Consider the following 51,922-nt stretch of genomic DNA (forward strand, 5'->3'; position numbering starts at 1 on the left):
CCCCATCACCGCGCGCCGGCAGCGTCAATCATCCCGACCGGGCTATCCAGAGCATTCCGCGCAAGTCAAGCCCGGGCACCAGTGCTCCTCTCGTGACGCTCACAATCTATCTAACGGTAAGTGCGGCTAAAACGACATGACGCAACAGGAGTAAGCCGTGGCGTCTAGTGTCGCGTGCTCTGCCGAGAGCGCCGCCGCTGCACGCCGACACTGTCTCGTTCCATCGTGCCGATGAGCGAGACCGTCCACTTCTCACCCATTCCTTGCTTAGCAAGTGTTGTGACAGGTAATTGTCGATGGTGGCGTGCTCAACAGAGTTGCCGAACGAAGCGTTCCGCCCACAGGAAGCGAACCAAGGCGCTCGTTGCAGAAAACTCGTGCGTTGTTAACACCCTATTCAAGAGCGCCATAACGGACTCTTGCGCAACCAAGCCGAAGTCGGCCAGGGCGCATGAGGAAAGTTGCGATGAAATTGTGTCTGCGCGAGCCGCGATCGCCTTTGGTAACACAAGCGCGAAAGTCTCCTTTACATAACCGGGCGGAAACACATCACGGCCCAGCCGACTATGCAGGTAAGAGCGGAATATTTCCTTGCCCTCGCGAAGTGCAAGTGGAAGTTTCGCTGCAGTATCAATCAATCTCCGATCGCCTAGCGGGCGAACGGGCCAAAGTCCGCGCTTTGCGAGTGGACGAGCATGACAAAGGCTTGCAAGCAGAAATGTGGATACGGTCGCGCTAAGCGGCGCGCTAAAAAGGAAAGATGAATGAGCCGCGTCGAGCGCGCGCTTTGTCAACAGGCCTTCTGCAAGTTCAACGGCGATCTCCAAGTGACGCGAAGACGAAGATCTGGGGGGCCTCTCTTCGGTGGTGGAGCAAGCGCAAAGCTCGTCGCCGCCTATGCCGGACCAGACGATTTCGCAGCCGTCCGCGCGAAACCTGTCCCAGAGCGCCTCAAACGCCTCGAGGTAATACTCTGAAGTGAGTGGCAGGCGTCGTTCTGGAGCAAGATCCAGATCAATCGCCGGCATGTGGGTATGCATTTCAAGAGGGTGATCGCGGCAATTCAGTGCACTCAAAATGCGCGCTCGCCGATCAGACTGCCTGGGGCTACTCCCGTCGCCCAGCAGTATGCCGCCACATGTTAGCGGTTCCACGCTTTTGCTGACAGCAATCGCGACCGAAGCGGAATCCATACCTCCGCTCAGCTCCACAGCGCTTGCACAAATGCCCGTTGGCCGCGAAAGGACAACTTCTTGCAAAGTATCCGCAAACTCAAGGAGACCACTGCTCTGTTCCCGCCCAGCGAGCTCGTCAGTGAACGGATTTAATGAGCCGTACTCAAAAGACGTGTCCGACCTGTCGACGTACAAGGTTGCGCCAACAGTCAGTAAGTTAATCCCCGCGCAGGGCTGCCGCGCAGAGTAAAACGTTCTCATCGACAGGTGATGAGCTATGATCTCTGCATCAATCGCTCGCGATGTACTCAAAAAATCGACGAAATCCCAGGAGAGCGTAACCGTACGAGTGCGTTCCTCCACGTGGAAGTAGATCGGCAGGCTGCCGATATGGCCAGCTCGTACCCGCAAGCGAGGACCTCGACGGGCGGCCTCGATCACGACAAAGTCGAGCGGCCAGTGCATGCATTGTCGGTAGTGCTGACGAAGCTGATCCGCAGCAGCGTTAGCTATGGCGATGGAATGGGTGCCAAACTCGTCTGCTACTCGTTGACGCTCCCGTATGACGAAGAACCACTGGTCAGAGTTCTTTAGCAAAAGGCTCTCAAGGCTCTTATGCTGGAAAGGCCGGATGTAGCTTTCACCAATTGCTATTGAGCAGTCTTTGACGGCAGGATCGAAGTTTTCCAGATCACCTATTCTCAGAGTAGCCTTGAGCATTGTTCTTGATGCAAACCCGAGCGCCCCTCGTGTGAGGGGCGGCAACAGGGAGTGAAGAATGATGCAATCAATCTTAAAGCCAGCCCTCCGTGGCACTATCGTTAGGTAGAGGTCCCTTTGGCGTCTTGATAGTGGGGGGCGGCAGAACCGGTAGAGGAAGGTCAGTTGCATCGGACGCGGGCCGTTTGCGTGTGTCTGCAGTTGCACTCTTCATGTCGTGTTCCTTACGGATCGGGTTCTTGTCGTCTCGGCATCCTATGCTTCAGTAAGAGGCCGGATAGTGTGGCGCGGCAGTTGTCGGCCGCAACATGACGTATCTCATGTGAGAAGCCCGGCGACAACCTACCAAGACTGGGGGGGCATGACAGCGCTGGACAGAGCTCATTTGAAGCCCACCGGTTAGCGATAGCAAATTTTTGTGAGCCCGCATCGAACACCTTTACGCGAGTTCGTTTCAAATCTAGATCGTGCGAACGAGGCGATGGAGTTCTCTGCGCAAAGCAAAGCACGCCGTTCCCTCGACGTGTCGCAGATATGTCAAAGTAGACAGCGTTGTCGCCGATTTCCGAAATCTTGCATGCATACTGGCGGTCCGATCGGTGCCTGCTTCTCGTCGTTGCCACGGTGGTGCTCATCTCAAGCGCGAGCAGCGTCGCAGCCCCCTATGTATTTTCGTCTCTGATTGATCGTCTGCCGCGGAGTGAAGGCGCGTCGGTGCTCGCCTGGGGCTTCGCTGGCTATGCGGTCCTGCATGGAATTGCGTCCGCATTTCAGCGTATGCTGCAGTATCTTTCCTTTATGACAGCAGAGAACCTTGGCTTCATCGCTGCAACTCGCTTTTTCGATCGAATCCTGAGAAAAACCGCAGCCTTTTTTCTTGAGCACAATCCCGTGGAAATACAGAGTGCGGCCGCGCGCGGCCGCAGCGCGTTGATCACGATGGTCCAGCTTGCAACTACGATCTTCTTCCCTGCTGCAGCGCAGCTTCTGCTTACGATCGCTACTCTGGGCGCGCTCGTCAATATTCAGATCGCTGCAATCGTCGTCGCTTATGGGGCTGCCGCGATTACATTGACCTGGAGTTCGACGCGTCAGGCGCGCGTATTTCTGGACCGGGCCGTCGATGCCGGTCAGGAGAATGCGCGTTTCGTCGGCAATGTCATGAACGCCATGGACACGTTGCGCCATTTTGGCAGTCATGCCTGGATGAGCCAGCGCTTTACGATGAAAGCGCGGGAAGTGCGCGATAACTTTCGAGCCTACGTGCTTCAACGACTGCCCTACATCGCCGTGCTCGGCTTAGCCGTCGCGCTACAATTTGCTGTCACTCTTCTCCTTCTAGTTCCTGACTACCAGGCCGGCGTGGTTACGATCGGCGACATTGTGCTATTCAATACGCTTATACTCCAACTCAGTATGCCCTTCGAGATGGTCGCGCGCGCGATCTCTGACGCGTCGCGGTCGCGCGCGGACCTCATCCCTCTCATCAGACTGTGGGGCGCACCAGAAGAGCGGCGAACGTCCCATGCTCATGATTTCACGCCCTCCGCTGGCCAGATATATTTCGAGGACATTGGTTATGCCTACGAAAACGGTCGTGGCGTTACGAACGTCTCGTTTTTGGCTGGACGCGGCGGGATTACTTTTCTGGTCGGCGAAACGGGATCGGGGAAGTCGACAATCTTTAGGCTCGTCCTGAAATCAATCGAGCCAGACTGCGGCCGTATTCTGGTCGATGGAACTGATATAACGGGTATCGATCGCACGGCTTGGTATGCTGCAGTTGCTGTCGTGCCGCAGGACGTGATGTTGCTCAATGAGTCGCTAGCCGACAACATTCTGCTAGGACGGCCCCGCGATGAGGTGCGCCTTCGCGCCGCGTCGAAAAAAGCCGCTATTCTCCCTTTCATCGAGGCGCAGCCGGAAGGATTTGAAACAACTGTTGGAGAACGCGGTTTGAAGCTTTCAGGCGGGGAGCGCCAGCGTATCGCTATTGCCCGTGCGCTCTATGGCCAGCCCGCGATCCTTCTTCTCGACGAGGCCAGCTCCTCCCTTGACGAGCGAACCGAACGGGACATCATGGACCATATTCGTAGCCTGGCGGAAGATGTGACCGTGCTGGCGATTACGCATCGCAGAGGCGTCATTTCTACAACCGACGTCGTGGTCGATCTGACCCCCTGCGCTTGTCAGGCATAGGCGAGGCGGATGCTCAGCCCGCACGTCTACCGATCTTAGATTGCCGATTACGGAATGTCTGCAAGTTAGACGAACCAAGCCATTGCCAACAGCGGGCCGGCGAATCTGGTGGCTAAATCTGGACAGAACGGGACGTTCCTGCTGTCACGTCGTCTCGGGAATTCCCATCGCGGCTCGCGGCACGGTGGTCGCCACTACTGGATCTAGTAGGTTTGTAGTTCCCTGGCACGAGTTACTGGTACGGCAGTTTTGACAGCACGTCTCGCGTACCAAGGTGCGCGCCGGACCAGGAAAACCCGATGCAGCTGATCGCACTGTACCGTACTTCTCTTGCACTGATTCTGTTTGCCTGCGGGGTAATGGGGAGCGCGCAAGCCGACGATCCGCCGCGGCCCGCCCAGGTCACGATGCCGTCCGGCCAAAAGACTAGCGGCGGCCAAACGCCGAGTATGCCGTCTGCTGCTGAGCCACATCGCCTGCCGCCGGACTGCAGCACCAGGCACACGCTTGAGCTCCCTGGACGGACGCTTGCTTTCGTCGCGACCGCCGGCTCCATCCGGCTGTTCGACGACAAGGGCGAGCCGCAGGCTGACATCGTCTATACCTCCTATCAGCTCGACGGCACCGATCGCGGCATGCGCCCGGTAACGTTCTTTTTCAACGGCGGACCGGGTTCATCATCGGCCTGGCTACAACTCGGCAATGCCGGACCGTGGCGGCTGCCGATCAATGCTGACGAGGTCACGCCATCGACAAATCCGGCGGCGAGACCAAACGCGGAAACCTGGCTCGATTTCACCGATCTGGTGTTTCTCGACCCCGTCGGCACCGGCTACAGCCGTTTCGTGGGGACCAGCGATGACGTGCGCAAGCGGTTCTTCTCCGTTGAGGGCGACGTCGACTCGCTCGCGCTGGTGGTACGCCGTTGGCTCGAAAAGCATGACCGGCTGTTGTCGCCGAAATACATTGTGGGTGAAAGCTATGGGGGCATTCGCGGGCCAAAGGTTGTGCAGCAGTTGCAGATGCGGCAGGGCATAGGTGTCAAGGGCCTGATCATGGTCTCGCCAAGATTCGACTCCAGTCAGTTTGCCCGCACGAGCCTGCTGCAGTACGTCGCAAGACTGCCGAGCTATGTCGCTACCCTGCGTGAAGCAGAAGGTCCGGTGAAGCGAGCCGATCTCGCCGACGTGGAAGCTTATGCACGCGGGGAGTATCTGATCGACCTCATCAAGGGCCAGGCGGACAAGGAAGCAACCATGCGTCTGGCCGACAAGACTGCCGCGCTGACCGGGATCGACCAAGCGATCAGTCGCCGGCTCGCGGGTCGCTTCGACCTAGCCGAGTTCCGCCGCGAATTCGATCGTAAGAACGGAAAGCTCATCGGCAATTATGACGCCTCGGTGCATGGCATAGATCCATATCCGGATTCGGATCTTCACCTTTCCGGGGATCCCTCGAGCGATACACTGCTGGCGCCTCTGACTAGCGCCACTGTCGATCTCCTGACTCGCAAGCTTAACTGGCGGCCCGACGGCTCCTATGAGCTATTGAACGGCACCGTCGTCCAGGCTTGGGACTTCGGCCGCAGCCCTCCCGAGTCGCTCTCGGAGCTACGCCAAATCCTGGCAACGGACCGGAACATGAAACTGCTGGTCGGGCACGGCCTGTTTGACCTCGTCACTCCGTATTTCGAATCACAAATCCTGCTCGATCAATTGCCGCCATTTGCTTCGGCTCCGCGCATCAAACTTGTCGTTTTTCCCGGCGGCCACATGTTCTATTCGCGGGACAGTTCGCGGCAAGCTTTTCGTACAGAGGTCGAAGCGATGATGAAGTAGTGCCGGCGACGAACTTGATCGCAAGCAAGCTCGTGTTCCGGCGCGCGCAGTCACATTCTCTCAGCGAGTGCAGAAGAAGTCCTAACGCCCGCTTCGAGGCGCGAGACGCCGGCTATGATTCGTCGTCTGCGCCGTCACTTACGATGGGGCAAACACAACGAGACGAGACGGTATTTCGGACAACAGGCTCTGGATTTGGCCGGAGATTGCACTTTGGGCTGCTATCGCCAGCATTCTCGCAGCCGCAATCGGTTTTTCCTGGAATGAAAATCCGCTCGCGCAAGCGTTCGCGGCAATCTTCATCGCCTGCGCTCTGATCCGCCGCTCTTGCCTATGATCCGCGCCGAGCCTCAATCCTGTTTGCTTCGTGCAGCACGATTGCGCTCACGATGGAAAGCCTCGGCACCGCTACGGGCTTTCCATTCGGCAGCTATCATTTCGAGTTGAGCGCGGATCTCCCCATATCGGCCTCGTTCCACTCATCATCGGACCGTTCTGGTTCGGGCTGGCTATTTTTCGTGGACAGTGACGCCGATCCTACTTGATGGCACCGATCGTCAGCTCGATTGGCCTTTCAACTTGAAAGCTCTGCTAGTCGTCGCTGCGTTCGTCGTGAGCCAATTGGACATAAAGACCCGTCGCGCTCGCGGAAAGTTTGGGCCCGGGTTTTGTTTTGGCGCCATCAAGCGACCGGGATGGCTAACGGGATCCCCCGGGCTCGGACTCGGGCGGGCACGGCCTGCGAGCTTGCTCCAAGCGGGATTGGACATGAGGCGCACTCCTGTCCCTGCAGGTTCTTAGAAGACGCCTAGATCGATATTCTCGGCAAATGCCTTCCTTGAAGAAAGTTCGGCTGCTGTGCGAGCAATGCGAAATGGCCCAGTTCAGGCGGCTGCCTTAGTGGCTTGTCGGATGCGGTGCAAGCTGGCTTCAACGCTTCCGCGTCGTGCGGATTCGAGCCATGAAGAAAATTCTCGATCTGGCGTCCATTCACCCAGCATCGCTCCAGTGCGAGATGAAAACCGTTTTGCACAGTACTTTCTTACACCACAGCGGCACCGTGTCGTAAATACAGGCATCGCCATTGATATCTGCTTGAGTGCGGCGGGTTCGCAGATGCGGCCAATGCGGATTTTACGACGCGTCCCTGCCTTTAGGCGTCCTGGCGAATCCTGCTGTATGCGAATGCGAACTCGTCCGTGCAGTCAAGCGAGCGTCGTGAGCATTGCGGCGATAGCAGCTGTGAAGTCCTGTCTCTTCGGGGGCGGTCTCGGTGCAGAGCTTATGGTTTGTGCCATTCAGTTTTCTTCTTCATCGGCTGGCCGAGCCTCCAGGTCCTTCGAGGGAAATTTTTCAGTAGGCCGCGCTTTCTTGTGCCGCTTTTTGGCGCTCGGGGATTTCGGCGGCTCACTGGATCCGGACACATCTTCTTTTGCTTGCGCGGCTTGGCGTCCCTCGGGGCCTCGGCGCCGCATGATGCCGACGAGGCCGACAAGCACCAGCGCGAGGCCGGTAACGATCACGAGAATCGGGACTGCGTTTGCCCAATCGAGGCTCAAGGATTTGACCCTTACTAGATTGCGGGCGCCAACCGAGCACCAGGACAACGAAGGACTAAGTTTGGTCGTTGCCCCGAGTGTTCGTCAGGCTCTCTTTTATGTGTTCAGCCTGTTGCCTTGTCAGTTTCTCGGCCAGGCGGCTGTCCTTTATCAACGCTGGTCCCTTGCGTTCTCGATAATAAACCATCCAGCCAGAGGTCCCCATTCGAACGATAAATCTGGCCTGCGCAGACGTTCCAAAATTCACTGGTTCTCTCTATAAGCCTTGCAACCCACCAATTAGGCTCGCCATTGGCATGCAAGTCAATTGTACTATGTGAATCTGCGCATGGGATTGAGCGAGCAGTCTCCCGAGACGTTCGTTGCATCCCTCATTCCTTGAAATTTTGCGCCGGGTTGGAACGTCCTGCCGATTGATCCAATGAACGAGAATGGTCGTAGGACTTAGATTGCACGTGGCGTTCGCGGTCGATGCGGCAGGAGCCGCGCGGGTACCTATGAATTCACCAGCCATAGTGACGAAGAGGCCAAGAAGCGGGCCGAGGGGTATCTAGATGCCCGCGATGTCATCGAGACTAGGATCGACCTAGGTTGGTCGGCAGCCTGAAGCGGGGTGAGGTGACCGGTCAATCGCCCTGCTACCGTCACGCCTTACCACGTCTGGACTGAAAAGCGGCCGCCCTCGTGAATGCCCTCGAGCTCCTTTTGCTGGCAGCAGTTGGAAGCCCATGCAAGGCAAGTATGAAGTGAGTTGGAAACCGAGTTTCTGGCTAGCTGCCGTGGCTAAGCTGCGGGCCGGAACTTCTGATGACACAATCCTATCAATGAACCAGGCACAGGGCAGGCGTCGAAACATGTAACCGGAGATCCTCGGCGAAATCGACCTTGCCAGGACCCGTCTTTGAACGCGCTGAGAACCGCGGCGCGAACTAGCTTGGTACTTCGGACAAGCCGGGCGTCCTCGCTTCTCAGCTCCGGGCGCTCCGTCGATTGCGTCGTGTCAGCGCTGCGAGCGCTCGGCAGTATGATGAAGCCGGTGACCGTCGACGCAATCCCGGGTGCTCTCGGGGCCATCTGCGCCGTCCGTCTCGATGGCCCCGCGCGAACGACCACGTCAAAGGCGGAGATCTACATTCTTGCAGACCGGCGCGAGCGCGCGACGTCAGGCGGAAGAGACCCGCAATAAAATTGTCCAGTGCTATGACGGACTTACCTGAGCGCAGCGTTCTGAATCTTGAGCGGCGCAGTCTCGGGAATCATGAGCATGGCACAGAGGCCGGCCGCGCTAGCGACAAGCATATACCAGGCCGGCGCCAGCGGGCTCCCCGTCAGGTGGATCAGCCAGGTGACGATGGGTTGGGCTGTACCTCCGAAGATCGCAATGGCAAAAGCGTAGGTCGTGGCGAAGGCGCCGCCACGAATGTTCTTAGGCAAACCTTCGGCCATGCTCACATAGAAGGCGCTATACGGAATCGTTCCGATCAGGGTGAGCGCGCCGAGGCCTCCGAAAAGTGCGAGAGCACTGCGGCTCTGCGAGATCCAGAAGAACACTGGATAGGTCATCAGCAACGCAGCGGTCTGCGGCCAAATCATGATGTGCCGGCGGCCCGCGCGGTCCGCGAGCCACCCGCCCAGCAGTGCGGCGGCAATTCCTACCGTACTGCTGATAAGTGTGGCGCCAAAGGCGAGAGGCGCGGAAACCTGCAAGGTGTTCAGCGCATAGGTGGTCATATATCCCGTGACATAGGTGATGATCGTGCAGCTGGCCAAAATGACAAATCCCAGACTCATGATGCGGCGAGCGGTTGGCGATCTCCTTACAGGCTGAACGCCGGGAGCCGACGTGTCTGCGCGGTGCAACGTTTCGGGCAGGTTGCTCCGCAACCAGAGTCCGAACGGCAGCGTAGCGGCGCCGAGTAAAAGCGCGATCCGCCATCCGTAAGCACTGAGCGCCTCGCTTGTCATGGTAAGGGAGAGTATTTCTCCCACAAGCGCTCCGGCCGTCGCAGCAATCTGTTGGCTGGCGGGCTGGAACGAGACAGCAAGACCGCGCCGTTCGGCCGGAGCCGCTTCCATCAAATAGGCGGTCGTCGGACCAACTTCACCGCCCAGTGCGAAGCCCTGCACCAAACGTGCGAAAATGACCAGCAACGGAGCGGCAACTCCTACTGTCTCGTACGAGGGCGTAACCGCCAACAAAAGGATTGCGGCGCTCATCATTGCAAAGCTGGCGGTCATTGCGGGCCGGCGGCCGGCCCGATCCGAGTACGAGCCGAGCACGACGGCCCCGATCGGCCTGGTCACAAAACCCGCGCCAAACGTCGCGAGTGACAGCATGAGGCTCGCGAACGGGTCGCCCGCCGGGAAGAACGCCTGACCGATCTGGATCGCGAAAAAGCTGTAGGTCCCGAAGTCGTAGAATTCGAGAATGTTGCCGATCGTTGCGCCCAATACGGCGCGGCCGGTCAAGCGTTGGCCTGCCGCAACGAGGACCGGCTCCAGCCTCTTCCGAGTAAATTGCCTGGCCATCCTCGATCCGTCTCGAGCGCGATCGCTGGCCCGAACATTTAGATCGGCCAAGTCGCGCCCGTTGCATTCCACTTTCTCTACACGTCGTCTAGCTTGAGGTGGCCGGACACGCGCTCCGGTGCTCCACATGTGCCTGACGCGGGCCAGGACGAGCTCAGGGCGTTAAGTGCAATAAAAATGCCTGTCTGCTGCAGCTCCTTTCAAATCTTGAACTGATCGCGGCAATCGCCAGCGAACATGAATAAAGGAACGCACTGCAATTTGTCGGGCGGGTCCGTCGTTGTACTCCCGTGCAATGGCGCGTTTGCGACAACATTGGCGGGCGCCGAACAGGCGGTGACCGCTTTTCACACCGAAGGACCGCCGCGTGTTGCTGCGTTCGGCTGGTTGCTCACAGCGGACGCGTCAGGCGATTTGGCCCGGCTTTTGCTCTGCTGCTTGTTAGTTGCGCGCAGCCGCCGCCTTGTCGGGATTGGTCCGCTGCAGAATGCAGGATCTTCGTGCGATCAAAAGACAATGGGGGTTCGCATTGTTGACGGTACCATGAAATTGATCGACATCGGCGCGGCGCCGCAGACATCAACGGTCATATTCGGTCAGGCGAGCCGCGGCTCGGCGGGACGCAAATGGAAAGCGTGACGCGCCAGAGTCTGAACTCCGGGAAGTTGAAATCAAGTCACCAGCAATGTGGACCCACCTCGTGAGTGGACTTGGTTTTATCAAGGCCAACCCAGGAAAATAGGCTTCTTTTCGTGTTGAAGTGCTGCCGTCAGGCGATGGCCGCGAAGGTGTGCGGCCGATGTCTGACCAAGACGGCCGCGCTTCGCTCGCGCATCTGCGTGCACGGGCGGGCGAAGTTGGATGGCAAAGCACGCCCGCAATCAATGCCTCGAATAGAAAGTGTAGTATGAAGACGAAGACAGTCACGACCATCATACTTACGGTTAATGCGTTGCTAGGTTCGCCCAGTAGAGCCGTTGAAATTTACGATGTCCGCGCTTCGAACGGTGTGCCCTTCATGCGGGCTCGGATATTCGGTATCGGCGATGGCCCTTATTGGGGAGAAGAAGGTGGCAGCCGGCAGCGTTCGCTGCGAAATTTGCCGCAATGGGAAGTAGATCATTCGCTTGCGGCGATTCGGCATTGGGCCGAGATCATCAACGTCATACCGGGGCAGTCGCCGGCCCTCGTCAACATCGGTGGAATTCGCGATAACACCGCATATGCCAGTTTCGATACGTCCCCCGGTGGCGGCACCAAAGTGCAGGCGGCACTCACGGGTCAAGATCCGGGCGAGCTGCAATACGGCGCGCATGCCATGGTTACAATCGGCCAGATGGGATTTTCATCCGAAGCATACATCCCTTCGCAATTGCCGATGACTCCAAAGATAGGTCTTACACCGGTAATGATCCATGAGCTCGGCCATGATCTCGGAATCGGCAGTACTATCCGCTATGAACCATACCCGGACTTCCCTGGGCCGCTATCAACGTATTTCCCGGAAAAGATAAATGCTTGGACAGAGCATTTGTACGACGACAATGGCAAACAAGCCAAGCCTGGACAGACGATCTATTGCGCCGTCTGCGCGAACCCGCGCGCTGACGACGTTTTTGACCTGCGTCACGATCAGGGCTATTTCGCCGGCAAGCATGTGAGTGAAGTGCTCGCCGGCGCAATGCCAGGTATTCCGGTGCGAGTGATGGACGAGCATGGTCAACGCCGGGATGTACCCTTCGCCTCGCACATCGAGCTTAAGAACAGCCTGATGAGCCACCAGGGATACCGTAACTACACCTCTTTGATGGAGGCGGAGATCGCCGCCTTGCAGGATATCGGCTACAGCATCGATCGGCGCAAACTCTTCGGTTATTCAATCTACGGAAACGGCCAGAATCTGGTAAACGACAATCCCTTCTTCGCTCGTAACGCTGACGGCACCGTCTATCTGCCAAATACATACAACAAGGCCACGCTCGGACTTGGGCTGCACGTCTATGGCAGCGGCAATACTGTGGTCCAGCATGCCGACCTGCTTTCGAAAGGAGCAGGGGGCGCTGGCATCCGCGTCGATGGCAAAAACAATCAGATCATAATTCCGCCTGAGACCCGCGTATACGCCGACGGCGCCTATGGGCGCGGCGTCATGTTCGCCTATGGCAAGAATCATACGTTTACTCAGCGTGGAAACGTGCAGGCTCTCGGCGAGCATGGCATCGCAGCAAGTTTCGACTTTGGCAACAACGCGATGGGCAATGACTATGAATATCGTGGATCGTATATTCACACGATCGGCAATAACGCGGCGCCGATGCTGAACGAAATCGAGGGCCCCCTCGTCAGCAAGTTCGATCTGACCGGGCGCCTGGCTGGCAGTCATGCAGCGATGTACATGTCGAACAACGGTTATGTCGGCGAGATCAATGTAATGCGTGGCGCAATGCTGTCAGGGGACATCCTGTCTGACTACGCCCAGCTTGACGAGAAAGGTGCTCTGCGGCTGACCAAATTGACATTCGGTATGACGCCTGACGCGAACGGTCACTCAACGCAGGAGCCCGACCAAAGCTTTGCGACCCGCTATGAAGGGAATATCATTGGACGCAACCTGTCGCTGCAGTTGTCGGGCGGCGTCACGTTGTTGACCGGAAATCATGAACTGTATGACGCGACTGTCGCGCAGGCCGCAGCCTTGTCCGGCAATGGCAGTTATCTGCTCAATACCGATGGCCTCTTCACCAATAGCGGTACTGTCGCGCCGCTTATCGGTCGCCTGGACAACAGCATAACGGTGAATGGCGACTATCTGCAGACCTCGACCGGTCGCTTGCAGGTCGCGGTGAATGATAGCGGTGCGTTTAGTCGTCTGGTGGTGAACGGCAATGCGACGCTCGACGGCACGCTCACGATCACCCCGCAGCGTGGCTGGTATGGCAGCGGCTTCAACTTCTCCTCCAATCAGTGGCTGAATGCAACAAATCTCTGGGGCTCGTTTGCGAACGTGACGACATCGCTGCAATCACCGACCTTGCTGGCGAGTGCTACAGCCGAGGGTGGCAACACCTATGCGTTGACGCTCTCCCGCCCATCCGATGCTTACTCGCGATATGGAGCCGACGCCAACAGCCGTCAGGTGGGTGCGGCGCTCGATCAAGTCGCTGGCAACGCTGCGTCGGGGCTGCACCCGCTCGTCGCGGCACTCGACTTCTCCTCGCCTGACGGAACGGCGGTGACATCTGCGCTGCGACAGCTCTCGCCCTCCATCTATGCCTCCGAACAGGGCAGACGTATCAATGACAGCTTCTATGCGCGATCGGCGGTCTACGACCGCCTGGAACAGGCGTTTGGCGGGGCGCCATCATCAGCGATGAATGCAATAGGTTATGGTCCTGAGCAGAAAAGGCCAGGTGGCGATTCCGTCCCTGCCATCGGTGCCATCGCCGCGGCGTCTTCTGATCCGCCAACCTATGACCTGCAGGGTTATGCCGCGTGGGCTTCTGCCTTTGGCGGATGGACGACCCAATCAGGTGACGGCAATGCCGCAAGCACCAGATCCAGCATCAGCGGCTTCATGACCGGTATCGACAGGCCGGTATTTGAGGACTGGCGCTTGGGTGTTCTTGCTGGCTATAGCCGCTCCACTTTCAAGGCTGGCGCTGCTTCTTCGTCAGGCCGCAGTGACAATTACACGTTCGGGACCTATGCCGGAACCGAGTGGACCGCACCGGAAGGGGCCGTCGCATTCCGCTCAGGCATTGCCTACACATGGCACGATCTTGAGATGAGCCGCAACGTTAGATTCCCAGGGTTCAACGACAACTTGATCTCGGATCGCGATGCAGGCACTTTCCAGATCTTTGGAGAATTGGGCTACAAAGTTCACCTCGGCAAGTCTTCCATGATCGAACCCTATGCCAATCTTGCCCACGTTCGCGTCGCGACGGATGCTTTTTACGAAAGGGGCTTGAACGGGGCGGCGCTTGATGTTCGCGCTGACACGATGGATACGACGCTCTCCACGCTCGGCGTCTACGCGACGACCCGTTTTCAACTTGGCCACATTGCCACGACTGCGCGCGCTGACGTTGGCTGGCGTCATGCCCTAGGTGACATTATTCCGCTGTCGACAGCCAGCTTTGCTGCAGGTTCCAGCGCTTTTGCAGCTTCAGGCGTATCCATTGGCAAGGATGTGGCACTCGTGAAATCCGGTCTGGACTTCCAGCTTTCGAGCGCCAGCACCCTTGGCATCGCCTATCAAGGCCAGTTCGGTTCAGGCATTACCCAGAACGGACTGAATGCCACCCTCAACGTGAAGTTCTGATACGCATGCTCAATCACCATAGAACCGCTTTGATGCCTGACGGAAGCAGTTCCTGGCGGCCTTCAGATCGGCCGCCGCTATAGGGTGGGACAAGTAGCGCCACTGACGACATAGGTCCGGAACGCCGGGCTGCGCTCACGCCCACCTGATCCGGCGGCCGTTCGGTCCTCGTGGATCACCACGAACTCATTTTCGATCGGGCGCCGGCCGTGCCGGCGTCAGACATGAAGTTGTTCCACGTTTTCACGTGCACATTGTTGTCGATCATGATTGATAGACGCCCTTCCCATTACCGTTAGATGAGGGGATGGCGACCTTACCGATCCAGTTCTGGACACTAGCGCTTCTCGAATGATGAATTGCACACCCCTAGCCCTTTGCGCCCCGCTTAGCGCATCGTACCGATCGATGCGATTCGAATCAAAAGGTCCGGAACGCATTGATTTCAGACATATCTACGGGAATCCTGAATGTGGATTGGTCCTAGTCAGATAGCATCCTGTCCAATGCCTTGCGGATCTTGGTCGCCCGCGACGTCTCGATAGATGCACTGTAATTTAGAGGGCCGCGCTGGACAGCAAAGGCGTCGCGCCTTTCGGCCAACGACTCCGATTTGGGGGCGCGACTGCTTGTGCTCACGTCTTCGTCTCTGAAACCAAGCCGGTTGCTTGCAGCTTCCTCGATGACGTTGCCCGAGTGGGAATGCTTGTAAAACAGCGCCGGGAGCACCCTCTCCCCGTGAAACAAGTTTATATTGACATGTTCTAGCATGGCGTCGGGTGAAGCCATGTAGTCGCTTGAAACATCCCGCTCGTCGGCAATCGTTCCGTGCCGATGAAGATTGTTGTGCCAGTCATCGAAGGTTGATGAATTTTGGCGTGCCGCCAGTGCAGATTGCATGCTGAACATCACGCAGTCGCTAGCAGATTTCTGCACACCAACCCCGATAAAGGCCCACTTCGGCTCCGTCCCTAGCTGTTGTAGTGTTTCCCGTCGCAGTCGGGAGTATGGAGCGATAAAGGTGTAAAGGTCGGCCGGCTCCATCACGATGACCGTCGGAGCCGCCCCGGCCCGGGTTCGAACATCCGCAGCAAAGTGGTGCGCCTCGCCATCTGCCAACCGTACGATGGCACGCCAGGCACCAGTCGATGATCGGTCTGTCAACGCTTCGAGAAAACTGGCAGGCGAAGCCATATATCTGAGATTAAGGTCCGGGTAGCGCTCGTTGTAGCTGTCCGCTAAGCGATCAATATTGTCGACATCGAGAGAGAGCAGTTTCTCGTCGGTCTGGATGTCGGCAACCAGATTGCGAGCGACTTGCTGACCGTAGTCGACTAGGCCGGACGAAAGTCCCGCCTGGCTGGCGCGCTCAAGTGTTTGCCCAAGCAGCTGGAGCTTTTCGTCAATGCGGGCCGGCCGAATAGGTTGCGACGTGGTTCCGCGATCGGCCTCGCTAGAGGGGCCGGCCGCGTGCTCCCGTTCATCAATGGATCGAGGCGAGGCCGATCGCACAGAATCCAGCTCAGCGGCAAAATCAGCTTCCCGGGTCTGTCCATCGTCCTGAGAAGTCTCGCGCCGTACGCTCATTCGTGATATGCAGCCGCCCATTCTTACCTCTTGTTGAAAGGAACCCGACCGGGCTCGCCACGAGCTCGCCCGCAAGGGCTGATATGAGTCTTAATCGGGCATTGAGCGCCGTCGAAGGTCCGGGATGAGCGGTCCTTGCTCGATGGCGCAAGCGCGCGCCACAGTTGACTAAGATTCCAGGGGACCAATGATGAGAGCCGCGTCAAGAGTCCCTAATGCCTCTTAATTGAAGGGCGCGCTTCATAGCGCAAGGCCACGGTCTGCGAGCACCTGATGCATCAGCGCGCCCTTGATCTCGCGGGCGATTTCCTTGTTGATCTGGGCACCCAACACCCGCTCGGCATCGGCGTCGCCGGTCAGACCATGCTCGGCAAGCCGTTGCGCCAGGCGGCTGTTGAACTCGTCGCCCATCGCAGCGAAGAGCCGCTCCTGCATTGCTTTATAGGCCTGGGGTGCGATGCGGCTCACCACCGTCTCCCAAGGTTGCCAGCGCGTCGCCAGATAGTCGGCGAATCCGGTCGCCTCCTGGTTTCGCACCGACGTCTCGGCTGCGGCAATGTCGTGCTCGGTGACGTGGGAGACAGCGAAAAAGCGCATGTTCGGAGCGATGTGCTGCAGCTGCAGCACATCGCGCAGCTTGACTTGATAGGCGAGATAGACCTCGATTTCGTCGACGAAGCGAAGCGAGCTGACCTTATCGCGCGCAATCTGCTCTAATGCGTCCAGGCGAAACATGACGCGGCCCTGCTGCAGGAGCTCGTCGAGCCGCTCGTCATAGGCCCTGTCCTCCACATCAGCGTTCAGGCGTGCGGTCTGCATATCGTTCCAGGTCAAAGTGATCCGATCCTCGCAGCTTGCACTCGCTCCGATCGCCAGCTGAAAGTACTGCTCGCACAATTGCGGCCTGGTCGCCGTTTGCCGCAGATCCTCCGCCACCGTCTCACGAACGCGTCATTGCCATAGCTTACGGTATCCCTCAGCCTGTCGAGGAAACGTGAATATTGCTCGGCACCCGGCTTATCGGCGAAGCTCTGCCAGGCGGCTACAGTTGCCGGCTCGTCCTCGAGCCAACTCGCGACTGCCTCGCCCAGGGGCCGGGCCTGACCGTGCTCCGCCGCTTCACCCATCGAGAAGAAGACCCTCGGGCCGACATAGTCCGCAGCGTTGAGGGCTGCCGCCAGATTGGTCCGCACCCGCTCGGGCAGCGGATTCTCGTCCACATCAATGGTGCATTGAGCGCTGAGCTGCGTCAGCAGGGTCTCAGGCAAGCTGGTCAGCTCGTTGTGGTCGGCGAAGAGAGTCAAGAGCGAAGGCGGCAGGGTGTTGGGCAAACTCGTCAGCTCGTTACCGCTAATGCTAAGCCAACTGAGCTCGCTTGGGAGGGTTTCGGGCAGCGTGGTCAGCCGATTGCGGCCGGCATCGAACTGGCGGATTCCAGCCGGAAGTGTCTCGGGCAAACTGGCCAGCCGGTTGCCGCGGGCGTTGAGCACCTGAAGCGTTGCCGGAAGGTTATCGGGCAGACTGTCGAGCTGATTGTCATCGACGTTCAGGCGCTGAAGCCCGGCCGGGAGGTCGGGCAGGCTGGTCAGCCGATTGCCGCTAGCGTCGAGCTCCCGAAGCGTTGCCGGAAGGGTATTGGGTAGATTGTCCAGCTGATTGTGGTCGACGTTGAGACGTTGGAGCCCGATCGGAAGGGCGGCGGGTAGGCTAGTTAGGCGGTTGCTGGTGGCGGAAAGTCGCAGGAGTTCAGCAGGAAGGGCAGCGGGCAAGCTGGTGAGCTGATTGTCGTTGACAGTCAGGCGCTGGAGCGCGGCGGACAAGCTGGTCAAGGACAGCGATGAAAGCTCCAGCCACTGCGGCAATCCGCGTTGGCTGCCGCGTCCCGCAAAGCTCTCGTTCGTCCGACGGCCTCTTGCCGGTCTTCGTGTTCGCCCTGCCCCTCTTCGGCAGCCCAACCCTCCAGGAGCTGGTCCATCGACGGCTCTCTGGCGGCAGGATCCTCAGGGTTCGTTGGATCGGCGGTGGGGACCCGTGCTCTGGTCAATGCTCCGACCCACTCCGTTGCGGCCCGGGTGAGACCGCACAGGCAACCTTGCCGATGGGCTCGCTCGGAAGATTCGGGAGCAATGGTGGTGCGCTGGGCCCGCCCTGTGTCCATTAACTGCCTCTTACGCCAAATCGGGGAGATGCGCCGGATCGGCGCTTTTCAAGCCGATACTTGTCACCGCGGATGGATAATAACGGACGAACGATATGCAGGTGATCAAGGCTCCGGTTGCGACCGCCGAACACGCCACCTGATCCACGCGCCGAGCAGTTGCAGCTAGACACAGGACGTCCGTACGGAATCCGGGGCGTTGACTCGCTTGATATTGTTTAAGGATCCATTCCATTATCCTTCGCCAGATCGAGGAGAGATCAGCGGGACCGGTCAGTGTGGATAGGCATGTGACGTTATGAGGCTTAGCTGTCGATAAGCTGACAGGCCTTGGTAGAATTCCTTTGCAGCATGGCCGGGCAGTAGACTGTCGAGAATTTTGTCGTCCAGGACGATAGCGGCGATCCGGGTGAGAAGAGCGCGGCAGACAGGTTCTTCCGAGCCAACCCAAACCCGACAAGAAGGCACGGCGCAACACCAGAGCTTCCTTAGAAAAATCGAACGCTTCATCGAGACAAGCGTTGCCCATCGCTAAAGCCGATCTACTTCCAACTTGACGCGGCGCGACATGACCGGGAAGGGACCCGTGAACAAATTGTCCAACGCTACGATAGGCATCGCTTATTCGCTGCGCTTCGAATTTTCGGCGGTGCCGTCTCGGGCATCATCAGAATGGCACAGAGTCCGGCCGCGCTGGCGACAAGCATGTACCAGGCGGCGCGCCAGTGCGTTCCCGGTAACGTGGATCAGCCAGGCGACGACGAGTTGAGGTGTGCCTCCGAAGATCGCTATCGCAAAAGCGTAAATCGTCGCGAAGGCGCCGCCGCGAATGCTTTTGGGCAAACCTTCGGCCATGCTCACATAGAAGGCGCTGTACGGAACCGTTCCGATGAAGGTGAGTGCGCCGAGGCCTCCGAAAAGCGCGATGCACCCGGCTCTCTACGATCCACCAGAACACCGGATAGGTTACAGCAGCGCGGTGATCTGCGGCCATATCATGATGTGCCAGCGTCCAACCCGATCCGAGTACGAGCCAAGCACGATAGCCCCGATCGGTCTGGTTACGAAACCCGCGCCAAACGTCGCGAGCGACAGCATGAGGCTGGGCGAACGGGTCCCTCGCTGGGAGGAATGCTCGACCGATCTGGATAGCGAAAAAGCTATAAGTCCCGAAGTCGTAGAATTCGAGTATATTGCCGATCGTTGCGCCCAACACGGCGCGGCCGGTCAAACGTTCCCTCTGCCACAACCATGATGATCGGCTCCAGCCTCTCGCGAGTCAATTGTCTAGCCATCCTCGATCCGTCTCGAGCGCGGCCCTGGCTGGAATATTTCGCCAACCAAGTCTCGCGATAGCGCTCCACTCGCCACACGTCCATCTTGATGCGGCCGGTCTGCGCGCCGGTTTTTTCACATTGACATGAAGCATGCACGACGAGCCTCGACAATGTGTGCAATAAAAATGCCCGCCTCTTGCAGCCCCATTCAGGCATTGAACTGATCGCGGCAATCGTCAGCCAAAGATAGAGAAAGACGACCACTGCGGCAGCGGGGGGCGGACAGTCGTTGCGCTTTCGCGTGCAATGTCACGCCTGTGCCAACATTGGCGGGTGCGGAACAGGTAACGCCTTCTTTCAGACAGAAGTGCCGCCGCACGGGCAGCTTTGGTTTTTATTCGACCTTATCGCGTCTCGGGCTTTCTCCGCCGTGACCATGTTAGCGAACGCCTGTTAATTGACTACGCTGGCGTCTGGCTTCTGACGACTGCTGTTGGTCAAGGCTCCGCAATCTGCATGCGATTTGCCGTCATGAGCACTATTGAATGAAGGTATTGTAGATCGCCTTTCTGAAAGCCGCGATGATGCGAGTGTTCGGGCACTGGGTTAGGCGAAGCCTTCAACTGGCCTGATAAGTCGTTTCGCCCTGCATTCCTTGATCGCAGTGGCGAACGCATCTGCTGGCGCTTGCAGTGGGTTGGCTTGTGCGGGGATGGCTTGTCGATCGGGTTGCGGCCCGGGTCTCACCGCGACAGGCGGCGGCGCGGTCGCGACGTCGCTGGCCCATTAGTAGAGCAGCACAGTGGGCCGGTGATAACGGGGCAAAATTCTCTTGGATCAAGATGTCCACGAAGCTATCGGGGAAGACAAGCTATCTGCCTGCGAACCAGTTTCGCGAAGCGCTCCGCACGGAGACGGCGTACCGTGATGCATATAGATTGCACCCGAAGCGAACTTCGCGACGACGCCCGGCGTCTTTATGTTGTCTCGCTGATCGCTTGCCCCGCAGGATGCTGTCGAGCTCCCACATCAGCAATCAATGATCCCGCGCTCAGCGGCCATCCGGTACAATCCGTAGCATTGAGTTGCACTTGGGCGCGTTTGTCGGTGCCTGTGCGAGTCTGTTCGTTTCGTGCGAAATTCGTAGGGCGACTACAGGGTATTTTGTGCGAGTAAGTTGCGGAGCTAACCTCGGATGAAGCTGTCCGAAGACACTTCATGCAATCTCCGATGGCCAATTTATGTACGTCAAACGGCGACTCGCGTTTAGAATCGCTTCGCGCGAGGAGCGGACTATATCACCGAAGTGTGCCGTCCGGGACGACTCTGCATGGCAGCGAGCAGCAACATGCGAGCGGTACGGCCAAGGATCGGGCCCGAGTCGGTCGGCAAAGATGCGCCGAGCGGATCTGTCGTTTCAGGGATGGAGGTGCCAAAATGATCGTGCATGAAGGTCGGCGCACTGGAACTATTAGCCCCGTTTTGCTCTGGTCTGGCATCTATCCAGCCAGGTGCCCTCATCTCAATCAACCACCAGGCATGCTAGTTGACGATGGCGCTGCGGCGTAGTCCGTAGTGCTGATGGATCAGGGCTTGTGGACGCTTCTCGGGCCGCAGGCACGGACACGCCAAGACAGGCTATCAGCTCTCGGTCTGGAGAAACGATAGGAACCGCGCAGCCGACGACGCCCTTCACGTATTCCTCATTGGTCTTGGCCCACCCATGTTGGCGCGTCTCCTCGAGAAGCTTCAGGAGGTCTCGCAATCCACGATGGTGTTATCAGCGTACTGAGTCAGAGCGAGTGAGCGGCACGCCTTTTCACGCGCTCTCTCGGGTAATCGGCTCATGTAGATCGTTCCGGTCGAGGTGCAGTGAAGCGGAGCTGCCTCGCCGGGATTGAACTGAAGCCCCTGTGGTTGGGGCACGCGTACGCTGTCAATGTAAGTGACGAGATTGTCGCGCACGACACCGATCTCGCACTGTTCGCCGATCTCGCCGGCAACCGCGCGCAGCACCGCGTGCCGCCGCGCCGTGCGAGAAGCCACGCCGATGACTTTGGCGGACAGCATAACCAACTGATTGCCTACCACGTAGCGCTTCGATCCAAGCGCTTTCTGAAGGAGGCCGCGTTCTTCCAGATTTCCGACAAGCGGATGCGCCCAGCGCATCGAGCATGAATAGGCGGCCAGTGTTCCCTTTCCGGTGATTGGCGTCGATGCACGGACAGTCAGGCGAGTAAAGAAAGCGAGGCGGACGCCCATCGCTCATGAGCGGTGACCACTAGAAGCGCTGCCCGCCAACTTCAAAGTGTCACGACTGCGGATGGTTAGTTGGTGGCGAATCCGTCAACGGCGAACTCGGCCAGCCCGCTCCATTTCTGGCGAATTCGGTGCAGCAGTGCTCGAAAGGAGTCGCAAGTGCACGGCACGAACGGCGTCGGGAAACGCATCTCGGTGGTGAGGACGGCTGCTGGCGCCCTGTGACGCGGGGCACACCGAACGACAAAGCCATTAGAGCTGCGCTTGGCCGCAGTCATCACGCGTTGCCTGCGGCCCGTGCTCACAGCATCCACGAATGGCAAGAGCCAGTGGTGTTCGGTATCGAGGAGCGGAAAGTCTCATCGGCCGCCAAGATTGTTCCACCCGCCGCGCCCCCGACGGCGGCGGATTGCGCGTGCCACGACCGAGCGGGATGATTCCCCAGCCTCTAGGCAACGGTAAACACGGTGGCGTGCGCCGGCTAGGTAGCGGCGCGCAGCGTCAGTCATCCTTTGAGCGCGCGTTGGACTTATTGGGAGCAGCTTGCACCAGCAGCTTTACGCGGGAAGCGGCGCTACTGAACCTCTCCGCAATGAGAGGGCGCCTGGGCAGGCTCATTGAGGCCGGAAGTGTCGAATGGAACGTCCACGTCATTTTAGCGCCAAACGGTCGAGCCGGGGTTGTCGAGCAGTCGCTCGATGACATCGGTTGGCAAGAGACTCGGTCTGTGTGACTCGGTGCTGCGGCGCAGGACGAAATGTCCGGCGGGAGCCGGCAACGGCGAGTGGCGCCCCGGCCAGCAGGGCGGCACCGGCCAAGCGCCGAATATGTCATTGGCGGCCGAGCAGCATCACCTACAGCTGGACACCAGCACCAGGCGCGCGCTCGAGTTCCCGGGCAGACGCTTTCTTTCGGCGCGACTGCCGGCGCCATCCGCCAGCTCGACGACAACTGCGAGCCGCAGGCCGACATCATCTATACCTCTTACAGCTTGATGGCACCGATTGGAGCACGCGCCGGTAACGTTCTTCTCAACAGCGGGCCGCGCTCATCATTGGCCTGGCTGCAGCTAGGACATTGCCGACCATGGCGCTGCCGATCAATGCTGACGAGGTCACGGCCGATTTCGGATCACAGATCGCACTTGATCAATTGCCGCCACTTACCTCCGTACCGCGCTTCATGCTTGTAGCCTTTCCGAACGAATCAACGACTCCTGCTGTAACGCGAGCGGGAAACGGTATCTGGGCCGGATCACGATTCGGGAGTCGAGCGGCGTGTTGTCCTGCGACGATGGCAGCGATATTCTTCGCTGCGCCCATGGTAGCGACCGAACCGATTGGACGAATGAGAGGGGATGAGGATAGACGTGAGTAAGCCTCATTGGCGTCCGGCCAGCACGACCGACATTGCTGCAATCATCGCGATCGCAGAGCGCATCCATCCCGATCTTTTTGAGCGGCCTGACGTGTTTGCGGAGAAGATGCGGCTTTGTCCCGACGGCTGCCGCGTGCTCGTCGGGGACGAAGGGATAGTTGGCTACGGCCTTGCCCACCCCTGGAAGCAGTATCAGATTCCGCCGCTCGATTGCTTCCTAGCAAGCTTGCCCGACGATGCGGACTGCCTCTACGTGCACGACGTGGCCGTGTTGCCCTTCGCCCGCGGTGGTGTAGCGGCCGCCTATATCCAGACGCTCGAGCAACTCGCACGCTCGTCGGGTGCAGTTCTAGCGTTGGTCTCGGTCTATGCCACGCGGCCACTATGGGAACAGTTCGGCTTTCGGTCAGTCACGACGAATGCGGAATTGCGCGCAAAGTTAGCGTGCTACGGCGAAGCTGCGACCTATATGCTCTGGGATCTCGCTGCAGCGCAGTCTTCTCGCCCTCCCACGCCAATGACGCCATCAGAATCAGCTGATCAGGCACAGACCTAATCGTGTCGCGAGCAATCTCTCCGCGGACGGATTGTTCGAGTCTTCGAGGGTGGAAGATTTGTTCCTGTGTTATGGAAGATAATCTTACGTTGCAAGCGGGCTGAGAAATCAGCCGCAACGCGTACGTGGGCAACGAGGTAGAGTTGAATAACTTCGACCGCTGGCTCCAGGAAATCGACAGGATCACCGATAAGCAACGCGTTCTCTACGTTCACACGAAGTAGATAATATCCGACCCGCTGGGCCTGAACCTGGTCATCAGTGTACGGGCTTGGCAAAATTATTCCGATGCGTCTGCCATCGCCAAGGATTAAAGCATTATGGTGATCCAGGCAACGATACCTTGGCGGGCAGTTACCGCGGCGATTTGTGAGATTGTTTCGGCCCTACGCATTTCGTGAGTCCCTGTCGTTCAAGGACAATCAAGTCAGCCGCCGCGGTCCTTCTTCGCAAATACCTGATCGAAGCCCGAAGCCAACGAAGCTACCGGGATTGGGGATCCCCGCGGCCGGGAATTCGTGGCAGACCCACTCGGTCGCGGAGGCGTGCATCCATCTTCGAGCCGTCCATCAGGATGAATTGGGTAAACTGGCCGCGGCCGGCCAGCTTCAGAACGTCTCTACAGCCGCCATTAGGTTCGCGACGACGCCCAGCGCCTGCCCGCCGTCTTTGTCGTCGGCGACTCCGGAGGTCCACCTCCATTATCCTGTTGAGCGTCAGCAACGCGTCGGCCTTGTCGCGGCCAGGGCCGCTTGTCCGCCAAGTAAACGATTTGTATGTGCCCTTCATCCCACCATGCCGGCGGGGATGCTGCGATGCGTACGGCTGGACGCCCGGCCGGGAGCCAAGGCGAAAATAGGAGAAGCACCGCTCGTTGTCTGATGGCGATGTCCAATCGTGAATTGCGCGCCCAGTGCGGCGCGTGCGCATCAAGTTCGATATGCGGGTTAACCGGCATCCCCTGATCCCAAGACGGCAGAGATTGAGCTCGCGCAGCCGACAGAAGCATCCACGGCAATATCAAGTCTGACTTTCCGCACGGCGATGCAGCTCACGATTAATGCTATCCTTGACGCGACGGACTGCACGAACTGCAATTTCGTTCGGGCTTTGCCGCTGGTCGTCTTGCCGCCCATCTCAAAACTGTAGCGCCATTCGCCTGCCGACGCTTCATGCTGAATTGCGCGCCTCTGTGTTGCATAATTTCTTTCGACCTCACCACCGGCGTTTGCGCCGGTTCAGCACCGCGTCGGCCGAGTGCAGATTGAGGCTGATTCCTGAGGCAGCTGATCCAGCCCGCCACGGAATGCGGCCTTGGGGGCGCGCGTGACCAAGTAGCAATCTCAGCTGCCAGGATTGTGTCACCGAGGTATCGAGAATTTGGAATATTTCATCGCATTATTGAATGATGGGCTCGGCTTCACCTCATTGGCTGGCCTTAGCTTTCAAACGCGGCAGAAGCGGTTGATCGAAACTGTCGCGCCAAATGTCTTATGTGTCGTCGAACGGATCGATTTATTAGCTGCGAGCCGGGCGGTTGCCGCTTGAAGTCGCTGTAATTATGCATCGGCGTTTCGGTAAACCTGACCAGAGAGCAGTCTGGTTTAGCGATGGGAAGATAGACATCGAATAGAAGAGGATGCCAACCGAGGATGTAAGATTGAAATACTCAACTATTGCGTTTGGCTGCTCTCGACCTCTAGAGATCGTCTAACTTGAGCTCGCTCGGTCGGTCCAAACGTTACGATCGCGAATGGGCGCGTCGACCGCACCTTCCTGAGAACGAAGCGAGCCTTTTGATGAATAGTGGAGAGCCGGTGTGAGTGCACTCGTGTGGAATCAAATCGGGGATGCAAAAGAGCTGCACATAGTTGGGCGTCATTTGGCAACTATCGTGGTCGTAGGTCTTCTGGGGCGCACCGGCTCGGAGAACATCGCAGGGCCTAGCCAAGGCCTCTTCGGTGATACCCGCCTGGCATCAATCGGCGGCCTATTATCAGCGCTCTCAAAAAGGTTGCTCGGGGGCATTCAGGGCGGCCCTGCGCGAAAGGGCTGGGTGGCCGCCGAAATCGCAGGCGGAGATCGGCTTGTTTACAAAACCCTGCGAGCGGCTCAGAGGCCGTCGCATTCGGAGGTGTGATGTCTTCGGTCAACTCCATGCTTCACCTGGGTTTGAATCTTCATGGCGCTGGTGGGCACTCTGCCGCGTGGCGCTGGCCGGGCACAGATCCAGGCGCCTTTTTCGATATCGAGCACTACGTCCGGGCTGCGAAGCTTGCGGAGCACGGTCTGCTGGATGCCGTATTCCTCGCCGACACGCCCGCGATAAGTTCCGACATTACGCACCAGCCGCCGCTGAACGGGCTCGAGCCTACGTTGGTTCTCTCTGTGATTGCCCGCGAAACGGAGCGGATTGGGCTGATCGCGACCGCGTCGACAACTTACAATGAGCCATACAATCTCGCCCGGCGTTTTCAATCTCTCGATGTCATCAGCGGCGGCCGCGTCGCCTGGAACGCCGTCACGACCTCGAACTCGGCGACGGCTGCGAACTTTGGCGGTCATGAGATCGCACGAGCGGATCGGTACAGACGCGCCGAGGACTTCGTTGAAACCGTCCGTGCTCTCTGGCTGAGCTGGGGCGACAAGATGATCATCGCCGATCAGGCTGCGGGAGTTTACGCAGATCAAAGGCAATTCCGGCTACTCGACCCGGCTACGAATAGCTTCGGTATCCGAGGCCCACTTACGCATCCCGCTTCGTCGCAAGGTCATCCCGTCATCGTTCAGGCAGGCGGTTCGGAGCCCGGATTACGGCTTGGTGCCCGCAGTGCAGATGTCGTGTTTGCGGCAGCCGGGGACTTGGCAACGGCGCTGCAGGAGGCCGCGCGCCTGCGCGCGCTCTCTCGGCAATTCGGACGCTCCGCGGCTCCGCTCATCCTGCCAGGCCTGGTCACCTGCATCGGCGGAACCGAGGAAGAGGCGGCTCGTCGCAAAGAGCAGCTCGACGAGTTGCTCGATCTAGAGCGCGCCGTGGCCGCTCTTGCACGAAGCATGGGCGTGGCAGTCGAGAAGCTCAGCCTCGAAAGGACCATCCCGCAGGAGATTTTGCCCGATGCAGATAAGGTTCCGTTTTCTGTCGGCCACCATCGCACGATTGAAGTCCTCGCACGTCAAGGCCGGACGGTTCGCGAGATCATCAGTGCCGTTCAAGCGTTTGGGCATCGCCTGATCGTGGGCGCACCCGAGCAGATCGCGGATTCGATTGAGGCATGGTTCCGCGCTGGTGCGGTCGATGGTTTCAATATCATTCCGGACGTGCTGACGGATGGCACTCCGGCCTTTGTCGACAATGTGGTGCCCATCCTGCAGAAGCGCGGACTGTTTCGTAGAGAATATCGGGGACAGACACTGCGGGAGCATTTCGGGATTTCGATTCCTTTCGAGCCGGCAAGAGCCACAGCTGGCTCGCCGCTGTGACATTTCCTCAACACCAATGCTCCGGAGCCTGGATATGCTTTTACCGACTGCGCGACCCACGAGGCGTTTCACTGGCCAGTCGAGCCATCTAGCAAGAAAGATGGCGGCCACCCTTGCCGTGCTCTCAGGCCTGTCTCAATGGGCACCCAGCGTTCATGCTCAAGAAGGGGGAGCCGTGAAGCGGGGAGGCGTTATCCGTTATGGGCATTTTCAAGAGCCTGCCTGCCTGTTCGGCGGGTGGGTGCAGCAATGGTACCTGCAACGTCAGTACAGCGACAATCTGGTTGCTCGCAGCGACGACGGCAAGATTGCGCCATGGTTGGCCGAGTCCTGGACCATCTCCGACGACAAAAAGGTGTACACATTCGAGATAAAGCCGAATGTGAAGTTCACGGACGGGACTGCTCTCGACGCGCAGGCCATCGCTGACAATATCAACGGGTGGCTCAGCAATGACCCCGATCTTCGCAATCCCACTGCTGCTCCCTATCTTAGCGACAGCTTCGAATCGGCAAAGGCAATCGCTCCTCAGAGGCTGCAGGTAACCTTGAAGACGCCGTTCCAGCCCTTGCTCAATGTGTTCGCCCAATCCTCACAAGGCATTCTGTCGCCAACCGCGCTCAAACGTGGACTTGCGGTGAATTGCGAGAACCCGGTCGGCTCGGGTCCTTTCATCGTCGACAAGTGGCGCCATGGGCGGGAAGTCACCTTCCGCCGCAATCCTGACTACAATTCGGCGCCGGCCACCGCGAAACACCAGGGCCCGGCTTACGTTGACGGAATAAGCTGGAAGTTTCTGCCAGATCAGACTGTCCGATACGGCTCGCTGATCACAGGCGAGACCGATGCCATATACGATATCCCGGCCATTGCATGGAAAGACGCTAATTCCCGCTTTGGAGTATTGCGGCATATTACCGGCGGCACTCCTCTACGCCTTGCGTTGTATGCGGCCAGGCCTCCTTTTGACGACGTGCTCGTCCGCAAGGCTTTCGCTTATTCTACTGATCGAAAGGCCGCGGTTGACACGTCCTTTCTTGGCTCTTTGCCATTTGAAGGCAACGGTGCGCTAAGTCAAAGCTCGCCGGAATACCTGCACGAGCTCGGGCGGGCGTATGCGTACGATATTCGGCAAGCCAATCAGCTGCTTGATCGGGCGGGTTGGACTGAGCGCGACCGTAACGGCATCCGTGTCAAGAACGGCAATTCACTGACGGTGCGCATTTCCTATTCGAACGCTTTTCTGAAGCCCGATGGCGAGCAAGCCTTGCAAGTAATCCAGCAGCAGGCAAGGGCGGCCGGTTTTGACGTACGTCTTCAACCTACTAATCCCGCTGATTTCTTTGCCGGAAGAAACCTCGGCCCCGACGATTATGAAATCGTGCTGCTCTATTGGGTTGCACCCGGCGCCGAGATCTTCCGGATTTCATGGAAGCCGGACCAGAATGGTGAACCCAATCGATTCAATCCGTCGCGCTTCCAGGATTCGGCTCTTTGGGAGGTGATCCAAAGGGCGGAGCAGGATTTCAGCAGCGCTGAACGTACCGGTCTTTATCAGCAGGCCGAACGGAAGATCGTGGATGAGGCTCCTGTGATTGGCTTCACGGTGCTGGACGTGACTTTGGCCACCAGCCCCAATCTGAAAGACGTATGGCTGGACCACGGGTCGGTGGGCGAGCCCGTTTTTTATGACGCTCATTTTGATGAAAGGAAATGAGGCCGTGAATCCGCTTGTTTGGTTCGCGCGCCGCATACTCTCCGGCGTGACTGTCGTGTGGGCTGCAGCAACGCTTGCGTTCCTCATGCAGTGTTTGCTGCCAGGCGATCGCGCGCAAATCATCATCAATGTCCGGAGTGGTAACGTTGGGCCGGCGCCTCCGGCAGAGCTCGCAGCTGTCAATGCGCAATATGGATTTGATCAACCGCTCGTGGTTCAGTATGCGAATTACATATGGCGAATCCTGCACGGAGATCTTGGTGAATCATACCAGCAGCATCGACCCGTCGCAGGAATCATCGCGGAGCAGATTGGTCCGACTATTGTTCTGGCGATCGCCGCGCTGCTGACGGCCTGGGCTATTGCCATCTTGGCCACCCTGTTGATCGCCGGCAGAGACAACATATGGTCGAAGCTGCTCAGCGGCGCGCAAATCTTCCTGGCAACCGTACCGCCTTACTGGCTAGCTACAATTCTGCTCGTCGTCTTTGCGGTGAACTTGCGGATCTTTCCCGTTGTCGGGGAAAGTACTGCCATGGGACTCGTTCTCCCAACCCTTGCGCTGGCTCTCGAACTGTCGGGCTTTTTCGGACAAGTCGTTCTGAACGAGTTCACGCGCGTGCTCGAGCAGCCCTTTGTTACGTCCGCGCGAGCTCGAGGTATGAGTGATTTCGGCGTCAGACTTCACCATGTCCTACGTCATGCCGCATTGCCCGGCATTACGTTGTCAGGTTGGGCTCTTGGCAAGCTTCTTTCGGGGGCGATCTTGATAGAGGTCGTTTTCGCCCGCCAAGGCCTGGGTGGAGTTCTCGTCGCAGCGACGTCCTCGCGGGACGTTCCGATTGTCTCGGGAGCTGTTTTGATCTCGGCGTGCCTATTCGTCCTTCTTAGTGTGATTGTCGATCTGGCTTACCGGATGCTCGATCCGAGGATGAAGCTGACATGAGCAGGCTCGCGGAAGTCACGGGGTCTCAGCCGCTCAGAGAAGTCTTGGAATTCATCTGCCATGTTCCCTTCCGGGTTGCTGTTTCGCTTGCCATCATTGGCTTCTTTGTCCTCGCGGCCATCGCGCCAAAGGTGCTGCAGACGCACGACCCACTCGCTATCGATTTGAGCTCGTCATTGCAGTCGCCTTCGACCGTCCATTGGTTGGGTACAGATCAATTGGGCCGGGATCTCTACTCCCGTGTGCTGGAGGGGGCTGGCCAATCGCTTGCCATCGGACTTGGTGCGACCGCGCTGAGCATATCCGTTGCACTCATTCTCGGCGTCGCAGCCGCACTTTTCGGTGGCGTGGTCGACAGCATTCTCACCCGGATTTTCGACGTGCTCTTCGCAATTCCCACGCTCTTGCTCGCCCTGGTGTTCGTCACCGTCTTTGGGCCGTCGGTGCTGACTGAGGTCATAGCCGTCGGAATCGCCACGGCGCCAGGCTATGCGCGCATGATCAGGGGCCAGATGCTTTCTATCAAAGGTACCGGGTACGTGGAGGCAGCCAAGGCGCTCGGACATCCGTTTCCCCGTATCGCCTGGAGGCATATTCTTCCGAACACGATGAATCCCCTGACAGCTATGATGACAATCGGCGTCGGTCAGGCGATTATCTGGGCGTCAGGGCTTGCCTTTCTAGGTCTCGGCGTTGCTCCCCCGGCCCCTGAATGGGGCGCGCTGCTCAATGCCGGGCGCAACTATGTGATCTATTCCTGGTGGCTTGAGGTCATACCCGGACTGGCCGTGACGATCTTTGCCCTTAGCCTCACCATTGTCGGAGGCCACCTGCAGGACCGTCTGGAAGGAAAAGCTTGAATGTTGCAAGCTCCTCCCAGGCCTGTCTCGCGGCAGGCAGACCTCCTCACGGTCGATTCGCTGCGTGTCTCCTTCGGGCGAGACATCGCCACGAAAGCGGTCGTGCGCAATGTATCTTTCTCCTTACAACCGGGGCGGTGCCTTGCGATCGTCGGTGAGTCCGGCTCAGGAAAGAGCGTGACCGCGCGGGCTCTCATAGGCCTCGCCGGTCGCCACGCCAGGGTCCATGCACGCCAACTGAGCTTCGATGGGACGGACCTGATCGGCCTTAACGATCGTGGCTGGCGGCGCATTCGCGGCAGCGGGATTGGCTTCGTACTACAGGATGCACTCGTTTCGTTGGACCCGCTTCGCCGGATCGGCAAAGAGATTGGCGAGGGCTTACGCCTGCATGGTGCCGTATCATCACGCCAGGAGCTCGCACAACGCGTGATTGCTCTCCTCAAGCTCGTCGGCATCCCTGAGCCCGAGATCAAGGCTCAGCAACTGCCGCATCAATTGTCCGGCGGTCAGCGCCAACGGGCTCTCATCGCTGGAGCACTTGCGCTCGAGCCACGCGTCCTCATCGCCGATGAGCCGACCACCGCTCTAGACGTGACAGCGCAAGCTCAGGTGCTGGCACTGCTCGAGGAAACCAAAGCCCGGGGTAAAGCTCTGATCCTGATCAGTCATGATCTGGCGGTGGTCTCCCGCGTGGCGGATGAGGTCCTCGTTATGCGTCAAGGCGAGGTCGTCGAACGCGGTACCGCCGCTCAGATATTTGCAGATCCACGACATTCCTATACTCGTCAGCTGCTGGATGCAGTGCCATCAGGCCGGCCGCGCGGCTCACGCCTCTCACCATCGACCATTGGCGGACAAACGCCCCCACCCGTGCAACTGCTGCCGAGATCTCGTCCCATCGTGCTCGAAGCCACAAGCCTCGTGAAGCGGTTCAGCGGCCCGGATGGCGCTTTACGGGCGGCCGTCGACGGTGTCTCCTTCGAATTGCGATCCGGCGAGACATTGGGCATCGTGGGTGAGTCCGGGTCGGGAAAGTCCACGATGGCGCGCATGGTCCTGGCCCTCGAGGAACCCGACGAGGGCGCCGTTCAGTTTGAAGGAAAGGCTTGGACCAAGCTTGCCGAACGTGAACGGCGGGCTCGCCGACGGTCGATATCGATCATTTACCAGGATCCGCTTGGCTCGTTTGATCCACGTTGGACGGTCGGCGGCATTTTATCCGATAGCCTTTCGAGTAACGTCGAGACGTCGAGCAAGCGTCAGGAGCGCGTCATCGAGCTGCTCGATCTAGTCGGATTATCCCAGAGCCTGCTCGACCGGCGACCGATTGAGCTCTCGGGCGGTCAGCGCCAGCGCGTCGCGATCGCCCGCGCGATTGCACCAAATCCTGCCGTGATCGTCTGCGATGAGCCGGTTTCGGCGCTAGACGTCTCGATCCAGGCCCAAGTCCTGGACTTGCTCGGCGATCTGAAGGCTCACCTCGGCATGAGTTATCTCTTCATTTCCCATGATCTCGGCGTTGTTCGTCATATCAGCGATCGCGTCATCGTGATGCGCCAGGGGAGAATTGTCGACTGTGGCGATACTGATGAGATATTTCTGAATCCACTATCTGAATATACCAGGAGCCTTATCGCCGCCATGCCACGTCTTGTGCGCGATCCTGAGATAAGTCGTTCGTCAACGATTCTCGAAAGAGGCATCGCGTGAATGCTGCCGAATTCGACTTTCTGGATCATAAATAGCTGATCTTCGATCGCGGAGGTATTACCATTTTGCGCGCCGGTTTGGTTACGATTGCGCGCTCGTTCATCGCTCCGCCGGGCACAGTGTGTGGTTCGCGGTGGGGCGGCCGGCGCACGGAGCGGGCAAGTCGAGCTCGTACACTCCCTGTTCGCGACTCGACGGTTGGAACGTGCCGAATCCCTTGACTATGTGCCCCTTCTCGGCCATCGCGCGTCTCGCGAGCGAGCTCGGAACTTGGTTTTTTACGATATCCCTGCGAACCTGGTGCGGTCCCCGACAAGAGACGGCTCTTGTCAGGTTCAAAACACTTGGCGTCGATCCGACGATCTCGATTTCATCGCATTTATTCAGCCCCTTATTACAGCTGATCGGCTGGCACGGTCATTGCTCAGGTAATGCCGAGTATGGCGCTACATAGGCGATCACCTTCGGCCGCAAGCCGTGGCTTCATTTTGAGAAAGAAGCAAGAACGTGAACTTCGCGCATTCGGTTGACGGATGCATTTGCCGGGGGAGAGCCGTATCAAGCCAAATCGCATCTTTGGGCATATCGGCATAGTCGTTGAGCTTGCGTCGTTGACGGTGGCGGGCCCGGTGAATCATCGCAACAAGCAGTGGTGGAGGGGCCATGGTACATTCTGTCGACGCGCGCACCACCGCGGCCGCGAAGGCCCGCTGCACAATTGCTGCGTCATCGACCCATCGAGTCGCGGTTTGGCAGACGCCGGTGGGACAATCGCTTAAGCTTACCCGCACTTGCCGAGTGACAAGAGCTTCACAACGAGAAGCCCACTTGCAATCCGGGCAATATGGAATCGTCGACATGTCGCAAACGATCGACGCTAACATCGAGTGCAGCACAAATGAAGAATCAGAGAGCTGGGCCGGGCCGATAAAAAACTTTTCATCCGATGCAGAATTTGTTCGATACTGGAGCCGAGCTTCTGATCGGCCGCGCGCAGTGGCGGCCGTTGCGAGGCGAACTGAGGAGGCTATCAGAAGAACGGGGATTGGCCTGCAGCTATCCTCCGAGAACTTCAGCGGTCTCGACCTATCCGATTTCCCGTTGCGGCGCTGCACCCTCAATCGCGCGCAACTCTACGGAGCAACGTTAGATCGGGCAGACCTTTCAGGGGCGAACCTTATCTGTCCCGGGCTAGAGAGAGCAAGCTTCCGTGGCGCCAAGCTCGATTGTGCGTATATGCACGCGATGGCAGCACAAGTCTGCAACTTCGATGATGCCAGTCTGCGCAATGTAGTTGATGCGACCGGCAGTCTGTTTCACGGTTGCAGCATGAAAAGAACGCGTTTTGATAACGCGATGCTCAGTGGACTTCTCGCCTATCAATGCGACGCGAGTTACGCTGTATTCGATGGGGCGGAACTGCAAGGCTCGACTATTAATGAGTGCTTCCTTTCTTCCGCTTCTTTTCGCTTTGCCAAATTGAGCCAGGTCACGATCACGAAGACGTATCTTGCGGCTTGCTCGTTTTTTCAGTCAAGGGGTGACTGCTTATCGATCGTGCGTCCCACGTCGGTCGACGGCCTTGTCCTGGAAGGCGCTCATCTTCCGTATCTGAGACTCTCAAAGGTGAGCGGCCGGATTGCGGCGAGAGCACTGAGCGCCCCATTTGCTGATCTGCATCTGTCAAATCTTTCCAGGATGGAGCTTGAACAGGCAGAATTGACCGATGCACGGCTCCTGTCCGTAAACTTGTCCGACGCGAACCTCGTCGGTGCCGTGTTGAACGGTGCATCTATTCGTTCCTGCCAGCTCGATGGAGCGGACCTGTCCCGGGCATCAGGCGAAAGCATTTCGATAACAGAAAGCACCATGCGAGCCGCCAAGTTTACGGGCTTTCGTGGCCGCTGTGCGTTTATGCGCGACTGCGATCTTGAGAATGCAGACCTATCTCAGGCTTACCTCTACAGGTCGATACTTACCGGTGATCCCCCGCAATCAATGGCATTGGATCGCGCAAATCTCGAAGGATCCAATCTAGTGCAGGCATATCTCGCGGCGGGGATGACCGGCAGTAACCTCGAGGCTGCGCGCGTGGCGTACATTCGCATGAATCAATCTTCCTTGCGCGAGGCGAACTTGAGTGGAATATCCCCCTTCCAGGCAAGCTTCGTAAAGGTCGATTTTTCGGACGCAACGATAACCACATTCGAGCCGCCGTTCTTTGCAGATAGATGTCCGGGACTACAGGCCGCTCTGAAGCATGGTGCGCCGCGCGAACCGGAAAGCTATCTGGCTGAGTTGTCGTCGTTGATGAGACGTGGTCGAGCTGGATCGACCTGATTGTTTCAGAAGGCGCGAAATGAACACCTGGGAAATACAATGTCAGGCAGACTAGGCCGATTGGGACCGAGCCCCCTTCGTGAGGTGAGACATGAAAATCTCGTCGATGCTAGCTGGCCGTGCCGGTCGATGCGGCGTTCAGGGCAGGTCTTCCGTCGCCTGAGCGATGGGACAAGGCCGTCCTTGTGTTCAGAAGAACTGGATCAAGACACATGCATCTAGATTCCCTTTCAGCAGGCAGGGCCTTCCTCCGGGAGGTCGCGAGAACAGGCCAGACGATTGGCACGGTGCACACTTTGGGCGCTTTGCACCGCGGCCATGCAGAACTCATTAGAAGGGCGGCAATTGAGAATGACGTTGCAATCGTCACGGTCTACCCGAACAAGAGTCAGTTTGAGCCCGGTGTTAGCTACGAGTTCAATCTGGACGACGACATTGGGCTTGCGCTACGCGCGGGAGCGACCGCCGTACTTTCATCCAGCGATGCCGAGATGTTTCCGGCGGGCTATCGAACGTTTCTAACGCAAGACGACTATGATCTGCGTCTGGACGGGCCCGAGGAACACTTAAAGGAAGCAGTTACCGGTTCAATCCGCTGGATCTGCTATGCGCGGCCAACTCGCAGCTATTTCGGCTTGAAAGATATCGGTCAGGCGATCTTGGTGAAACGCGCCGTGGCAGACCTGCTTTTGGACTGCGAAATACGATTTGTGCCGACGGTGAGATATAGGAACGGCGTGCCGATTTCGTCGCGGCTTCGACGCTTTGGCCGCTCTGAGCTCGATGAGCTTTCGTGTCTCTTCATGGCACTGAACCATTTGAGGAAAGAGATCGCTAAAGGCGCGTCCAGCATCAAGGATCTAATAGCATCAGCCACATCTCTGATCACATTCCGACAGTTTAAACTCGATTTCGTTCGGATCGTGGACGCTGATAGCTTCGAAGATCTGGAACAGGTCAAGCTCCCTTTCATAATCATCGGTGCGGCAATGGCTCATGGCCTTAGGGTCTTTGATAGCATCTACGTTCCCGATCAGGATACGCTCCTGGAAGGTCCCGCGGATGTTTGGATCGATTTGCCTGAGGAGCCGTCGCCGAACCATCCTGCGTGAAAGCAGCATACGTCGCCATCGGCGCGTTGCAGATCGACTCAATTAAGGTGATCGAGCGGAATCAGTTCGCGCTCTCCTCTCGGATCCTGCTCATGAACGCGCCGCGACCCACTCCAGCCGTGCTGGAGCGCAGGGGCTGTGTTATGACTGCGCATCCTAGCTTTGCCGCACCGAAGGCAAATATCGAGAAAGTAGATCTGAAGGTCGGCACAGGCCGCAGCTTCCTCCGGATAGCGTCTGATCGAGTTGGCAATCCCACAGAGCGACTCGTGGCCGACCGTTTGATGTAGTAGCTCTAGTTCGAGACGCCAAGCAGATCTCGGCATAGCTCCGTCTGATGGACGATTAAGGCAGGTGCCACTTAAATTCTATTGGGCGCTACTTGGCGTTCGCGAGGCCGGTGTACAGCCGCGGAAACCATCATCGACAACGGTAAGCGGGAAGCCCAGTCGCACGGGTGCCCGCGAGGTCGGCGAGACAAGGAAGCCTTTTTCGATGAGCGTGTTTAGTACCGTTCTGGCCTGCCGTTCCTGATAACCTGTAAGCTCGGGAGCTTTGCCACGAGCATACTCGCCTGCAAGTAAGGCTTCGCGGAGAAGAGCCCAACTCCCTTTCGGGAGGCGGTCGGCCCGTATTTCTTCCTCACACCAGATTTCCATCCGTCGCTGAAGCTCGGTTGGTTCAAACGGCGATCGGGTTGTGGCGGATTGTAGCTCGTGGCTGGTGATATCAATCGATCTCGCGGCCCAGACGGTGAGGACGTCTTTCCTTATCTCGGCGGATCGTCCCTGAACGTGTAGTGCCCGGCTCGGATTTTCGCCCTGGCGCTTGAAGCATCACTCCGGCGGAGTATACGCCTCGTTGTTGGCATTCTCTAATCGAGTCCGGGCTTCCTTGTATTCGGCCTCGAACACGTCGGATGGCTTGTGAGGGCCTATTGCGGCGAGGTCCCCGCAAAGGATCTCCAGGTTCTTGTATTCACCAGCGAGCCGCATGGCCGTCGCCAGATGCTCATCCAGCTTCAACGCCGCGTAAACCGCCGGCACGATGCCGGCGACGAGCGCCATGGTGGCCGTGAGGTATTCGTACTTGTTGTCGCCTTTTAAGAGTTCCCAGCTGCAAGCGCGCCGAAGATGATCGCACTACAAGGAACACAATGCGCGTAGTGCGCAGCGCGCGAAGCCAGACCATGAGGGTGTTTGACGTATAGGCACCCTATTCCTAGCAATTGCTGCACGCCCCACTTCGCGGCGAAGCGCTCAAGTACCGCCGGATGAAGGACTGCCTAGCTCTGCACTTGACGTAACCCTTCGGTCCACTTGACTTGCCCCCCGCAAGCGACCGGGTTCGCACTCGTCGTGCTACGGACCAAGCGGATCCGGATCCAGCTTCGGGAATCTATCGTCTACCTTGATGCCGAAGCCGTCGGGCGTCTTGCCGTTGGGAAAGTTCTCGGCCGCATGCGCCATCCAACCCAGCGATGTCAAAGGGGCGGGCTTCGTTTTCCGGATAGCTACCGCCGACTTCGGAGTGGTTTCCGGCGAACCACACCTGCTGCAGGCAATCCGGATGCTTGAAATATCGCGCAAGGGCTGCCCCGCACATTCAGTGCGAGAGCGGGCCTTTGTCGGCACTTGCTGCGCCGGTTGTCGGTATTGAGACTCAACGCCAGAAACCTGACACTACGCGCCGCTACGGCGTGCCTGCTGGGCCTGCGAATTCACTTCGGCACGCGATTTGCTCTGTTCATGCATCATCACCAATCGCAGTGCGATGGTCTTCGGGACGGACACGGCGTTGGCGCTGGTCAAGCTGGAGCTCAAGGCGGTGTTCGGTTCGATCTTCCAGCGCTTTCCCGCGCTCCGCCTGACCGTGGAGCCCGAAGAACTGAAGTTGCGCAAGGAGATCATCCTGGCGGGTTCGAGAAGTCCCGGTGCTCTGGTGATGTGGTCGACGCCGCCGGGGATCGCGACCTTCTCCGCAATTTGCCGGCGCGCATGGCGCGCGCCGGTCAGATCAGTCAGCCAACAGGTAACCAGGATGGACGTGCAAGAAACCATGGCGGCATGCCGGGACGCCTTTGCCGAACTGGCGTCGCCAGCGTGCATCCACGACCCGTATCCGTTCATGCGGTGGTTGCGCGAACACGATCCGGTGCATCGCGCGCCGTCGGGCCTCTTTCTGTTGAGCCGCCACGCCGACATCTGCTGGGCGCTCGAGGCCACGGGCGATGCGTTTCGGGGACCGGCGCCGGGCGAACTGGCGCGCTATTTCCCGCGTGTGGCGACCAGCCTGTCGCTCAATCTGCTGGCGTCCACGCTGGCGATGAAGGATCCACCGACGCATACACGTCTGCGCCGGCTGATCTCGCGCGATTTCACCATGCGCCAGATCGACAACCTGCGGCCGAGCATCGCGCGCATCGTCGCAGCGCGCCTGGCCGGCATAACGCCCGCGCTGGAGCGCGGGGAGGCGGTGGACCTGCATCGGGAATTCGCGCTGGCGTTGCCCATGTTGGTCTTTGCCGAACTGTTCGGCATGCCCCCGGACGACATGTTCGGGCTCGCTGCCGGCATCGGCGCCATTCTGGAAGGCCTGCGCCCGCACGCCAGCGATCCCCAACTCGCCGCGGCGGACGCGGCCAGCGCCAGGGTGCTGGCCTACTTCGGCGACCTCATACCGCGCAAGCGCTCCGATCCCCGCCACGACATCATGTCGATGCTGGTCGGCGCACACGACGACGATGCCAACACGCTGTCGGATGCGGAGTTGATCGGCATGCTGTGGGGCATGCTGCTGGGCGGCTTCGCCACCACTGCTGCGGCCATCGACCATGCGGTCCTGGCTATGCTGGCTTATCCCGAACAGCGGCACTGGCTGCAGGGAGACGCCGTGGGGGTGAAGGCATTCGTCGAAGAAGTCCTGCGCTGCGATGCGCCCGTTATGTTCAGCTCCATTCCGCGTATCGCCCAGCGCGACATCGAACTGGGCGGCGCGGTGATCCCGAAGAACGCGGACGTGCGCGTGCTGGTCGCCGCTGGCAATCGCGACCCGGACGCCTTCGCCGATCCCGACCGCTTCGATCCCGCGCGGTTCTACGGCACCAGTCCTGGCATGTCGACCGACGGCAAGATCATGCTGAGCTTCGGCCACGGCATCCACTTCTGCCTCGGCGCGCAACTGGCCCGGGTGCAGTTGGCCGAGAGCCTGCCGCGGATCCAGGCGCGCTTCCCCACGCTGGCATTGGCCGAGCAGCCGACCCGGGAACCCTCCGCCTTCCTTAGAACGCTCCGCGCGCTGCCGGTGCGGCTGCATGCGCAGGGGGGCTGAGATGCGCGTCGTGGTCAACCAGGATCTGTGCGGAACCAGCGGGCAGTGCGTGCTGACACTGCCGGGCACCTTTCGCCAGCGCGAACCGGACGGCGTGGCCGAAGTGCGCGTGGCGACGGTCCCGCAGGCGCTGCACGCCGCCGTGCGGCTCGCGGCCAGCCAGTGTCCGGTCGCCGCCATTCGGGTCATCGAAAGCGAGGCTGACGATGACGAGCCCGCCAGCGCCGACCCTGCACCTTCTCCGGCGGAGGCCGAGCGGCATGCCGCGAAAGACCAACGCAATCCAGGAGGACACGATGGGACGGTTTAAAGACAAGGTGGCCGTGGTGACCGGCGCCGGCGCCGGCATCGGCAAGGCATGCGCCCTCGCCATCGCGCGCGAGGGCGGCAGAGTGGTGGTGGCCGACATTGATGGCTCGGCGGCCATGGCCTGCGCCGCGCAGATCGCGGCCGAAGCGGGCCACGCGCTGGCGCTGGCCATGGACATCGCCGATGCGCAGGCGGTGGCAGCGCTGTTCGAAACGGCGGAGCGGCAACTCGGTGGGGTCGACCTGCTGGTGAACAACGCGAGCGCCATGCATTTGACGCCGCGCGACAGCGCGATCCTCGACCTGGACTTGGCGGTCTGGGATCAGACCATGGCGACCAATCTGCGCGGCACGCTGCTCTGCTGCCGGCAGGCCATCTCACGGATGATCGGCCGCGGCGGTGGCGCGATCGTCAACATGTCGTCGTGCCAGGGGCTTAGCGCTGATACCGCGCACACGTCCTACGCCGCGTCGAAGGCGGCGATGAACATGCTGTCGGCTTCGCTCGCGACCCAGTACGGTCGTGCGCAGATCCGCTGCAACGCGGTTGCGCCGGGTCTTATCATGACCGAGCGTCTCCTCGTCAAGCTGGACGAGGGTATGCAACGGCATCTGCGCCGGCACCAGCTCCTGCCGCGCGTCGGCCGCCCCGAGGACGTCGCCGCGCTGGTGGCGTTCCTGCTCTCCGACGATGCCGCGTTCATCACCGGCCAGGTCGTGTGCATCGACGGCGGCATGTTGGCGCATGTGCCCACGTACGCCGACGGTGGCAACAGCCGCGCCGCGCGGCCTTCCGGCGAGACCGCCGAAGCGGACGCGTCGCCGCGCTGCTGATGGACATGCTGCTCAACCCGTTGAACCGCCGGCATCGGCTGCGACACGACATCCCGGTCGTGCCCGGCGCTTTCCCCTTGGTCGGGCATCTTCCCGCCATCGTCTGCGACTTGCCGCGCCTGCTGCGGCGCGCGGAACGGACGCTGGGCAGCCACTTCTGGCTGGATTTCGGCCCTGCCGGACACCTGATGACCAGTCTGGATCCGGATGCTCTCGCACTGCTCCGGCACAAGGACGTGTCTTCGGCGCTGATCGAAGACATCGCACCGGAATTGTTTGGCGGAACGTTGGTCACCCAGGACGGCATCGCGCACCGGCAGGCGCGCGATGCGATCCAGGCGGCGCTTCTACCCAAGGGGCTGACCCAGGCCGGCATCGGTGAGCTGTTCGCGCCCATCATCCGGGCGCGCGTGCAGAGGTGGCGCGACCGCGGCGACGTAATCATCCTGCGCGAAACCGGCGATCTGATGCTCAAGCTCATCTTCAGTCTCATGGGAATCCCCGCGCAGGACCTGCCGGGATGGCATCGCGAGTACCAGCAACTGCTGCAGTTGATCGTCGCGCCACCGGTCGACCTGCCCGGACTGCCGTTGCGGCGCGGCCGCGCCGCCCGCGACTGGATCGATGCGCGATTGCGCAAGTTCGTCCGCGCCGCGCGCGAACATGCCTCCCGCACCGGGTTGATCAACGACATGGTGAGCGCCTTCGATCGCAGCGACCATGCGCTTTCCGATGACGTCCTGGTCGCCAATATCCGCTTGCTGCTGCTTGGTGGTCACGACACCACCGCCTCGACGATGGCCTGGATGGTGATCGAGCTGGCGCGGCAGCCTGGGCTGTGGGACGCCCTGGTCGAGGAGGCGCAACGCGTGGGCGGGGTGCCGACCCGGCATGCGGACCTGGCGCAGTGTCCGGTCGCCGAGGCGCTGTTCCGCGAGACGCTGCGCGTGCATCCGGCGACGCCGCTCCTAGTGCGTCGCGCACTGCGTGAATTGCGCCTCGGCCAACGGCGCATTCCCGCGGGCACCGATCTGTGCATCCCGCTGCTGCATTTCTCCACCTCGGCGCTGCTGCACGAGGCGCCTGATCAGTTTCGGCTGGCGCGGTGGCTGCAACGCACCGAGCCGATCCGGCCGGTGGACATGCTGCAGTTCGGTACCGGCCCACACGTCTGCATGGGCTACCACCTGGCATGGCTGGAACTGGTGCAGTTCTGTATCGCCTTGGCGCTGACCATGCACGAGGCCGGGGTGCGGCCGCGGTTGCTAAGCGGCGTCGAAAAAGGCCGGCGCTATTACCCGACCGCACATCCGTCCATGACGATCCGCATCGGATTCTCATGAGCTGGCATCGCATGCCCCTGTGGCGACGGCGCCGGCGACGCGCAGCATTGCTGCACTCGGTGCGACGCCGACAACACCCCGGCGGCGCGCGGCTCGCCGTGGCGGTCTCCTGTCAAGGACAAAAACAACATGCAGACCGGTTCCATGCCACAGGACGACAGAACTGATGATTCCGCGCCCGGCGGATCGGGCACGCAGGCGCGCGGCGCATCCGGCGCGCTGCTCCCCGAGATCTGGATGCAGGACGGCGCAAAGCGGGTCGAACTGGAGCTGGCGCGTCTTCTCTGCGCCGAACATGACGGTGAGACCGAGCTGATGGCGGCGATGCGCTACGCCACCTTGCATGGCGGGAAGCGTACCCGCGCCTTGCTCTGTCTGGCTGCCGGCGCACTGGCCGACACACCGGCGCACATGCTCGACGAGGTCGCCGCCGCCATCGAGATGATGCACGCCTGTACCCTGGTTCACGACGATCTGCCCGCGATGGACAACGACGTGCTTCGCCGCGGCCGTCCGACCGTGCACGTCAAGTTCGGCGAAGCTACTGCGATCCTGGTCGGCGATGCGCTGCAGGCGCACGCCTTCCTGACCCTGGCGAGCCTGGATGCGCCGGGCGACAACCGTATCGCGCTCGTGCGCGAATTGGCGCAGGCGGTGTCCGCCGAGGGTGCCGCAGGCGGGCAGGCCATGGATCTGTGGCTGGTTGGAAAGCACGTCGAGCTGGACAGGATCGTGGCGATGCACCGGAAGAAGAGCGGAGCGCTAGTGCGCGCGTCCGTTCGCATGGGCGCGCTATGCGCAGTCGCGGATGATGCCGCGCACGCTGCGCTGTACTGTGCGCTCGATCACTACAGCGCTTGTTTCGGCCTGGCGCTGCAGGTGATCGACGACATTCTCGACGTGACAGCGGATACCGCGGCGCTGGGCAAGACCCAAGGCAAGGACGTGGCGGCGCAGAAGCCGACCTGCGCGTCGATCATGGGACTGCAGGCAGCACGCCAGTTCGCGCTGGATCTGTTGCGCGATAGCGGGGAGGCTATCGCGCCGCTGGGGCCGCGTACGGAGCGGTTGGCGCAAATCCTACAGCGGACCAACGCGTATCTGTTCAAGCACGCGCCATCCGCATGAGCGCGCCCGTCCGCATGGAGGCGTCCCCGTGGCGTTGCGATCGGCCGGCGGCAGCGGTGCATGCTGCACTGTGTCCCGAGTTCGCGCCGCTGATCGCAGCGGTTGGCCAGCATTGCCGCTGCGCACGTGGCGCGCCGCGCGCAAGCCTATGCGGCCGTCCGGCGCTGCTCAGGCGCCGGGCCGCGACGGGCCTGCGGCGACGTGCGCGGCGTCTGCCCGATCCTGGTTCCCGTCAATCGTTTGCAGAAGGAACATCCCGCGTGAATGCGCTGTCCGAACAGATTCTTTCCGAATTGCGCCGCCTGCTGAGCGAGATGAGCGATGGTGGCCGCGTCGGTCCGTCCGTCTACGATACGGCGCGAGCGCTGCGGTTCCACGGCAACGTCATCGGTCGGCAGGACGCATACGCGTGGCTCCTCGCGCAGCAACAGGCCGACGGCGGTTGGGGAAGCGCGGACTTCTCGCGGTTCCGCCATGCGCCCACGTGGGCGGCGTTGCTGGCATTGCAGCGCGCCGATTCTCTTCCCGGCGTTGCCGACGCAGTCCAGGCTGCAACCCAGTTCCTCCAGCGCCAGCCCGATCCCTACGCGCATGCGGTGCCGGAAGATGCGCCCATCGGCGCGGAGCTGATCCTGCCGCAGTTTTGCCGCGAGGCCGCATCCTTGCTGGGCGACATGGCGTTTCCGCGCCACCCGGCGCTGTTGCCGTTGCGGCAAGCGTGCCTGGTCAAGCTGGGGACTGTGGCAACGTTGCCGAGCGGCCATCCGTTGCTGCACTCCTGGGAAGCCTGGGGGACGTCGCCGACCACCGCATTCCCGGATGACGACGGCAGCATCGGCATCAGTCCGGCGGCCACCGCCGCGTGGCGTGCGCACGCCGTGACACAGGCGAGCACGCCGCAACTCGGGCGCGCCGATGAGTATCTGCAGATGGCATCGCGGGCGACGCGCAGCGGCATCGAAGGTGTCATTCCCAATGTCTGGCCGATCAATGTGTTCGAGCCATGCTGGTCGCTGTACACCCTGCATCTGGCCGGGCTGTTCGCGCATCCCGCGCTCGCCGAAGCGGTGCGCGTGATCGTCGCGCAGCTCGACGCCCGCCTGGGCGTGCGCGGTCTGGGCCCGGCCTTGCACTTTGCGGCCGATGCGGACGACACCGCCGTTGCGTTGTGCGTCCTGCGCCTTGCAGGCCGCGACCCGGCGGTCGATGCGTTGCGCCAATTCGAAATCGGCGAACTGTTCGTCACTTTCCCCGGCGAGCGCAATGCCTCGGTCTCGACCAACATCCATGCCCTGCATGCGTTGCGACTGTTGGAAAAGCCCGCCGCGGGCATCAGCGCCTACGTCGAGGCCAATCGCAACCCGAACGGTCTGTGGGACAACGAAAAATGGCACGTTTCGTGGCTGTATCCCACCGCGCATGCGGTCGCTGCGCTGGCGCAAGGCAAAGCGCAGTGGCGCGATGAGCGCGCGCTGGCGGCGCTGCTGCTGGCGCAGCGCGACGATGGCGGCTGGGGCGCGGGTCGCGCGTCCACGTTCGAGGAAACCGCCTATGCGCTGTTCACGTTGCACGTGATGGACGGGAGCGAAGAGCCGACAGGGCGCCGGCGCATCGCGCAGGCGGTGGCGCGTGCGCGGGAGTGGATGCTCGCCCGCCATGCGGCGCATGCATTGCCGCAGACGCCGCTGTGGATCGGCAAGGAATTGTATTGCCCCACACGGGTCGTGCGCGTCGCCGAACTCGCCGGGTTGTGGCTGGCGCTTCGTTGGGGGCGGCGCGTCCCGGCCGAGGGAGCGGAAGCGACGCCATGATCCAGACCGAACGCGCGTTGCAGCAGGTGCTAGAGTGGGGGCGTTCCCTGACCGGATTCGCCGACGAGCATGCCGTGGAAGCGGTCAGGGGCGGCCAGTACATCCTGCAGAGCATCCACCTGAGCCTGCGCGACACCAGCGCCCGCACCGGCCGCGATCCGCAGGACGAAACGCTGATCGTGGCATTCTATCGCGAACTGGCGCTGCTGTTCTGGCTCGACGATTGCAACGATCTTGGCCTGATCGCGCCGGAGCAGCTCGCCGCGGTAGAGCAGGCGCTGGGGCAGGGCGTGCCGTGCGCGCTCCCCGGATTCGAGGGCTGCGCTGTGCTGCGCGGTTCGCTGGCCGCGCTCGCCTACGATCGTCGCGACTATGCTCAGCTTCTCGACGATACCCGGTGCTACTGCGCGGCGCTGCGCGCCGGACACGCGCAAGCGGCAGGGGCGGAACGCTGGTCTTACACCGAATACTTGCACAACGGCATCGATTCGATCGCCTACGCGAACGTGCTCTGTTGCCTGTCGTTGCTGTGGGGGCTGGACATGGCGACCTTGCGCGCGCGTCCGGCGTTTCGCCAGGCCCTGCGGCTCATCTCCGCGATAGGCCGCCTGCAGAACGACCTGCATGGACGCGACAAGGACAGGTCGGCCGGCGAGGCCGACAACGCGGCGATTTTACTGCTGCAGCACTATCCGGCTATGCCTGTGGTGGAGTTCCTCAACGACGAACTGGCCGGCCATACGCGCATGCTGGACCGGGTGATGGCGAAAGAACGCTTTCCCGCGCCCTGGGGAGCGTTGATCGAGGCCATGGCGGCTATCCGCGCGCAGTACTACGAGACCTCGACCAGCCGCTACCGCAGCGACGTTGCGGGGGAGGCTAGCGCGCGCCGGCTTGAACGCGGGAGGCGGCGGCGTGCGCGCGCTGCCGTCGGTTCGATCCGACGCAATACCGTCGCCCGATGCGACGGATGATGCCACCAATCGCGCTCCAGAGGTCTTCGACGGTTCGTCCTGTGGCCTGACCAGGAGCGCTTTGAGCTTGGCGCATTCTCGATCGCATTGAAGTCAGGCGTACGCATCCGGCGACGGCCCTGGTCAGGTCGCTTTGGGCGGCCAGCCGATTGCGGTTAGGCGGCGTGAGCGATGCTCTGAGGGCGCCAGTTCCAAGGCAGGAGTTCGTGGATACGCCTTGAGGGATGGCAGGCGGGGCAGTAGGGATCGAACCTTTGACGGCGGTCTGAGGCCTCTATCAAGGTCCATGTCCCAGTGCGGAACTCACGGCCCCCTTGATCGCGCTTGCGACACGCGCCACATCGTTGCGCTTCAAGCCGGCGACGTTGATGCGGCCGGATGTCGGCACGTAGATGCCGTGCTTTTCCCTTAGTTTCAGCACCTCGGTCTGAGAGAGGGGCAGAATGGAAAACATGCCCTCTTGCGAGCCGATGGCGACGGCATTCGACCATCTTCCTCCCAATGCGTCGGCGAAAGATTTTCGCAACGCGAGGAGGCGATGACGCATCGATTCCAACTCTTCACGCCAGTCCCGGCATAGTTCGGGGGAGCAGAGGATGGTCTTCACGATTGCGGCGCCGTGATCGGGCGGCATTGAGTAGCTGGCGCGGGCGATAGCAACAAGATTGGACCGAGCAGTCTCTGAAGCTGATTGCAAAGAGGCGACCGCAAACACCGCGCCCGTACGCTCGCGATATAGTCCAAATGATTTCGAGCAGGACACCGCGATAAGCGCCTCTGGAACGGCAGAAATTGTCGAACGAAGCGCGGCGACGTCTTCGTCGAGCCCGGCACCGAAACCCTGATAGGCAAGATCAATTAACGGCGTAAGCCCCCGCGCAGCGATTATCGCCGTGATCCGACGCCAGTCGTCCGCCGTCAGCACGGCGCCGCTCGGGTTGTGACAACAAGCATGGAGCAAAACTGCGTCGCCGGGCTCGGCCCGTTGTAGTGCATTCATCATGCTGTCAATTAAGATGGTCTGCGAGGCAACATCAAAGAATGGATAAGTCTCGACCGGGAGACCGGCACCCGAGAAAATTCCTGCATGATTCGGCCAACTCGGTTGACCTAGCCAGATCTTACCCCTTCCGGTCCCTCGAATCAGATCGGCAGCAAGCCGCAAAGCACCCGAGCCACCGGGTGTCTGCACACCAGAGGCGTGGACGGTTGCCGTATGCCCGCCAACTAACGACCACAGCAGATCAAGGAATGTTTGATCACCCTCCGGCGCCACGTACGCCTTGGTGTTCTGGGTCTCGCAAATCAGGTGCTCGGCAGCCTTTACGGCACGAAAGATCGGCGAATGACCGGCATCGTCGCGATAGACGCCGACCCCAAGGTCGATCTTGTCTGGTCGGGGGTCTGCGTCAAAGAGCCCAATCAGCGCAAGCAGGGGATCGTTGGCTCTACGGCTTAGTGTTTCAAACATTGTCGGCTTTCTTGATTCGAGCGGAAACCGGCCGCATTTGACCGGATGGTTGGCTGCGTTCAGAAGTCAGAGAGTCGCGGCGCAAAGTCACGTGTCATAGTCGCGCAAGTACTCCCTGGCGCGACGTCCGTTTTGCAGGACGAAGTTTCCGAGTTCTGGCAGCCCAGCGCCCGCGGACGACGCCCGGCTTGCGACGGGCCGGGTCGCGATGGCCCACCACGCATCAGTTCGGGTTCAAGGTGTTGCCAAATCGAATCGCTGCCGAAATCGGAAGCTTCCGCAGCTCGGGATGGCCCTGCCCGCGATGGCGCGGGTGCGATCTCCTGCCAAATCCGATCCTGGTCGTAATCGGGAGCTTCGGCCGGCGTCTGCACGCTCAGCTGATGCTCAAAGCCCGCTGAATAGGAGGACGGTGGTGCGTCGGGCCGGGGGCTCGTGTTCGCTGGGTCTGTTGGGTTGAAATCCATCCTGTCTATCCTCTCAAATGACGGAGCCGCTCGAGCCCTCGTTCGACGAAGGTCGTTCGTGTTGCGACCTGCGGAGAACTATTTCAAAGGTTCGCGTTGAGCGCCGGCCTCCGAGTTACCGCCAAAATGGTGCCAACCTGCTTCCGGTCGAGCATCGAGGACCCCGAAAGGTGCACGTCCACTGCGTTCACTGGGCGGCATCGCCGTCTAGGCATCCGCGCTTTCATGGTGTGGCGCTCAGCTTTCCAGAAGCTGACGGGCAGACGGATTTAGGCCGATAGGACGAGACTGATTTTCGTCGTAAGCTGCGCAGTGCCACGGGTGAGTAGGCTGGGGAACTCTCGCCACCAGCACCGGGTTGCCGGAGGCGGTCATCCCGCCCCCGGTTCCCAGAACGTGGCATACGGATTTCCAGTACCGACGCTCTTCGACAGTTGGGTCACAGCAATGCAGGCGCCTGCAGCTTCCCACAAGGGAGGCGTAGCCTTCCACCACTGGCATGCACGGCGCCGATATCAGCATGTTGCACTCGATCGATTGCAAGAATCGATTTTGTTGCACACTTCAATCCCTGATCGCAGCGTAACTAGCCACGGCATCCTAGAAGAGGTGCGTTCGCGTTTTAGATTCCATTTCGCGGAGATAGATGTTGCGCCTGCTCGTAATCACCGATCTTGCGATAGCCCAGAGTGCCCTCCAAAAGCAAAGCCGGGGTGTCAAACGCCATCCGGAACTGCTCCCTGATATTGCCTCAGATGAGAATGTTACCGAAGGGCAGCCTGGTGTCTTCTGGATCGGGTGCCGCGAATCGGAGCAAGCCGCTCGCGAAGCCGCCCTCCAAGGCGCCGGAGCGAGCGGCTTGCGGTGATTCGGCGAAAGAACCTGTCGGGATTAGATAGCAAGAGACGAAGCTTGGACCGATAGTTTGATCTCTGTGCTGCTGATGAGCTGTCGAGCGGCCTTTGATCGCCAGTTCTTCACCAATCGCTGCACCGTACGCCGCTGATGGCGGCCGAACCGACCGGGCGCATGCGCTTGCAGGCGGGAGAGAAGATCGACGCGGACAAGTGCGGAGCGCCGGCGAGCCATTCCTCGATGATGGGAATGTAGGTGTCGAGCATCGATGGCCGACGTGGCACAGGTTTGCGCCGCACGTAGCGGCGCCGATGAATACCCCGCTGCTCACCCTGTTTCCAACCATCGCCGAGCTCGCGGGCAAAGCCCGCCAAGTCGCTTTGCACCGGTGCGACAGCCATCGTTAGCTTTCCAGCCCGCTGATCAACGCGCTTGCCTAGCTCATTTTGAGCGTCCCGCGTCTGTGCCAGCAATGCCGCCGGATCAGGCGTGCGGTAAATCTCCCGCAGCCGACGTTTGAGTGCCTCATCGAGCCGCGGGTGGACCAATGCTCCCCTATGGGAATCGGATCGGTTGGTGTTGGATGACGTCGCCACCTCAAGACCTCTTCAAATTGAAGATCAAAGGCCTTCTCGATGCCCGGTGGCTTGCTCGTCATACAGAATGTGAGGTGCGGGTACTTCTTTCATCTTCGCATCATCCGCTTGAAAAGATCGGCCGCGAGACGTCGGAAGATGCTTGATATGCACGAAATACCTCGCGCGAACGCGACTTGTATGATGGCTATCAGATCCTGCAGCATCGGCTCAAGCAAATACGGTACAGATCGTACGTAGATCCATCTGGCTCAACGGGACCGAGTCTTCTCTGAGAAGCACCAACGATACGCCTGCGCTATCAAGATCAACCTTAGAACAGTCGATTCCGTGTATATTTACTTCTTGCAGGGCTAAGTGGACTTCGCGGTGCCGTTGCCCTCGGCGCTGCTGCCTTGGCGGCGGCCCTGTCGTGCTCTCTGCACGGCAGGGCCGCTCCCCTAGGTGCTAGCTGCACCCTTGATGTTGAGGTCAAGCTACTGATCAACGGCGCGCGGCGCACTCAATAGTTTCCCGACGCCGAAGTTCTGTGGCCCCTCACTGTTGAGAAGTAAGCCTAGGCTGGTCACCATCCTCGTGGCCACGATGGCGCATTCGCGTTTCACCTCGATCAAAGGGCAGTTGCAGAATCGCGCTCTATCTTATTTGCCCGACTTCTGGCGCGAAGCCATCATCACAGTACGGGCACACGTCTCCGAGCCGCGACTTTCCGCATTCTTCGCAAAAAACTGTTCCGCAGTTCGGACATTTATGAATAGCATCGTCAGAGCCGCTGTTCCCGCAACGGGGACATTTTGAAAAATAGTGCGTTACCAGCCTTTCCACCATGGCCTACGCGATCTCGACCCGATTGACCCTGCACAAATTGAGGTGCCCCTATGCGCGCTGATACAATGGCAACATTGAGGGCTTCGCTCTCACTAGCACGGTACGCGACGAGCGAACTATCTCGCTTCTTACCCGAGTGGGCTCTCCCGGCTTCAGATCGGCACGTTTCGTACAAAGGACCATGCTATTTCGTTCGATTGAAAACGCTTGACGGATACTCTCGCAATCACAACGATCGACATCGTTGGCGCTAAAGCTGCATGGCAGACTTTTCAGTGCGGGAAGCGCTACTTGATCTGACCGTCGATGACATTGCGCCATCGGGTGCGAACCTGACCGTCTATGACGAGGAGCATTTAGCTACATGCTGGCGGCTACTCGACGCCGATGCTTAGGGAGGCAGATTGGCGGGAAGTTGCGCGCGTTGTTCGCCGCGAGCCTCACAGCGGCGTGCAGCGCCTGCGGGACCGTCGCCACGCACCACTTCGGCCACGTCGTCCGGTTCGCGCTGGCGAAATTCTTCGGGATCACCACGCCACCCAATTCGATGTCGCGCGGGGCGATACGCGGAATGGAGCTGAACATCGCGGGCGCGTCGCACGGCTTTTTTGCCGCTGTCGCACCCGGATGGACTCAAAGAAAACGGCCCCGGCGGGGCGGGCCAGGGCCGTCAACTTGGAAGGTGCGTCAGCCAAGTGGGGTCAAGGAAGACGCGAAAACAATTGTAGCGATCAACCGACCTCATGTTCAACTATATCAAGGTTTAGAGCCGGCGTGGAGCCGTAAGCCTCCTGTGCCAGCCGGCCTGCCGTCCTTCCTCAGGCGGCGTGATGGAGAGCCCTGTCTACGTGTTTCTTGACTTGCCCGCGCATGTCTGTCGCAAGCCTCTGGCCGAGCTCCCACAATTCCTTGTTCTGGTCGAAGGCCTTGCGGGCTCGCTCGGTGGACAAGGTCAAGACCTCGGACGCCGACCCGCTGCCAAGCAGATGGGCGAACAAATCGAACGCGAAGGCGGTATTGGCGTGAGAGATTTCGAGCACCTTGAGCCCGTAATCTGTCGCGACGCCCGCGTTGTGCGAGTACGTTTCGCTCAACGTCTCGGTCATCTGTTCAGAGGCTGTGCGCGCGCGAGCAAAGCTCTCCACAGCTAGATCGCCGACCACTCCGGGCAATGCGATCTTCGGGAAACCCAACAACGGCATTCCGAAGATGTTCGTGCCGTTCACCGTGACTTTCAGTTCACTTTCACTCAAGGCGCAGTCCCCATCTCGCGCGAAAGCATTCCTCGCAACGCTTGCATGCGTCACGACAGCGCTGACGCTCCGTGTTCGATTCTGAGTTTTGGGTGAGCTTCGATCCCGCCCCCGACACTACTCTGCGGGACGAAGGCGCGACTGTCGGTCCGGTTTGCGACTCTCGCGGAGAATTTTTTGAAATTGTCTTATCAAGCCAACGTATATGTATGGAGAGCGTTGTGCATAACGTGCGTGCTGTGAGCAGCGGAAGGCTCCTGTATCGGCGTGAGGTTGTGCGAAGCATCATCGGCATTGGCTGCGCCACGCGGAGGACCCGGGCAGTTTGCGCGCAAACAAAAACCCCGGCATCGCTGCCGGGGCTTTGCATTTCTTGGATCGCTTGAGCGCGGACTTTAGAAGTCCATGCCGCCCATGCCGCCGCCCGGAGGCATCGCGGGGCCGCCGGCGTTCTTCTTCGGCAGCTCGGCAACCATCGCTTCCGTGGTGATCAGGAGCGCGGCAACCGAGGCGGCGTTCTGGATCGCGGTGCGCACGACCTTGGTCGGATCGATGATGCCCTTGCTGACGAGATTGACATACTCGCCGGTCTGACTGTCGAAGCCGAACGGGTACTGCTCCTTCTCCAGGATCTTGCCGACGATGACCGAACCGTCTTCACCGGCGTTGATCGCGATCTGGCGGGCCGGAGCCGACAGCGCCTTGCGCACGATCTCGACGCCGGTCTTCTGGTCGTCGTTCTTGGTGCGGATGCCCTTGAGGTGCTCGGAGGCCCGGAGCAGCGCGACGCCGCCGCCCGGCAGGATGCCTTCCTCGACAGCCGCGCGGGTCGCGTGCATCGCGTCATCAACGCGATCCTTGCGCTCCTTCACCTCGATCTCGGTCGCGCCGCCGACGCGGATCACCGCGACGCCGCCTGCGAGCTTGGCGAGACGCTCCTGCAGCTTCTCACGGTCGTAGTCCGAGGTGGTCTCCTCGATCTGCGCCTTGATCTGGGC

32 protein-coding genes and 4 pseudogenes are annotated in these 51,922 nt (G+C 60.0%); 22 read left to right on the forward strand and 14 right to left on the reverse strand.

Annotated elements, in window-relative coordinates; all coding sequences use genetic code 11:
* Window positions 1-308 precede the first annotated feature (308 nt).
* Window positions 309-1,895: an asparagine synthase-related protein gene (locus AC1VNY_RS33020; protein WP_482408307.1), complete on the reverse strand. Its 1,587-nt coding sequence runs from the start codon at window positions 1,893-1,895 to the stop codon at window positions 309-311.
* Between the two features lie 552 nt (window positions 1,896-2,447).
* Here AC1VNY_RS33020 and AC1VNY_RS33025 point away from each other — a divergent pair.
* The 3 genes and pseudogenes from AC1VNY_RS33025 to AC1VNY_RS33035 all read left to right on the forward strand — a co-directional run.
* Window positions 2,448-4,094, forward strand: coding sequence for an ABC transporter ATP-binding protein (locus AC1VNY_RS33025; RefSeq protein WP_482408308.1), 1,647 nt, complete (start codon window positions 2,448-2,450; stop codon window positions 4,092-4,094).
* Window positions 4,095-4,393: 299 nt separating this feature from the next.
* Window positions 4,394-5,932, forward strand: coding sequence for a S10 family peptidase (locus tag AC1VNY_RS33030; protein WP_482408309.1), 1,539 nt, complete (start codon window positions 4,394-4,396; stop codon window positions 5,930-5,932).
* 344 nt (window positions 5,933-6,276) lie between these two features.
* A pseudogene (locus AC1VNY_RS33035) lies at window positions 6,277-6,477 on the forward strand (carotenoid biosynthesis protein); the annotation flags it as partial.
* A 753-nt stretch (window positions 6,478-7,230) separates the two neighbouring features.
* Here AC1VNY_RS33035 and AC1VNY_RS33040 read toward each other — a convergent pair.
* A complete protein-coding gene (locus AC1VNY_RS33040) occupies window positions 7,231-7,491 on the reverse strand; it encodes a hypothetical protein (protein WP_482408310.1) in 261 nt (86 codons plus the stop codon).
* Window positions 7,492-8,700: 1,209 nt separating this feature from the next.
* Window positions 8,701-10,020, reverse strand: coding sequence for an MFS transporter (locus AC1VNY_RS33045; protein WP_482408311.1), 1,320 nt, complete (start codon window positions 10,018-10,020; stop codon window positions 8,701-8,703).
* Window positions 10,021-10,257: 237 nt separating this feature from the next.
* Between AC1VNY_RS33045 and AC1VNY_RS33050 the strand changes: the two genes are divergently transcribed.
* Together AC1VNY_RS33050 and AC1VNY_RS33055 are read left to right on the forward strand one after the other, a co-directional pair.
* A complete protein-coding gene (locus AC1VNY_RS33050; RefSeq protein ID WP_482408312.1) occupies window positions 10,258-10,659 on the forward strand; it encodes a hypothetical protein in 402 nt (133 codons plus the stop codon).
* A gap of 268 nt (window positions 10,660-10,927) precedes the next feature.
* Window positions 10,928-14,344, forward strand: a complete 3,417-nt coding sequence (locus AC1VNY_RS33055; protein WP_482408313.1) for an autotransporter outer membrane beta-barrel domain-containing protein — start codon at window positions 10,928-10,930, stop codon at window positions 14,342-14,344.
* A gap of 483 nt (window positions 14,345-14,827) precedes the next feature.
* Here AC1VNY_RS33055 and AC1VNY_RS33060 read toward each other — a convergent pair whose 3' ends face one another.
* The 4 genes and pseudogenes from AC1VNY_RS33060 to AC1VNY_RS33075 form a co-directional block, all read right to left on the reverse strand.
* Complete coding sequence (locus AC1VNY_RS33060; protein ID WP_482408314.1) at window positions 14,828-15,931, reverse strand: YopJ family acetyltransferase; 1,104 nt, start codon at window positions 15,929-15,931, stop codon at window positions 14,828-14,830.
* 240 nt (window positions 15,932-16,171) lie between these two features.
* Window positions 16,172-17,058 (reverse strand): annotated as a pseudogene (locus tag AC1VNY_RS33065) (NEL domain-containing protein).
* Window positions 17,059-18,710: 1,652 nt separating this feature from the next.
* Window positions 18,711-18,944 (reverse strand): hypothetical protein, encoded by a 234-nt coding sequence (locus AC1VNY_RS33070; RefSeq protein WP_482408315.1) that lies wholly within the window; start codon window positions 18,942-18,944, stop codon window positions 18,711-18,713.
* Window positions 18,945-20,972: 2,028 nt separating this feature from the next.
* Window positions 20,973-21,526: pseudogene (locus tag AC1VNY_RS33075) on the reverse strand (IclR family transcriptional regulator); the annotation flags it as partial.
* A 1,468-nt stretch (window positions 21,527-22,994) separates the two neighbouring features.
* Here AC1VNY_RS33075 and AC1VNY_RS33080 point away from each other — a divergent pair.
* From AC1VNY_RS33080 to AC1VNY_RS33125, 10 genes are all read left to right on the forward strand, one after another.
* Entirely contained in the window at window positions 22,995-23,558 is a 564-nt protein-coding gene (locus AC1VNY_RS33080; protein WP_482408336.1) for a GNAT family N-acetyltransferase, read from the forward strand.
* A gap of 1,380 nt (window positions 23,559-24,938) precedes the next feature.
* Window positions 24,939-25,106, forward strand: coding sequence for a hypothetical protein (locus tag AC1VNY_RS33085; RefSeq protein ID WP_482408316.1), 168 nt, complete (start codon window positions 24,939-24,941; stop codon window positions 25,104-25,106).
* Between the two features lie 591 nt (window positions 25,107-25,697).
* The gene (locus AC1VNY_RS33090; protein WP_482408317.1) at window positions 25,698-27,038 is read left to right on the forward strand and encodes an NtaA/DmoA family FMN-dependent monooxygenase; all 1,341 of its coding nucleotides are present in this window, start codon (window positions 25,698-25,700) and stop codon (window positions 27,036-27,038) included.
* 100 nt (window positions 27,039-27,138) lie between these two features.
* On the forward strand, window positions 27,139-28,755 hold the full coding sequence (locus tag AC1VNY_RS33095) for an ABC transporter substrate-binding protein (protein ID WP_482408318.1): 1,617 nt from the start codon (window positions 27,139-27,141) through the stop codon (window positions 28,753-28,755).
* Window positions 28,727-29,701: an ABC transporter permease gene (locus AC1VNY_RS33100; RefSeq protein ID WP_482408319.1), complete on the forward strand. Its 975-nt coding sequence runs from the start codon at window positions 28,727-28,729 to the stop codon at window positions 29,699-29,701. Before AC1VNY_RS33095 ends, AC1VNY_RS33100 begins: the two co-directional genes overlap by 29 nt.
* A complete protein-coding gene (locus tag AC1VNY_RS33105) occupies window positions 29,698-30,561 on the forward strand; it encodes an ABC transporter permease (protein ID WP_482408320.1) in 864 nt (287 codons plus the stop codon). Before AC1VNY_RS33100 ends, AC1VNY_RS33105 begins: the two co-directional genes overlap by 4 nt.
* Entirely contained in the window at window positions 30,562-32,274 is a 1,713-nt protein-coding gene (locus tag AC1VNY_RS33110) for a dipeptide ABC transporter ATP-binding protein (protein ID WP_482408321.1), read from the forward strand.
* Between the two features lie 858 nt (window positions 32,275-33,132).
* Window positions 33,133-34,614: a pentapeptide repeat-containing protein gene (locus AC1VNY_RS33115; protein ID WP_482408322.1), complete on the forward strand. Its 1,482-nt coding sequence runs from the start codon at window positions 33,133-33,135 to the stop codon at window positions 34,612-34,614.
* 212 nt (window positions 34,615-34,826) lie between these two features.
* Window positions 34,827-35,726, forward strand: coding sequence for a pantoate--beta-alanine ligase (locus AC1VNY_RS33120; RefSeq protein ID WP_482408323.1), 900 nt, complete (start codon window positions 34,827-34,829; stop codon window positions 35,724-35,726).
* Window positions 35,723-36,016: a hypothetical protein gene (locus AC1VNY_RS33125; protein WP_482408324.1), complete on the forward strand. Its 294-nt coding sequence runs from the start codon at window positions 35,723-35,725 to the stop codon at window positions 36,014-36,016. The genes AC1VNY_RS33120 and AC1VNY_RS33125 overlap by 4 nt, the downstream gene beginning before the upstream one ends.
* A 546-nt stretch (window positions 36,017-36,562) precedes the next feature.
* On the opposite strand, the gene AC1VNY_RS33130 is transcribed toward AC1VNY_RS33125, so the two are convergent.
* Together AC1VNY_RS33130 and AC1VNY_RS33135 are read right to left on the reverse strand one after the other, a co-directional pair.
* A complete protein-coding gene (locus AC1VNY_RS33130) occupies window positions 36,563-36,793 on the reverse strand; it encodes a hypothetical protein (protein WP_482408325.1) in 231 nt (76 codons plus the stop codon).
* 331 nt (window positions 36,794-37,124) lie between these two features.
* Window positions 37,125-37,331 carry a phospholipase effector Tle1 domain-containing protein gene (locus AC1VNY_RS33135; protein ID WP_482408326.1) on the reverse strand — a complete coding sequence of 69 codons (207 nt, stop codon included), beginning with the start codon at window positions 37,329-37,331 and terminating at the stop codon, window positions 37,125-37,127.
* Window positions 37,332-37,766: 435 nt separating this feature from the next.
* Here AC1VNY_RS33135 and AC1VNY_RS33140 point away from each other — a divergent pair, with 435 nt between their 5' ends.
* The 7 genes and pseudogenes from AC1VNY_RS33140 to AC1VNY_RS33170 form a co-directional block, all read left to right on the forward strand.
* A complete protein-coding gene (locus AC1VNY_RS33140; RefSeq protein ID WP_482408337.1) occupies window positions 37,767-39,056 on the forward strand; it encodes a cytochrome P450 in 1,290 nt (429 codons plus the stop codon).
* A gap of 1 nt (window position 39,057) precedes the next feature.
* Window positions 39,058-39,366: a ferredoxin gene (locus AC1VNY_RS33145; protein WP_482408327.1), complete on the forward strand. Its 309-nt coding sequence runs from the start codon at window positions 39,058-39,060 to the stop codon at window positions 39,364-39,366.
* Window positions 39,353-40,198, forward strand: coding sequence for an SDR family oxidoreductase (locus AC1VNY_RS33150; protein WP_482408338.1), 846 nt, complete (start codon window positions 39,353-39,355; stop codon window positions 40,196-40,198). The genes AC1VNY_RS33145 and AC1VNY_RS33150 overlap by 14 nt, the downstream gene beginning before the upstream one ends.
* Window positions 40,198-41,541: a cytochrome P450 gene (locus AC1VNY_RS33155; protein WP_482408328.1), complete on the forward strand. Its 1,344-nt coding sequence runs from the start codon at window positions 40,198-40,200 to the stop codon at window positions 41,539-41,541. Before AC1VNY_RS33150 ends, AC1VNY_RS33155 begins: the two co-directional genes overlap by 1 nt.
* 129 nt (window positions 41,542-41,670) lie before the next feature.
* Window positions 41,671-42,669 carry a polyprenyl synthetase family protein gene (locus tag AC1VNY_RS33160; RefSeq protein WP_482408329.1) on the forward strand — a complete coding sequence of 333 codons (999 nt, stop codon included), beginning with the start codon at window positions 41,671-41,673 and terminating at the stop codon, window positions 42,667-42,669.
* 260 nt (window positions 42,670-42,929) lie between these two features.
* A complete protein-coding gene (locus AC1VNY_RS33165; RefSeq protein WP_482408330.1) occupies window positions 42,930-44,480 on the forward strand; it encodes a hypothetical protein in 1,551 nt (516 codons plus the stop codon).
* Window positions 44,477-45,346: pseudogene (locus tag AC1VNY_RS33170) on the forward strand (terpene synthase family protein); the annotation flags it as partial. The gene AC1VNY_RS33165 and the pseudogene AC1VNY_RS33170, both read left to right, overlap by 4 nt.
* Window positions 45,347-45,731: 385 nt before the next feature.
* On the opposite strand, the gene AC1VNY_RS33175 reads toward AC1VNY_RS33170, so the two are convergent.
* From AC1VNY_RS33175 to AC1VNY_RS33195, 5 genes are all read right to left on the reverse strand, one after another.
* A complete protein-coding gene (locus AC1VNY_RS33175) occupies window positions 45,732-46,925 on the reverse strand; it encodes an amino acid aminotransferase (RefSeq protein ID WP_482408331.1) in 1,194 nt (397 codons plus the stop codon).
* A 1,444-nt stretch (window positions 46,926-48,369) separates the two neighbouring features.
* Window positions 48,370-48,843: a hypothetical protein gene (locus AC1VNY_RS33180; RefSeq protein WP_482408332.1), complete on the reverse strand. Its 474-nt coding sequence runs from the start codon at window positions 48,841-48,843 to the stop codon at window positions 48,370-48,372.
* A gap of 1,188 nt (window positions 48,844-50,031) precedes the next feature.
* Window positions 50,032-50,256, reverse strand: a complete 225-nt coding sequence (locus AC1VNY_RS33185) for a hypothetical protein (RefSeq protein WP_482408333.1) — start codon at window positions 50,254-50,256, stop codon at window positions 50,032-50,034.
* Window positions 50,257-50,489: 233 nt separating this feature from the next.
* Entirely contained in the window at window positions 50,490-50,924 is a 435-nt protein-coding gene (locus AC1VNY_RS33190; RefSeq protein ID WP_482408334.1) for a phasin family protein, read from the reverse strand.
* A 395-nt stretch (window positions 50,925-51,319) separates the two neighbouring features.
* A partial coding sequence (locus AC1VNY_RS33195; RefSeq protein WP_482408335.1) for a TCP-1/cpn60 chaperonin family protein occupies window positions 51,320-51,922 on the reverse strand: 603 nt, incomplete at its 5' end.

The sequence above is a fragment of the Bradyrhizobium ferriligni genome, from assembly GCF_056837965.1.

Coding starts and splice junctions, on each gene's coding strand:
- AC1VNY_RS33020 (WP_482408307.1), bottom strand. CDS start 1,895: ATGCTCAAGGCTACTCTGAGAATAGGTGATCTGGAAAACTTCGATCCT.
- AC1VNY_RS33030 (WP_482408309.1), top strand. CDS start 4,394: ATGCAGCTGATCGCACTGTACCGTACTTCTCTTGCACTGATTCTGTTT.
- AC1VNY_RS33045 (WP_482408311.1), bottom strand. CDS start 10,020: ATGGCCAGGCAATTTACTCGGAAGAGGCTGGAGCCGGTCCTCGTTGCG.
- AC1VNY_RS33050 (WP_482408312.1), top strand. CDS start 10,258: ATGAATAAAGGAACGCACTGCAATTTGTCGGGCGGGTCCGTCGTTGTA.
- AC1VNY_RS33055 (WP_482408313.1), top strand. CDS start 10,928: ATGAAGACGAAGACAGTCACGACCATCATACTTACGGTTAATGCGTTG.
- AC1VNY_RS33060 (WP_482408314.1), bottom strand. CDS start 15,931: ATGAGCGTACGGCGCGAGACTTCTCAGGACGATGGACAGACCCGGGAA.
- AC1VNY_RS33070 (WP_482408315.1), bottom strand. CDS start 18,944: ATGGCCGAAGGTTTGCCCAAAAGCATTCGCGGCGGCGCCTTCGCGACG.
- AC1VNY_RS33090 (WP_482408317.1), top strand. CDS start 25,698: ATGTCTTCGGTCAACTCCATGCTTCACCTGGGTTTGAATCTTCATGGC.
- AC1VNY_RS33095 (WP_482408318.1), top strand. CDS start 27,139: ATGGCGGCCACCCTTGCCGTGCTCTCAGGCCTGTCTCAATGGGCACCC.
- AC1VNY_RS33100 (WP_482408319.1), top strand. CDS start 28,727: ATGACGCTCATTTTGATGAAAGGAAATGAGGCCGTGAATCCGCTTGTT.
- AC1VNY_RS33105 (WP_482408320.1), top strand. CDS start 29,698: ATGAGCAGGCTCGCGGAAGTCACGGGGTCTCAGCCGCTCAGAGAAGTC.
- AC1VNY_RS33110 (WP_482408321.1), top strand. CDS start 30,562: ATGTTGCAAGCTCCTCCCAGGCCTGTCTCGCGGCAGGCAGACCTCCTC.
- AC1VNY_RS33115 (WP_482408322.1), top strand. CDS start 33,133: ATGTCGCAAACGATCGACGCTAACATCGAGTGCAGCACAAATGAAGAA.
- AC1VNY_RS33120 (WP_482408323.1), top strand. CDS start 34,827: ATGCATCTAGATTCCCTTTCAGCAGGCAGGGCCTTCCTCCGGGAGGTC.
- AC1VNY_RS33130 (WP_482408325.1), bottom strand. CDS start 36,793: ATGGCGCTCGTCGCCGGCATCGTGCCGGCGGTTTACGCGGCGTTGAAG.
- AC1VNY_RS33135 (WP_482408326.1), bottom strand. CDS start 37,331: ATGTGCGGGGCAGCCCTTGCGCGATATTTCAAGCATCCGGATTGCCTG.
- AC1VNY_RS33140 (WP_482408337.1), top strand. CDS start 37,767: ATGGACGTGCAAGAAACCATGGCGGCATGCCGGGACGCCTTTGCCGAA.
- AC1VNY_RS33145 (WP_482408327.1), top strand. CDS start 39,058: ATGCGCGTCGTGGTCAACCAGGATCTGTGCGGAACCAGCGGGCAGTGC.
- AC1VNY_RS33150 (WP_482408338.1), top strand. CDS start 39,353: ATGGGACGGTTTAAAGACAAGGTGGCCGTGGTGACCGGCGCCGGCGCC.
- AC1VNY_RS33155 (WP_482408328.1), top strand. CDS start 40,198: ATGGACATGCTGCTCAACCCGTTGAACCGCCGGCATCGGCTGCGACAC.
- AC1VNY_RS33160 (WP_482408329.1), top strand. CDS start 41,671: ATGCAGACCGGTTCCATGCCACAGGACGACAGAACTGATGATTCCGCG.
- AC1VNY_RS33175 (WP_482408331.1), bottom strand. CDS start 46,925: ATGTTTGAAACACTAAGCCGTAGAGCCAACGATCCCCTGCTTGCGCTG.
- AC1VNY_RS33185 (WP_482408333.1), bottom strand. CDS start 50,256: ATGTTCAGCTCCATTCCGCGTATCGCCCCGCGCGACATCGAATTGGGT.